Below are 55,313 nucleotides of genomic sequence, written 5' to 3' on the forward strand. Positions count from 1 at the left end.
TATACTTGAGAATGTTCCTCGATGTTGTCGTCTCATGGCGATAACGTTTTTTGAAGGGGTTCTAATTTTGTCGAAAGCCAAATAGGAGCTATACGGTGCCAGAATGGCAACCCTATAGCTCCTATTATTCTTAATACAACCTGTTCATGCAACTTATACTTGAACAAGGAAGGTATTAGCCTCCAGCACGTGCAAGTTCACGCATATTCGCTTCAAACGCTGCGAGCAGCGCTGCTTCTCCAGTCAAACCTGTTGCCTGAATCCGTTCGATCTGCTCTGTCATACGCTTGAAGTCCTTCGGAATAACCCGAACGAACTGATTCAGCGCATCTTGCCAGTTATCCAGAATGCGCTGACCGACAGCACTTCCTGTATTGGCAACATGACGTTGAATCATGCCTCGCAGATCTGCACTTTCGGCCACATCTTCGATACGCTCCAAAAGAACCATTTCCAGATTACAACGTTTCAGGAATGTGCCTTCCGGATCATACACATAGGCAATACCTCCGGACATCCCTGCTGCAAAGTTACGACCTGTATCGCCGAGTACAACGACACGTCCACCAGTCATATACTCACAACCATGGTCGCCTACACCTTCAACGACTACTTTGGCACCCGAGTTACGTACAGCAAATCGCTCACCCGCAATACCACGGATATACGCTTCACCGCTTGTTGCTCCGTAGAGAGCCGTGTTACCGATAATGATGTTATCTTCCGCCTCAAACGTTGCTTTCGGAGAAGGCATCACGATCAGTTTACCCCCGGACAGTCCTTTACCTACATAGTCATTGGAATCCCCTTCAACGGTCAAGGTCATACCTTTAGGTACAAAGGCCCCAAAGCTTTGTCCGGCAGAGCCGACAAATTTGAATTTAACCGTATCTTCAGGCAATCCTGCGAGTCCATATTTGCGTGTGATCTCACTACCCAAAATGGTACCTACTGCACGGTTAACGTTTGTAATTGGAAGCACCGCTTCAACCGGTTGACCGGATTCAATAGCAGACTGTGCCAGTGGCAACAATTGCTGCATATCCAGCGTTTCTTCCAATTGGTGGTTCTGATGCTGTGTGCGGTAACGTGCAGAGCCTTCTGGCATTTCAGGCACGTGCAGCAATACAGACAGATCCACACCTTTTTTCTTCCAGTGATCTACGGCTTCTACCGTTTCGAGGCAATCTGTACGTCCGACCATCTCCTGAATAGTACGGAAACCAAGATCAGCCATGATCTCACGCACATCTTCAGCAACAAATCGCATGAAGTTAACCACATGAGCCGGGTCACCCATATAATTTTTACGCAATTCCGGATTCTGTGTCGCTACACCAACCGGACAGGTATCCATTTGACATACACGCATCATGATACAGCCAAGTGCAACGAGCGGTGCTGTTGAGAAACCATACTCTTCTGCTCCAAGCAAGGCTGCAATTGCCAAGTCACGGCCGTTAAGCATTTTACCATCTGTTTCGAGGACAACACGGTCACGCAGATTGTTCAGCATCAACGTCTGATGTGTCTCTGCAAGACCCAGTTCCCACGGCATACCTGCGTGGCGAATCGAACCTTGCGGTGATGCACCTGTACCACCGTCATAACCGCTGACGAGGATAATATCGGCACGGCCTTTGGCTACACCAGCTGCGATGGTACCCACGCCCACTTCCGATACGAGCTTGACGTTGATCTCAGCACGCGGATTGGCGTTTTTCAAGTCATAGATCAGCTCTGCCAGATCCTCGATTGAGTAGATATCGTGATGCGGTGGTGGCGAGATCAGACCTACACCCGGTGTTGAACCACGGACTTCAGCAACCCAAGGATACACTTTGCGTCCTGGCAGTTGTCCGCCTTCACCCGGTTTTGCTCCCTGTGCCATTTTGATCTGAATTTCGTCGGCATTAACCAAGTAGTTGGATGTAACACCGAAACGTCCGGATGCTACCTGTTTGATGGCACTGCGACGGGAATCCCCGTTGCTATCTTTAATGAAGCGAGCCGGATCTTCTCCACCTTCACCGGTATTGGATTTACCTCCAACACGGTTCATAGCGATGGCAAGATCTTCATGCGCCTCTTTACTGATTGAACCGAAGGACATTGCACCTGTTTTGAACCGACGCATGATATCTTCTACGGATTCAACTTCTTCGAGTGGAATGGAATCTCCCACCGGTTTCAGTTTCAGCATGGAGCGAATGGTCAGCAATTGATCATTCTCACCTTGCACAAGTTTGGAATATTTTTTATACAGCTTGTAATCCCCAGTGCGTACTGCATGTTGCAGGGTATGAATGGTTTGCGGATTGAACAGATGCTCTTCTCCGTCGTTACGCCATTGATAATCCCCACCGGAATCCAATACTTTATCGTTACCGTCTTTTTCCGTGAAAGCACGGTTATGATGTGTCAGCGCTTCGGCTGCCACTTCTTCCAACCCAATTCCGCCGATACGGGAAGGTGTCCAGGTAAAGTAACGGTCAACGAAGTCTGATTTCAGACCTACCGCTTCAAAGATTTGAGCTCCACGATACGATTGAATCGTAGAAATCCCCATTTTGGACAACACTTTAGTAACGCCTTTGGTAGCTGCTTTAATATAGTTTTTCACTGCTTTCTCATGCGAGATGCCACGCAGCAACCCTTGCTGAATCATGTCATCCAGCGTTTCAAAGGCCAGATAAGGGTTCACCGCACTTACACCGTAACCCAGCAGCAATGCGTAGTGGTGAATATCACGCGGTTCTGCCGATTCGAGCATAATGCTGACTTTGGTTCTGGTTCCCTGGCGAATCAGATGGTGATGCAGACCTGCTACAGCAAGCAGTGCAGGAATGGCAGCATTCTCGGCATCCACACCACGGTCAGACAGGATCAGAATGTTATGACCTTTGTCGATGACACGATCCGCAGCTTCGAAGAGCAAATCCATCGCTTTGCGAAGCCCTTCTGCTCCTTCCGCAGCGGTGAAGAAGATTGGTATCGTCATGGAGCGGAAGCCTGGGCGACGCACATGGCGAATCTTCGCAAAGTCTTCATTGGACAATACTGGTGTATCCAGACGGATCTGGCGACAGCTCTCCGGTTCAGGATTCAGCAAGTTACGCTCAGGACCAATGGTTGTTGCCGTAGACGTTACAATCTCTTCACGGATTGCATCAATTGGCGGGTTGGTTACCTGGGCGAACATCTGTTTAAAGTAGTTGTACAGACGCTGCGGACGATCCGACAGCACAGCCAGTGGTGCATCATAACCCATCGAACCCGTAGCTTCCATACCTGTTGTTGCCATGGGCTCCAGGATTTTACGAAGTTCTTCAAATGTATAACCATATGCCAGCTGAAGCTGGGTCACGTTATCATGTTTTGGATCAGGAAGTTCCGGTGCTTCCGGCAACTCGCTCAGATCCATCAAATGCTCATCAAGCCAATCCTGATACGGGTTCTCGGCTGCAATGATTGCTTTTACTTCCTCATCCGCGATGATGCGGCCTTCTTGTGTATCCACAAGCAACATCCGACCTGGACGCAGACGATCTTTGTACAGGATCTCTTCCGGCGCGATATCAAGTACCCCAACTTCGGAGGACAGGATAATACGGTCATCCTTGGTTACATAATAACGAGCTGGACGCAAACCGTTACGGTCAAGTGTTGCACCAATTTGCAAACCATCTGTGAAGGCCATTGCTGCGGGTCCATCCCAAGGCTCCATCATCGTGCTGTGATATTCATAAAATGCTTTTTTGGCAGGGTCCATGCCCTCATCTGTGCTCCAAGGTTCAGGAACCATCATCATCGCCACGTGTGGCAGAGAACGGCCGCTCAGATACAGGAACTCCAGCGTGTTATCGAACATGGCTGTATCCGAACCGTCGGGATTGATGACCGGTTTTACTTTGGCGATGTCGTTACCGAACAACTCACTCTCGAACAAGGACTGCCTAGCATGCATCCAGTTCACGTTACCACGCATCGTGTTGATCTCACCGTTGTGGATCATGAAGCGATACGGGTGGGCACGTTCCCAGCTTGGGAAGGTGTTCGTACTGAAACGGGAATGCACAAGTCCAATGGCCGATTCCACGAGTTCTTCCTGCAGATCCAGATAGAACCCGCCAACTTGTTCCGTTGTCAGCATGCCTTTATATACAATTTTGCGACAAGACATGCTCGGAAGATAGAATGAACCACCTTCTGCTTCATCTGCCGAATAACGAATAGCCAACTCAGCGCGTCTGCGAATAACATACAGCTTACGCTCGAATCCAAGCTCATCCTTCACATCTGCGGATCTTCCAATGAACACTTGACGTACATAAGGTTTCGCTGCAAGTGCAGAACGGCCAAGCATTTCATCAAAAGTAGGAACATCCCTGAAACCCAGGAACGTCTGTCCTTCTTCTTCAATAATCTTCTTAAGGCTCTCTTCATGCGCACTGCGAATGGCAGGGTCCTGGGAAAGGAACAACATCCCTACGCCATAGAATCCCTGTTCAGGCAATGCAAACCCAAGGCGTTTCGCTTCCTCTGCAAAATAATGATGTGGAATCTGAATCAGGATACCTGCTCCGTCACCGGAATTCGGCTCACTTCCCTGTCCTCCGCGGTGCTCCATGTTACTGAGCATGGTCAGTGCCTGACTAACGATATCGTGTGAAGGTACTCCTTTGATGTTGGCAACAAAACCCATTCCGCATGCGTCTTTTTCGAACTGCGGGTCATACAGACCCTGTTTTGGAGGTAATCCGATGTGTCTCATGGAACGCAACCTTTCTATAATGAAGTATTTCGGAAAGATCAAGAACATAGGCAACAGGCAACAGGCAACAATGAAACGGGAGGAGCTGGCCTTTCGCTTGCGATAGAGCCTGCTAGATAGAAGAGGTAACAGCATGAGACTGTCAAAAATAATGCCTGCTATTGGGCAGAAGCCATTAAATGAGATGAGCTGATCCGGACGATCCGGCAAACAGCATGTATAAATCAACACGCAGCCGCTGGCACGGCTACTGAAATGGAGCGACGTTTTTTCGATATAGTTCTATTATTTTAACACCGACCTAACATCAGCGCAATTTAAACTTTTTAATACCTCCGATAAGAAATGTTTTGCAGTACAGCTTTACAGTAGTAACGTTTAAATTCATCTCTTTTTCGAATAATTATACACTTTTTAAGCCAGAGTACAACTGAATTAAATTGCTGACAGAAGAAAATCGTTCCATGTACAGCCTACGTTTATCCATAATTCCACCAAATTTTCACTGCTTAAGCCAGCGAAACTTTACTTCTCTATGCATTTGTATACAAAATAGCCTGAAACCCCTTTTTGGGGTCACAGGCTATTTGCACTATTTGACTACTATATTGCATAATTTCACTACAAGAAAATAAAGTTTTTTCTCAAAAATATGACCCTGCTGAAGATCAGGTTCGACTTATGCCGTCACAACTTGACCAGAATCAGCCTGTTCGACTTCTTTTTTCGGACGTCTGCCATTCCAGAGGAAGTAAGCAAGCGTCAGCAGAATGGATACACCTGCATAGATGCTAAGAATTCCCGCCTGATGCCACATCACATCCAGATTACCACTCGATACCACGGCTTTGAAGCCCATAATGCTGTGTGTCATTGGCAACCAAGGGCTAAATGCCTGAAGCCATGATGGAATCAGTTCTACCGGGAAGGTTCCTGCACTAGCCGCAAGTTGGAAGACCAGCAGCAGAATGACAACATAACGTCCAGGCAGATCCAGCCAGGTTACAAGCGCCTGAACGATCAACATGAAGGTCAGCCCCGTAATAATGGTAAACAGATAGAACAGCCCTACGCTGTGCGTCTCCAGTCCAAGACCATATAACATGAAGCTTGCCACGATAACCGATTGGAATATACTCACGGACCCAAATACCAGTGTCCGGCTGACAAAACGATTCCAGCCTGTTGCACCAGGTACGGACGTTTCCCGCATTTTCAATACAATCGTGGAAATCAACGATCCCACAAACAGACCGATCGACAGGAAGAATGGTGTCAATCCTGTACCATAATTGCTTACGTTCTCTGCTGTGTTCTCCGAGGAGTTCACCGGTTCAGCGAACATGTTCACTACATCATCCGTTTTCTTAACTTCGGATGTTTTCTGTGCGGCATCATTCAGCTTGGTTTCAAGTTCACTTGAGCCATCTTTTAGCTCAGTAAGGCCGTCAGCCAGTTTGCCCGCGCCATCACCCAGTTGCTTGGAACCATCGGTTAGTGAGTTAACGCCACCACTGAGTTTACCTACACCCGTTTGCAAAGCTGTTGTCCCTGAGCCCAGCTGCTTGGCACCATCTGCAAGCAATGTACCGCCACTTGCAGCATCACCCAATTTGCCGCTGAACTGCTTCAGGCCATCGGAGAGCCTCGCGCCTCCTTGACTAAGCTGTCCGGCACCAGCCAGCAATTGCTTTTGACCATCCACCAATTGGTTCGCACCAGCAAGAAGTTGCTCCTGACCTCCATGAAGCTCGGATGCACCCGCAGCCAGTTGCTGGTTGCCCTGATGCAGCTGATCTGCACCTTGTGCCAGCTTCTGCTCGCTCTCATGCAGTTGTGCACTGCCGTCAGCAACAGCCTCACTTGCCGCAAGCAGCTTCTGTACATCCGCATTTTCGGCCAGTTCGGGGTTCGATGCAGCAAGCTGTTTCAATCCGGCGGCTACGCCCTGTGCACCATCAGCAACCTTGGAACTGCCATCTACAGCCGATTGCAGACCTGTTGCCAGTGTACCGCTGCCCTGAACGGCACTTTGCAGACCATCCGACAGCTTCGCACTGCCCTGTTCTGATGATTTCAGACCAGCCTGCAACTTACTTGTGCCATCCAGTGAAGACTGGAGTCCGGTTTCCAACTTGGCGCTGCCATCCTTCAACTGATCTGCTCCGCTCTGAAGCTGGCTCGAAGCAGCTGCCTGAAGCTGTTGCAGACCGGATACAAGATTCGATGTTCCACTTTCAAGCTTGGTTGCCCCTGTATGCAGCGCGTTAACACCATCACTTAATGGAGAAAGTCCTTCCTGAAGTTCAAGCGTTCCGGATGCAAGCTTCGCCAGGTTATCCTTGAGCTTAACAGCACCATCATCCAGTTTGCCTGCGCCGGTATTCAGTTCACCAGCCCCATCACCTGCCTCAGCCAAGCCATCCGATACTTCGGAGAACTTGTCGAGCAATGTCTCTGCATAGGATTCCGTTACTTTGGCTGAGACTTTTGCTTTCAGGTCCTTAATAGCGGTCTTACCGATCTGAGCACCGACAAAGCTATAATTGCCATTCGGTTCATAGATCAGATCAGCCGGCTCTGGCTTGTCATCGAGCAACGTTGTTGCTTGGGATGAGAAGTTCTCCGGAATCGTAATTTGCATATAATATTTGTCATTACTCATGCCTTCTTTGGCTTGACTCGCACTGACAAAATCCCATTTAAAATCTGCATTTTTCTTCAGCTCATCCACCAGATCACTACCCACATGGAGGGATTTGCCCTCCAGCTCAGCGCCTTTATCCAGATTGACAACGGCAACCGGCATCTCATCCACATGACCATACGGGTCCCAATAGGCCGCCAGATAGATGCCACTATACAGGATCGGGATAAACATAATTGCAATAACAGGGATCAACACCTTCGGGTTTCTCACGGCCGATCCCACATCCTTGAAAAACACGGATAAAGATTTCATGTCATTTTCTCCCCTTAATCTCTCTGCTCCATGAGCAGGAATAACCATAATGAAATACAATGTCGCATTCCAGAAAACATACTGAAACACGAACTGACCACTTTCCTCAAACGGTCACTTTAGGACAAAAAAACAACCTGTCTTCCGACAAGCCTCCCTGCTTGATACCCGTGAAAATCCTTATATAATAGTAGATTAAATTCGGATTACGTTACAGCAGCAATTCCTTCCATTAAGAAAAGGCCAAAGTAAGTCTTGATTTCCTCTTTGCTCAGCGGTTGATGTTGTTTGCTCCAGTCTGAGGTGAGTGCAATATACAGGCGAATCATCATAAATGCGACGACTTGCGGATCACAATCTCGAATCTCTCCATTGTCTTTCGCTTTCTCAAGCTCCTTAGCCAGAAAGTCGGAGATTACTTTCTCCACCTTGTCCAATCCTTCCTTGGCCTGTAGCGTTCCAAAGTCCTTCAGCTCCTGAGATAACTTAACGAGCAGATCGTGATCACGACGAAACTCTAACAATGCATCCAGAACCCGAAACAGATTATCGAAAAATGCACTTTCCTGATGTACTTCACGATGCGCGATGTTCTTCATTTCCTGAATCACTTCTACCAAAATCTGATCAAACAATTGTTCCTTATTGGTGAAAAACGTATAGATCGTTCCTTTGCCAACGTTCGCAATCTTGGCGACCTGATCCATCGTCGTTGCTTTGTATCCAAACATGGCAAACGACTGGGCTGCTGCATGAATAACCTGCTGTCTCCTGTCAATCGGAGCCATCGTATCCCTCCTTTAATCACATTCATTGTACAATCTCTCTATATAAATGACCAAAAATACAATTCGGTCATTCGGTCAAAATCTACAATACCACCTTAGAAAACAGATTGCAACCCTAACATTTTAAAAATTGTGTTAATATTTTTTAACCTAAATGCAGTGGAAACTCCTTCTGTCGTCGTCTATAGTGTAAGATGACTCAGATAATACGCATATATAGTGAAGTTTGGTTTGTCTCATTGTAAGATATATGGTGTAAATATTCATAGAAGAAACATGATTTTGCGCTTCAATGTATATTCATGTAGTAACGCATTCCATAGCTAGAATAAATCAATGAATATCTTCATTTTGAATTAAAACTTATGAATAAAGGTGAACTCATGCGAAAACCAAGAGTGCTCTTATTATCGGAAGGTTTCGGTACCGGTCACACTCAGGCCGCTCATGCGCTGGCACATGGCATCAAAAAAGTCAGTCCACATGTTCACAGTCGTGTCATTGAACTAGGCAAATTTTTGAACCCAACGGTAGCTCCACTAATTTTCTCTGCATATCGAAAGACACTATCGGTTCAACCCAAACTGGTCAGCCTGTTGTACCGCACACAGTACAATAAATCATTAAATGGTTTTACCAAGCTGGCGTTGCACCGAATTTTCTATACACAGACCGCACAGGTCGTATCCCAACTGAAACCCGATGCGGTGATCTGTACCCATCCTTTTCCGAATGCTGTCATCTCCCGGCTCAAACGCCAGGGTCTGAATATCCCGCTCTATACGGTCGTGACGGATTATGACGTGCACGGAACATGGATTAATCCGGAAGTGAACAAATATCTGGTCTCTACCCCTCAGGTCAAAGCATTGCTTGAGATCCGCGGTGTCGATCCCTCCCATATTCAGATTACGGGAATCCCTGTGCATCCAGACTTCTGGGAAGCAGGAGATAAGGTGAAGCTACGGGAAGAGATGGGGCTTCAAAATATGCCTACGGCGCTACTTATGGGTGGTGGATGGGGACTTTCGTTTGATGAGGATCATATGAAAGCTCTCACGTCTTGGGCAGATCGTGTTCAATTGGTCTTCTGTCTAGGAAGCAATGAAAAAATGATCGCAAAAATGAAGGAAATGCCTTGCTTCCAGCATCCGAATATTCGTATTCTTGGATATACACGGGAAGTAAGCAAACTGATGGATGTATCCGATGTGCTCATTACGAAACCAGGTGGCATGACATGCACTGAAGCGCTGGCCAAGGGTCTACCGATGTTGTTCATTCCTCCGATTGCAGGTCAAGAGGAAGAGAACTGTGAATACTTTGTACAAGCCGGATACGGCCAGGTCATTCACTCTGCCGACGTGATCACAAATCGTTTCAAACAACTAGTGGAGCAGGCATCTACTCAAACTGAAAGCCCGCTGAACGTAGCGCATCATTCAGGTAACCATTCGGTCTATGATCCGAAGTGCTGTGCTCAAGCTGTTCATGACTTATTGTTTCCGACGACAGCCGAAGTCACAACAACCTCCGTGGAGCGCTTCACAGCCGGAATTACTGCCACGTCCTTGTCAGGTACCAGAATACCATTCTGACGACTCTACGGACCTATAGAACAGCTCTCACGAGGTGTTATAGGGGACAAGACAACTGCTTACGATATACAAAGAAGGTTCCCTTCCGAATTTTTGGAAGGGAACCTTCTTTTATTTTCACTAATTCCACCGTATGATTTGGCAGAAAAAAGGGTAATTTAGAGTATAACGATATTTTTAAATAACGAAATAAAACTACGATTCAGGCTTTTTCAAGGGCCGTGTGATGCACACACAGTTAACTACCCTGCCTGTTTGCAGAATTTACGGGTCGATTACTTGTAAAAAGTATGATGACCGATCGTTTTTACTTTTTTCTGCGAGCGAGCAACTGTCAGATCGTCAGCAAGCGTCAATGATAAGAAATAATACGTATCATCAGCAACTTCCTTCTTCCCGTTCAACGCAGCATTCACTGCTTTGATGCTGTCCTCGTTGGGAACCACACGTTTCATACGTCCGTTCGCTACAGGACTAAACTGGGATTTCTGATAGATGACCTTGTAAATGGTATCGGGAAAATTGGCTGACCGCAGCCGGTTTAAGACAACATTGGCAACTGCCACTTTGCCTTCGTACGGTTCACCTTCTGCCTCTGCCATGACGATTTTTTGCAGCAGATGCAGTTCTTTATCGGACACACTGTATGACCAGGTTGCAAGTTTCGAGTCTTCCTGGTTCAGAAGTTTGGTCCGCGTAAAGTATAGTTTTTGGGGGGGAGTTGTTACAGCAGCGACTTCTTTGGCACGTTTCACTTTGGCCAATTTCAGTGCAGCTTCTTTTTTAGCTTTGGCCGCAGCTACAGCTCTAGCTTTGTTCTTGGCCTTGGCTTCTTGCAATTCCTGCTTTTCTTGAGTAGTCGTCAGCCAGTTCTTCGCTGGCAGAGATTTAGTCCACGCTATGGTTTGGGCAGACAGATTAGAAGACAGACTTGTCCCCTCTTCCATCATACGCCTCTCTTCTTGCGTAGATGTTTGTTTATTTTGCACAGAAGCCGCAAGTTCGGTCATCTGTTTACTATCACTAGCTTCATTCCACTTCCCCGTCGCCTGAACGACATTTACCCCCACTATACATACAAGCAGCACTGATAACATCGGTGCTACCCAACGATTTTTGCTTATAATGTTCATTCGAAGATTCCTCCTGTCGAAACAATTCCCTTAACTAAGTAACCCAAAAAAAAGAATTTGAATAACGATGGCTAATATTACATAGGGATAAACGTTATGTCAATGTGATTTTATGGCATAAAAATGATTATCAGGAAAAAGTGAACGTATCCACGACCTCATACATTGGCGATTGTCCCAGCCTTGTCACATAAAGTACAATGTCCTCCACCATCCATGAATTAACACCTGTGGAATGTTCCGGAAGCACTCCAGACATCCCTTTATTCTCATTACCTGGAAGCTGTCCCAGATATTTTCTGGCAATGGTAATGTGGGGAGAATAAGGTCTTAATTCCGCTTCAAATCCAAGGGACGATGTGGCCTGCACAATTTGTTTTTGCAGTGAAATCAAGTGCTCTATCTCTCCGCTAACACCTTTCCAAAGCACCTTAGGTGCTTCTTCAAGTCCAAATGTGCCCCAGTCGGAAAGCTGAAGTTCAAACGGCTGAAATCCGCTTGCTGCTGAGCGCAATGCTTTTCGCAGGTGCCCGATGTCACTAACTAGCGTATCTCCTAGAAATTGCAAGGTTATATGATAATCTCTATGATCTGTCCATTTACGAAAATCAAGCTTGTTCTGTACAAGCCTTGCATCCATCTGAAGAGACTGCTGAACAGCAACAGGAAGACGAATTGCTACAAACAATCTTTCCCGTCGGGATGAATGATCCTGATGTGATTGGTTATTCATTGCATACACCTCTCTAAAGTTCGCTCTATTATTTCATAACTATACATATCGTTTCAAGTTGGGTAAGTATAGAGTGACACAAATATAACCATTTGCAAATAAGGCTAGATTCCTGCATTTCCCACCTTAATGCACATCCAATACCAAATCTGATACACTTTAATTATCAAACTCATCAAACTATTTATCTCAGGAGGACCACACATTATGGGTAAAATTGTATGTTTTCCATCTCTATCCGAAGAACAGCAACAACGCATTCAGAATGCTGCACCGGGATACACCCTAAAATTCGGAAAAGCCAAGGAATTGGACCCCGCTGAGTTGAAAGAAGCTGAGATTATTCTCGGCTGGTCCCCACTCGTCACAGAACATGCATTGAACCAGGACAGCCTGTTGAAGTGGGTTCAGGTCTGGTCTGCTGGTGTGGACAATCTCCCCTTCGCAGATTTGCAACAAAAAAACGTTCAGGTCACCAGTGCAAATGGAGTTCACGCGATTCCAATCACCGAAATTATTCTGGGCATGATGTTATCCCACAGTCGCTGGCTGAGACAAGCTATGCTGCATCAACAGCAGGCCGAATGGAAAGCTCCTGCCAAACCACTGCCGGAACTGCATGGCAAAACAGCGGTCATCGTTGGTGTAGGTGAGATCGGCACGGAAACAGCCCGTATTCTCAAAGCACTTGGCATGCGCACGATCGGAGTTCGTCGCTCAGGTAAGGATGTCCCCAATGTGGACCAAATGTACGACATGACCGGTTTACATGAAGCCTTGAGCCAAGGCGATTATGTAATTAACATTTTACCGCTAACTGATGAAACCAAACATATATATGATCAAACTGCATTTGAGCAGTTCCGATCCGGTGCCTGCTTCGTCAATGTGGGTCGTGGCCCCAGTGTGAAAACGGAAGCGTTACTGAATGCACTCCAAAACGGCCAAGTTGCCTTCGCCGCACTGGACGTGTTCGAAGAAGAACCACTTCCAGCAGACCACCCGCTATGGGGCATGGATAACGTGTTAATTACGCCTCATATCGCAGGAAGTACAGAGCAATACGCGGATCGAGCAGTCGATATTTTCGTCAAAAATCTGGAAGCTTACGTCGCTGGCGATACCCTTCCGGTGAACCTTGTGGATTATAGTCATAAATATTAACACAAACACCCGTTCCCATGCAATATTGTGCAAATCAGATCAATTATATAAATTGATATGTACGCAATAAAAAACGCTACCTCTGGGAAATCTAAATTCCCTTAGAGATAGCGTTTTTGTTTTTTTACGCTTACATACACAGCCAAATATGACGTATAAACGTGCCTTTATGTACTGTTCGGTACTCTTTTACAGTCCATCCCGCTTCCAGTAAGTGCTCTTTTACCCACTCTGTGGAAACAATCACCGCCCGTTTTGCCAATCTGCGCAAACTCTCCAGCATGGCTCGTTGCTCAGCATCCGGAAGTACAGAGCAGAGATTATAGGGCATGTCCAGAATTGCTGCATCATACAAATCTTGCAGTTCATTCATATCCCCCAGTGTGATTCGATCCGAATCATATCCATAATGCGGCAGATTGATACGTGCACCTCGTACAGCCAGAGGATTGAGATCGTTACCTTTTGCATCAATTCCCATGGATAAAGCCTCAATCACAACCGTTCCCATACCGCAGCATGGATCAAGCAACCGATGGTTTTCCACGTTCGGAACGGCAATATTAACCAGCGCTCTGGCAAGCGTGATGCCAAATCCAGTTGAGTAATTTTGTGGCTTCTGCCGATGTATCTGCCATGATCGATCTGCTTCTGTCCACTGGCCCAAGATCCATTTTTCTCCTGTTCGGATTAGGCCGAAAGTCACCTTGGGTTGTTTCATCTGTGCCTTGCCTTTAATGCACATGCCGACTTCTTTTTCCAGTTGACGAGACTGTGCATACTCAGGTGATTGATCGCCTTCTTTCAGACAAACTACCTTAAAGGTCTCTTCTGGCAACAGATGAATATCTCTGGCAAGAGGAAGCAGATCAGTCACGCTGCCTCCTTCGCCGATCACGTCCAGTCTACCGTGGATAAAAGGGCTCCGTCCAGGTGGAATACAGCGTTCGGACCACACATACGCTCCCATATCCACATGGATCTCCGAACTCGGTTCAAGCAGCGTATTCAGCTCCAGCATGCATAATTCGCGCTCGTTCTCGTGGCAAGCAAAGGTGTAGAGGTGTTTCCCAGAAGTAGCGTAAATACCAAGTGTTTCATCAGGCAAAATCCCCCTCTCCTTCCTTCATTAATCATGTTTCTTCTATATAAATAGTAGCTCATTGAAGACATATCAAATACGACTCTTACGTTTGCTTCAGGTAGTCATTGTATACAATGTTAGGCTCCTAGACAACTATCCATTTCCTTGCACGTATCTATTTGGAAAGAAAAAAGTAAGGCGTTCCCATTATTGAGGAACGCCTTACTTTATTTTGAGATTATAACATTGGAAATCTAATCGTTCTTGCCAACAAATGTTATAGGCCAACAGCCCATATATCATACTGATTTCTCACCAATCGCCGCCTGCGGGATTCCAGCTTCTTCTATTATAAGAAGAAGGTTATATTTTTAATTTTTCAATGGATGTAAGCAAATCTTCCGATAATTCTTTCAGACTTTGAATGTTGCCGCTAATCGTCTCCATGGAACTTACCTGTTCTTCCGCCGATGCAGAAACTTCTTCCACACTCGCTGCCGATTGTTCCGAAACAGCGGAAATCTGCTGACTGAAATCATTCATTCGTCCGCTTGCTTCCTGCATGCCTGCGAGACCATCTGTCATAGTGCCGATGACACCAACCATGCCTTCCACCGATTCATTAATTGTACGGAAGAGTTGACCTGAAGTAAGCACATGTTCCTGACCCAGTTCGGTCTCCTGAACGTTCGTACGTAATTCCGCAACCACCCCTTGTGACTCCTGCTGAATATCCTCGGTAATCGCCGTGATCTCTTCAACAGAAGTCTGCACAGCCTCAGATAACTTCCGCACTTCTGATGCCACTACGGCGAATCCGCGTCCACTCTCTCCCGCACGCGCTGCCTCAATGGAGGCATTCAATGCCAGCAGATTGGTTTGGCGTGCAATGTCATGAATGACCTGAACCAGCTTGGAAATATCTTCATTTTTACGATTCAATCGTTCCATTTTGTTCATGGAAGCCGAGACCGAACCGGAAATCTGTTGCATCTGCTGCACTGATTGTTCCATCACCTTGCGACCATTCAACCCTTGCTCCAGTACAAGATCCGACATGACGCGCAACTGGCTGCCTTGTTCCGTATGATTCTGAATGTGATCATTCAACACTTCAACCGTACGGGCTGATTCCACGGCTGTCTCTGCCTGGCTCTCTGCGGCCTTGGCTGACTCTTCCATTGTCACAGCAATTTGGCGACTACCAATCTTAACCTCTTCTGAGGATATTGCCAATTCCCCGCTTTGCAGATTGACAGCTTGCGCAATTCGTCTGACGTTCAGAACCATGGAAGTCAGGTTACCTTTCATGTCATTCACCGCTTTGGCCAGAACACCGACTTCATCCTCATGTTTGGTATGTATGTCCTGAACATTCAATTGGCCTTCTGCAATCAGTTTCACCGCACTAATGACACGTAGCAGTGGTTTCACGACTTGTGAACGAATAATCGGAATACTGATTGCTGTAATGGCAATCATGACAAGAACACCGATAATGATGATTAATCTACCATCCTGTACCGATCTGATCGTTTGGGCCGCCGCAAGATTGGACTGTTCCTGATTATATTCCACGAGATAATCGAGATCGACTTGCATGGTGTCAAAGGAATCAGCACCTTTATCAGCTACTTCCTTCGCCAACTGTGTCTGACCCTCATCACTCAGCTTGATCGATTGCGTATTAATCTTGAGATACGCTTCCCATTTGTTCTTGAACGCAGTCCAGTGTTCGAGCTCTTCCGCAGACTTCTCTTGCTGATCATAGATTGTAATCGCCTGCGTCGTCTCACGAATATACTTGGTACGCTCTTCTGACAAAAATGCCTTGTCTGTTTGATCCGCGTCAAAGTGACGATAACTCAGTGATAGGACATGCTCTGTGGTATAATTTAACCGGTTAATTTGCTGGATTGATGGCATCCAATTTTTCGTAATTTCGTTAGTGTTGGTTTCAATTGAATTCATCCGGGTGACAATCGTGACACTCAAAATAATTAAACAGAGGATTAACAAGTAGAACGCGATGCTGATACGCAGACCGATACTCTTGATCTTGAATCTGCTGAACATATGATTTCCCCCTTGACCTCTTCGGTCATCCCGAATTCAGGTGCTTTTGTCATTGTTTTCCCCTTCTTCTGACCTCTTGTCAAAAGAACTTCTCTATATTATATCGATAGGAAAATAGACGTAAAGTATTATAACATTATTTTGTCATTAAGATGCTTGATTTTGTAAAAGATTGTTGAATCTTGACAAAGTTCAAACCGAAGAGCTGCAGCATACGGTAAATTCCCGATCTGCAGCTCTTCGATTTGTTCGGATTTCAACAGGCTGGCCCCTTAAAGCGATACGTCTACTTCATGGCCGCTGTCTCATGCTTAGCCAGCAATCGGTAAGAATCCAACCTTCGCTCGTAATCCGGCCCAGCCGTAACCAACAGCAAACGCTCCGTATCCAGTTTACGGCTCACCTGTTGCAATTGATCCCATACCTGCTCAGGTGTACCCGCATAGTGCCGAACCGCTTCGTTATGGTCATCAACGCCTGTATCATTCGTGTTCGATGCCGAGACCGTAACGGAATTCGGCTCGGTTGAACGTTCTTTCCCATTTGCCTCGCGTCTCTCCGCCATGTCACGACTCCAGGCCCTAGCATCCGTCTCTGACTCGGCACACAATACGCTGACTGCCACCATAACCTCAGGCTCCTTCATCGTTGCACAAGGAATAAATCCTTCTCGGTATCGCCTTACAGCCTCTGTACCATCGGCATCACTCATGAATTGACCAAAGACATATCCCATGCCAAACCGTGCCGCAAATTCTGCACTCTTCACGTTAGTTCCCAACATCCAGAGTGATAACGGAAGCTTGGGAATCGGACGAGCTGTCACGGGATGATCCTCGTACATGTAGCGGTCTTCTAGCAGTTCCGTGAGTGCTGCGAGCGATTCGGGCAACTTGGACACATGCTGCAAGTAATTGCCACTGAGTGCCATCGTGGCATGAGGTCCACCGCCAGGAGCACGTCCGAGCCCAAGCTCAATGCGCCCCGGATAGAGCGCAGCCAGCAGACGGAACGACTCTGCAACCTTGAGAGGGCTGTAATGGGGCAACAGGACCGCACCAGAGCCAAGTTGGATCGTTGTTGTCCTTGCTCCGATGTGGGATAACAGTACTTCGGGAGAGGCCGATGCCAGTTCAGCCATATCATGATGCTCTGACGTCCAGTATCGTGCGTATCCCCAAGCCTCGGCATGTTGCGCAAGTGTCACCGATTGTTGAAGTGCCTGTTCCGCTGTGGCATCGTTCAACCTTGGCACAAGGTCAAGTACGCCCAGACTGAACGTCTCACTCATTCGCTTAGCCACGCGTCTCATCTCCCTTTATATCGGTTAATTTTAATCCAGATCGTAGATCGAACCCACCTTCAGACCGTAGAGTTCATTATATATTTTCTCGGCAAATGCATCCGTCATTCCTGCGATATAATCGATCACCATGTGTTCCCAAGTCCAGATCGGCTGGGCTTTTGCTTGATCCTTCTCATACCGTTGCAGCCAGTCGGATGGAATAATGGATTGGGACGTTTCCGGATCGAGAAATGCATCCCATAATCTCTTAATCATCCACTCACTTCGCTTCTGTAGCCGCTGCACACGCAAATCACGAATCATGGTCACCCAGGCAAAACTCTTGAGTACACTCACCGTACGCAGCATATCAAGGTCTTCAGCCCCTTCACGGACAAAAGTTACCTTCTTCCAGTCGCCGTCATCAATAACACCCAGGCTGCCTACAAAAAAGCTCACCCAGTAGGCTTTCACCTCACGACGAGTACGCGAGTAATCATGCTCGCAAAACGGCATCTTTTCATTCCAGATGCGCAGGAACGAAGCGAGAACCTCTTCTACCTTTTGCCCAATCGCTTCTCGGGTCCATCCGTTCCAGAACAGATCCTCCAGCGTTGTAATCTTATCCACAATCAGTCGATTCACATGCGGATCTTGCAGGAAATGCTCATGTACTTCAATTTTGCCTGCTTTGATGCCATCCTCCAGGTCATGTGAGGAGTACGCAATATCGTCGCAGAGGTCCATCAGCTGTGCTTCCAGTGTCTTCTTGCCTGCCGGCACGTTCCAGCGATCACGGATCTCCCGAATATATTGCCACTCATGATGATACATGCCTTTTTTGCTCTCTGTCCCAGGGTACGGATACTTGTTGATTCCTAGTAATACCGCATCAGACAGGTTCAGTCCGTCGATATCTTCACGCTTCTCCAAGTGCATAATGAGACGGAAGTTGTGCGCATTACCTTCAAAATGTTCGTATTTCCGTTTTAGCTCGGCACGGACTTCAGACTCGACCTTGGGAACTTTGGCGCTGCGGCTTTTTTTCATGATTTTCTTAGCCTCGGTGTTGATGAGGTCATCCAGAATACCATCTAATACTTCTTCACCTTTATGTCCAAACGGCGGGTGACCAAAATCATGTGCGATTGCAGCGCATTCCACCACTTCTGAATCAATAATAAGGCCGGGGTTGTCAGCGCGGTCCCAGTCTACCTCAGGAAAACGGCGAATCAAACTTCGGGCAGCCTCTCGTGCAATCTGTGCCACCTCCAGGGAATGGGTCAAGCGAGTACGATAATAATCACCCGTTCCTGCGCCAAACACCTGTGATTTGCCCTGTAACCGACGGAAGGTCGGTGAATGAATGAGTCTCGAATAGTCCCGTTCATACGCTGCACGAGATCCATCCAATTTGGTTAATTCAGGATATTGTCTATGTTCTCTCAGATCGTTCCATTGCATGGGGATCACTCCTAGCCGACTGTCTCTATTTTGAGTGATTATACACAACATCTGTGGTTTCGAAAAGTAAAACCTGTCTGCGATTGTCATCTCTTCTTACATCAACTTGTAATGAACAGTCATCTTCTCTTATTATACCCTGCCAGACTATCATCCGTGCATCTAAATGACAATGATTCATATTGCACTCACACTATCGTGACTTATGATGAAAAAAAGTGCCTTATACAGTTTGTGTGGCCGTTCCGGTTACGGATCGTTCTTCTGATCGCTGTTGTCTCCAGGTTTTCTGAATTCCCTTTACAAAGGGAAAAACCCGGAGACAAAGGCGAACGCTTCGCTTCTTCAGAATCGATTCCGTCCCCTTCACTACTTTTGCTGTCCTGAAAATACATTAATGGTATTCACTAGTTATCTCGCTAAAATCAAGTGAACATCAAGTTCAACTTAGAATAATATCATCCATCACTACAATGGTAGTCTGCCTCACCCGCGCCCTCCCCGTTGTGAGTAAAAAGACAAAAAACCGACAGGACGGAGATGCCCTGTCGGATGAATATGGTGGATGCAGCGTTGCGATTTAGCTTCTAAACTTAATGTTCACGTAGTCTACTCTTGAAGCTACATGAACTTTTGCATCAAGGATATTATCGCACCCTTGTACGAAGGATTTTCACACCATAACCTTACAGATATCGTTAGTGAACTCTACTGGATCTTGAATTGGCAATCCCTCAATCAGCAATGCCTGATGGTACAGGAGGCTAGTGTAGAGGTTCAGTTTTTCCTTATCCTGCGCGAAAGCGTCTTTCAACGATTTGAAGACATCGTGATTTACGTTGATTTCCAGCACTTTGTCGGCTTGTACGTTTTCGCTGTTCGGCATAGCTTTCAGGATTTTCTCCATTTCAATCGTCAATTCACCCTCGGTGGACAAACATACCGGGTGGCTTCTGAGACGTTTGGAAGCTTTAACTGCTTTGACTTTACCCGCCAATTGAGCTTGCATCGCTTCAAACAACTCTTTGTTGTCGTTGTCCTGAGCGTCCGTTTCTTCTTTGTCCGCGCTATCTTCGATACCCAGGTCACCACTGGAGATGGATTTGAATTCTTTCTCCTTGTAGTTCGTGATCATCTTGATTGCGAACTCGTCGATGTCATCAGTAAAGTACAATACTTCGTACCCTTTCTCAAGAACACCCTCGATCTGTGGCAGCTTCTCAATACGGCTAATCGATTCACCAGATGCATAGTAGATATACTTCTGATCTTCCGGCATTCTGGAGACGTATTCGTCCAGGCTGACCAGCTTGCTCTCTTTGGAAGACGTGAACAACAGCAGATCCTGCAATGTATCCTTGTTCACACCATAGTCACTGTATACACCATATTTCAATTGACGACCAAACGCTTGGTAGAACTTCTCGTAGTTCTCACGCTCGTCCTTCAACAGGCTTTGCAGTTGGCTCTTGATTTTGTTCTTAATGTTCTTCGCGATCAGGCTAAGCTGACGGTCATGTTGCAACATCTCACGGGAAATGTTCAGGGACAGGTCTTCCGAATCCACCATACCTTTGACAAATCCAAAGTAATCTGGCAACAGATCCCCGCATTTATCCATGATCAATACACCGTTGGAGTAGAGTTCAAGGCCTTTTTCATACTCTTTGGTATAGTAGTCAAACGGCGTGCTCTCCGGGATAAACAGGATTGCATTATATACCACAGCGCCATCTGCGCTGATGTGCAGGTGTTTGAGCGGTTTGTCAAAACCGTAGCGTTTTTCCATATAGAAGTTATTGTAGTCTTCTTCGGTCAATTCGCTTTTATTTTTACGCCAGATCGGCACCATGCTGTTCACGGTTTGCTCTTCTTGGTATTCCTCGAACTCGTTCTCCGTGCCCTCTTTCGGACGTTGACCCGTTACATCCATCTTGATCGGGTAGCGAATGAAGTCGGAGTATTTCTTGATGATGGATCTCAGGCGGTACTCTTCCAAAAATTCGTCATACGAATCTTCTTCGGTATTTTCTTTGATCGTCAGGACGATCTCTGTACCTACGGAATCTTTCTCAGCTGGTGTGATCGTGTAACCATCCGCGCCTTCGGACTCCCATTTCCAAGCCTCGTCGCTGCCCAGCGTTTTACTCGTTACGGTCAACTTGTCCGCCACCATAAATGCCGAGTAGAAACCTACCCCGAATTGTCCGATGATGTTGTGGCCGTCTTTAGCTTCATTTTCCTTCTTGAACGTCAGGGAACCACTCTTCGCGATAACCCCCAGGTTGTTCTCCAGCTCTTCCTGTGTCATCCCGATTCCGGTATCTGTCAGTGTAAGAGTGCGGTTTTCTTTGTCGATTGTGAGCTTGATGAAGTAGTCCTCTTTGTTGAAAACGAGCGAATCATCCGTCAGTGCTCTGTAATAAATTTTATCAATGGCGTCACTGGAGTTGGAGATCAATTCTCTCAAAAAGATTTCTCTTTGGGTGTAAATGGAGTTGATCATCATATCCAGCAAACGTTTGGATTCTGCCTGGAATTCTTTTTTAGCCATGAGTGGTTGGACTCCTTTCAAATTGGGATATCGAATGAATTGATTGAAAATAGAAAGTAAATCCTTGAGTTTTTCATACAAAACGCTGCGCTGCTAGAAAACATTCAAATCGGTTATTCCGCTCATTATTGGATTCCCTTTTCAGTCTCAGCACTTTAGTTAATGTCGTTCTCTGGTGGCCGTTCCGGTTACGGATCGTTCTTTTGATCGCTGTTGTCTATGAATTTTCTTGAACTATTTTTTCAATAGTAAAAATTCAGAGACAAAGGCGAACGCTAACGCTTCTACAGAATCGATTCCGTCCCCTGCACTATCGAGGTGTTCCGACAAACAACTTACTGATGCTGAAACATTTTCAAATGGAAAAATCCATGAGCATGAGATACTTTCGATTTCAGAAAATCTTTTCTAGCGACTTCACTCGCATGTAATCCCAAGGTAAAATTTATCTATTTTCAAAACAGAATCATTCCATATGTAGGCGTATAGTAAAAACATCATTTGTTAGCACTCTAATGATCGGAGTGCTAAACCCTTCCTTTTATATAACATATGGGAAAATTGGGTGTCAATACGCAGGCGGTTATTTTAACAAAAAGATCGAATAACCCTTCAACTTTAACACATCACCAATCATTTTAACGTAATCCCGCAGGTAAAACAAAAACCGCCTCGAACCAAAGTTCGAACCGGCATGGTGAAAGTTTGTGATGTGTCTGTTGGTAAAGTAGATAGCGTTAAAACATATTTCATCTAATGTACCTTGGAGTATCCTCGGCCTTACGGTGTTGAGATTGATGTGTGGGTACGTTGAGATGTTGGTATGTGGGTATCTTGGTATTGTGGTTGCTTGAATGTCTTGAGCAGCATGGCAGTTACGCGCTAACGAACCTCACAGGCGTTAATCGGCCTTTTAAGGAGGATTTCGTAAGCTAACAAATCGTAGACACGCTATTGCTCAATTTAAGCAAATCTATTGAGCACATTCGAAAGCTTTTAACATAATAGCGTGTGTGAAATTCGTTAGACTGGGAAATTGGCTGGAAATCGTAAAATAGGACCTCGTAGGTTCGTTAGAGATGATGCAGAAGTTAGCGTTACAGCTACAAATAGGATTATGGCTAAAAATTAGCACATGCGGTTAGTTTTAGAGTTAGGGATGGCGCGTATGCTGCGTTACAGAAAAAGTTAGGGTTGCAGAGCTAGGGTTTCAAATCAAAGTTCGAGCTTGGGTTATAAGTTACGGTTACGGTTACGGTTACGGTTACGGTTACGGTTACGGTTACGGTTACGGTTACGGTTTGAGTTTGAGTTTGAGTTTGAGTTTGAGTTTGAGTTTGAGAATTCTACTTTTTGGCCATTTTCGGATCAAGGGTATCGCGCAGGCCATCGCCCATGAGGTTGAAGCCGAGAACGGTTAACATAATGGAAACACCGGGGAAGATCAGTGTCCACGGTGCTTTTTGTATAAACTGACGGGAGTCCGACAACATTTTACCCCATTCCGGGTCGGGTGGTTGCGCACCCATGCCTAGAAATCCGAGCGCAGCAGCCTCGATGATCGCCGTCCCAATTCCGAGTGTACCCTGCACGATCAGTGGAGTAAGGCTGTTGGGCAAGATGTGGCGAAACAAGATTCGACCGTTGCCCGCTCCAAGTGTCCGTGCCGACGTAATGAATTCCTCCTGTCTCAAGCTGAGTACCCGTGAACGCACCAACCTTCCATAGGTAGGAATGTTCACGATGGCGATGGCCAGCAGTGCATTTTGCAACGACGGGCCCAATATCGCTACAATGGCGATGGCCAGCAAAATCCCCGGAAATGCGAGCAAGATATCAAATAGACGCGAGATGAGCATGTCCGCCCATTTTCCATAAAAACCGGCAATCAGACCTAACAACGTGCCCACGATAATGGAACCAATGACGGAGAAGAAGCCCACCCACAAGGAAATACGCGCCCCATGCAGCACTCTGGAAAATACGTCACGCCCCAGATCATCCGTACCAAACCAATGCTCTGCCGAAGGGGCCTGAAGCCGATCCACCAGCACCTGTTCCTTGTAATCGTAAGGTGCGATGTATGGCGCGAGGAAGGCCAATAGGATAAAAAATACGATAATAATCAGACCTGCAAGCGCAAGCCGATTTTTCCGAAACGTTCTCCACGCTTCCCGCCATGGACCTGATACAGGTACCGCTGCCGCGTCAATGGATTGTCCAGTGTTGGTCGATAATTTGGTCATGCGGCGTCTCCCTTCTTGGCTATAAGTGAAAAATGAAAGATAAGATCTACGAGGTCTATGACACTCAAGCACTACGATTCACGATTGCTGAACCTTCTTCCTATTTATAACTAATCCGAGGATCAAACACAGCGTAAAGTAAGTCCACAATCAAGTTGATCACCACGAAAAAAAATGCCACGATCAGAATGCCACTCTGGATCACCGGATAGTCACGCGAACTAATCGCTTCATATATATAACGTCCCACGCCCGGCCAAGCAAAGATCGTCTCGGTCAACACAGCACCCCCGAGCAACGATCCGGTCTGAATGCCGATAACCGTAAGCACGGGGATGAACGCATTTTTCAATGCATGTCCATATACGACAAAAAACGGCCCCAGTCCCTTCGCCTTCGCAGTACGAATGTAATCGGAACTCATCACTTCCAGCATGCTGGAACGGGTCATCCGAGCAATAACTGCCATCGGAATCGTTCCCAGCGCAACACTTGGCAGGATCAAATGTTTCGTTACGGTCCACAACTGATTCCATTGTCCAGCGATCATCGTATCCAGGACATACAAGCCCGTAATGGCTTCCACCGGATCACGTGCATTCATTCGTCCAATGGACGGCAGCCACTGTAACTTGTTCGCAAACAGCCATTGTTCCATCAGACCGAGCCAGAAGATCGGCATGGATACACCTACTAGAGCAATGACCATACAGCAATAATCAAACCAGGAGTTGTGCTTCCATGCACTGACAATCCCGGCATTCACCCCAATAATGACAGCAAACAACATACTTGCCATCGTTAATTCAAGGGTTGCTGTCAGATAAGGCACAATTTCCTGGGCAATAGGCACCTTGGTGCGGATGGATGTTCCCAGGTCGCCTTTGAGCAAATCGCCCAAGTAGGCGAAATACTGCTGGAACCAGGGTTTATCCAGACCGAGCTGGTCACGAAGGGCCTGCTTGGATTGTTCGGTTGCCTTTTGCCCAAGTATGGTCTCAGCCGGGTCACCCGGAATCGCGTGGATGATGGAAAAGACAATCAGGGTCATGCCCAGAAGCACAGGCAGCAACACAAGCACACGTTTGACAATATAGCTGTTCAATTCTGTTCACCTGCCTTCGACATATCGTGCAAAATAAAAAGCGCCGGCAGAAATGCATGCTTTGGATAGTTACGTCCGGATGTGGGTTCTGCCAAGCATTGCGTCTCACCAGCGCTTTGATAGAAAGAATTAAAACGTAATCACTCCGAACTGTAGTGCCATCTTCAGATCGCAGTTATCCTGAAATGGATAAGTTCAGCTTACAGCTTACTCGAAATAAGCACCGGCATAGGATTCGGTGCCCAGTGGAGAAGGGACGAAACCTTTCAGGTTGGCTTTACCCGCCAGAATTGGCGTCGTGTGTACCAGAGGAATCCATGGTGCGTCTTCCTTGATCATCGCCTGCGCTTGTTTGTAAAGTTCAGCACGTTTATCCTGATCGGTTTCTTTCTGTGCACCCGTCAGCAATGTGTGTAATTCTTCGTTTACATAATAACTGCGGTTGTTGCTTGGAATGGCATCTTTATCCAGCAGTGTATACAGGAAGTTATCTGGGTCACCATTGTCACCTGTCCAGCCGAGCATGTAAATGTCGTCCTTCTCCCCGGCCTTTGTATCTTCGAGATACGTTGCCCACTCCGGTGATTCGATGGTGACGGTCACGCCAATTTTCTCAAAATCAGCCTGGATCGCTTCCGCTACCTTCTTGCCATCAGGCATATACGGACGGGATACCGGCATCGCATAGAAGGTTACCGGATCAGGTAAACCGTCAGGGAAGCCAGCTTCGGCTAGTAAAGCTTTTGCTTTTTCCAGATCATATGGGTAATCCTCAATGGTATCGTTGTACCCCCACAGCGTTGGCGGCATCGGGTTGACAGCAGGCTCGGCTTGTCCAGCAAAGAACGCATCAATAAGGACCTGTTTGTTCACCGCATGATTGAGGGCTTGTCTGACTTTGACATTATCAAATGGCTTCTTCTTGAAGTTAAAGCCGATATACGCCACGTTGAACGGGGGACGCTCGATCTTCTGCAACTCACTCTTACCTTCAAGGATGGACAGATCGTCCGGGTTCAGGTCTTCCATGACATCAATCTCGCCGTTTTGCAGGGCATTGAAGCGAGCAGTATTATCCGGAATCGAACGCACGATCACTTTGTTCAACTTCGGAAATCCTTCTTTCCAGTAATCTGCGTTTTTCTCCAGGGTGATGGAGTCGTTACGCTTCCACTCTTTGAATACAAATGGGCCGGTGCCCACAGGCTCGCTCTTAAAGTTTTCTTTTTTCTCCTGAATCGCGGTTGGGCTGGCAATGCCAAATGGCGTCATCGCAATATTTTGTAGGAAAGGCGCTTGTGGCTGGTTCAATGTGAACTCCACCGTAGTCTCGTCCGTTGCCTTCACTTCCTTGATCACACGTCCGTCCTCTGGACCAAACATGGAATCGTAATAATCGAAGGAATCTCCCTCGAATTTATATTCACTCGCCGGATCACTCCAGCGGTTGAAGTTGAACACAACAGCCTCAGCGTTGAAGTCAGTTCCATCATGGAATTTCACACCGGACTTCAGCTTAAACACATACTTGAGCCCATCTGCCGAAATCTCCCAGCTCTCTGCTAGTCCAGGAACGACCTCTGTTCCGCCTTCCTTGTAGTCCAGCAACGAATCAAACACCTGATGTCCAATCTTCAGCGACTCCCCATCGGTTACAATCGCCGGGTCGAGTGCTACGGAATCCCCACCACGCCCCATAATCATCGTATCCTGTGCTACCGTTTCGGTTGGAGGGTCGGTTCCTTCTGTCGGAGCAGGCGTGGCCTCTCCACTCTCGTTGCTGGAGCAACCGGACAACACCAATACGGTACTCAAGGCCATGGTTAGAACACCGAACATCCATTTTTTTCTCATTCGCATACGTACAACACCCTTCCCTGTCTCATAATGTGTGTGATGCTGGCATGAAAGATCTCCAATGTTGGCAATCGGTTTGGTGCTATGTATCATATAAAAGGCTTTAAATGCCTGCGATACCTGAATTAAAGTTCTGGGAAAAGTAAGGCAGTCTATGGAATGTAAAAACAGCATGGGATACAGGTGAATTTCAGATCATCGTGCACAGGATTGAGGACATCGGTTGATTACTTTTATAGAAAAAGAAAAAAGGTTCAACAACGTATCTTGTGAGATGAATCTATGAAATTGAATCAGATTATTGCGTTTTATTTGAACTTAGGTCAATAAGCCACAGCGAGTGGGTATGGACCCGTAAGAGCAAGTTTAAGTCAGTAGATTAAAAATACAGATGGGCATATGGATACTACGCTGCTGGCTACGCAATAAAGTCTGTTCCTTGAGCGTGTCGTGTTGAGCATGGAGTGTGGAGACATGATTAGGTATCGTTATCGTTCGTTAGCAATACGGATGAAAGAAACTCAACATAGGCTAGGTTGTTTGATGAATCGTGTAAGTTGTTTAAATCGGTGGCTTTCTCTTGCAGATTGGATGTGTAAGACGTATGAGCGAGTCATCTGGAGATGTTGGATTGTACAACAGGGAGACATTACAATAACTTCATATGTTATGGTTTTGTCATGATGAGGAGAATTATGTAAATAAACTGTAGTGAAAAACGATTTCGTGTAACTAACTTTACATCACATTAATCAATTAGACAAGACATTTACGGACATAAGTCTTCAACTTTATTATATGCGTTAATATTACTTACACAAAACACAAAAAAGGAACACAGTTCGACAAAAAGCGTCCCGTGTTCCTTCTCCACTCAATCCACATTTATATAAAATCAACATTCTACTTTGCTAAGAATCAGCTCACTTTTTAAACAAACCTCTGCGATGCATCACGGTAATAAAACGGTAAAAATCATAACTCGCCCCATTATCGATGCTGAACAATGGATTTTTGTTGTCATATGCTAGTGCTGCATCCACAGCTGCCTTTGCCCATACTGGAACTTCCATTTGCTGACGCGCCTGCAGTTTGTCGACCTGGGATTTGAGCGCATCATACGCTGCTTTCTCTTCAGCTGTCATCGGTTCGCCCCCTTTCGGTGGTTCAGTTGGTGGATTGGGATTGGTCGGTTCCGTTGGCTCCGGCGGTTTTGGAGTGGCTGCTGCGTATCTTGCTCTGAGCTGTGCCGCTGTTCCCTCGAATTCATTCATATCCACGTTGCCGCTAATGCCATTCACCTTGCCGGAATCCGTATACTGCCAGAACGTCCAACGCTTCCATGCCGGCTGGTCTTCCGGTACACGAGTGTTGCTGTAACGCGCGATCCAAAGATCGTATGAGCTGAGTGATGTGTCAAAATTCCCGGCAAATGAATTGCCCGTGTATATGATCGGTTTTACACCTGTCAGACGTTGTAATTCGGTTAAAAAAGCTTTGGCAACGGTATTCATCTGCGCTTTGCTCAGGTTGCCAGGGTTGTTCTCGTAGTCCATAACGGGTGGCAGTTGTAACGCTTTGGCGCCTCCAACTTTGTTAAGTGTATTGGCGTAATGTGCCGCTTCTGCCTTGGCCCCATCGGTAGATGTCGCACGGAAGAAGTGATACGTCCCGACCAGCATGCCCGCCGCCAGTGCACCTGTTACATTTTTCTGATAATTTGGATCGGTATATGTCTGTCCCTCGGTTGCCTTGATGAACACAAATGTCATGCCACTTGCCTTCACCTTCGCCCAGTCAATATTGCCCTGGTATCGGGAGACGTCAATGCCCTGTGTGTTGCCCGAACTTCTTGTCTGCATGTTTCTCACACCCTTTATGCGGCAAATTGCCGTTTGTATCAGCATTTTACATCATTCGATTCAAGCGTTCCCGGGTACAAGTATAGACAGATTAGAGCATTCTGATCTATACATTGCTGATTGGATGTCACTCTCTGGATTGGATGTAAAATGCTCTTATATTTAATGCGGTTGGATTAGAGGTTGCTTGTGTGCGTGTCCCTGATGTGTTGGAATGAACTGAACCTTGTTCACAAAGACACTCCGATGACAGAATAACCTTCCAATCGCTGTTATCCCCAGATTTTTCTTAATTCCCTTTATAAAGGGGAAAATCCGGGGATAAAGGCGACCACTTCGCTTTTTCAGGTTTTTTCTGTCCTCTCCCTTATTGTGTGGAATGTTTAAGTTCAATCTGTATAGATGTATATAGTTAAAATAACCCTACACTTGCGATGTTCAGCAACGGTTTAGTAAAGCAGACACTCGAAATATTTAAAGCTACTTAACGTTATCTTGAGTTGCCGGAGGTTCAACATCCTCTGTTTCTGGATAGGAAAAAGAATCTTTGCCGTTTCGGGAGATGTTGCCGGGCAGTTCCCCGGTTCCTCCCTTGCCCTTGAGCACTTCTATGGCCTGTCGAATCACCGGCGGAATGGGTGCACCTAACTTGCCACCGTTTTCGATAATGGACAACAACTCATTTGCGATATAAAAAAAGGCGACTGCATCCCTGAACAAATGTCCGTCTCCCAGAACACCGTCCACCAGATGAGCCACCGATACCATTGCAAATATAAATACCTTTCGTGCGATGCCGAACATGCCGACATTACTTTCTAACTTGCCCCTCATACCTGCTGCCGCGATGCCCGTTAGGTAATCGAGTATGACGAACACGAGTAGTACGCCGAGCACGCCTGACCAGCCTCCGAAGAAGTAGGTTACTGAGCTACTCATGAGTGCAATTCCCCATTTCCATAGGGTGTCCCATCTTTCCATGATTTCACCTCCTTTCTGTTTGATATTGGATATCCTTAGTAGTTTATAGTGCTAATTCTACTCCGCTTAATTTGGATATATTACCCATTTTATAAATCTTCAATGAATTCCAATTTAGTAACCACGCCACATCCAAAATCACCGAATCTATCATCTCCATCGTTGCGGCACTACACCAGCTACTCATCTATCAAAATTCCTCAAATGGAAGGCGAATAAGGATAATTGGCGGTTAAAAGCCCCCTCGGTTAAACATGGCCTCGCCCCCTTTAATATAGTAAAGCGCCCTGACCACTCCAAAGGGAAAAATAAAAACACGCTCCGTTTTCGGACGTGCTGTGTCTTGCAAATTCACTTGAGTCATTTCACCCCTCTCACAACGTCACAACCTTTCCCCCAGCCTCTTCCTCTCTCTATTACCCAAGGATGATGCAATTAAGGTTTCCTGAAATAGAAGGAGAACCGAGATAACCAATTGTGAATGTGATAGAACTTTCACTAAACACTACGTTTTGCATGAACGCTCTTGAAGTACCGTAATAACCCGTCCCGATTGGACCACTCATAATATTTACAGTCCCATCTTCTTTTAAGTACGCTCCGATTGTTCCGCTCGTTCTGACGTTAACTGTTGATCCACCCTGTGAATCGGAACTGACATCATTTATATGCATTATGACTGCAAGTGGTTTGAACGGGATATTTGAAACGGTGCCACCTGTATGCCACACTGAGGCATTATAAAATTTTAAACCGGGTTTGTAATTTGAGCCATCAATCGCGTAATTATCCAATGAGTAGCTATCTATCCCTAGCATTACGTCACCTCTTTGCCGCTGATGATATACGACACCGCGCCACCAGAGGCGCTTTGAATTTGAATAGTTTCTCCTGCCAAAAGAATTTGGTCCAAGAAAGGAATTGTAATTGTATCGAATTCTTTTATTTTGTGACTGTTGATAATCTTTGTTCCTCCAATGATCATTGAAAAGTCAACTGATAGGCTGCTTGCTATATTGCAAAGCGTGATTGCTTTGAGTATTGCAGTTGTATTGGCTGGAACGGTATACACAGTTGTAAGGGCTGTTGAACCTACCCCTTTGGCAAATCTTTTTGGAGTTACTGCCATCTATAACGCCCCCCATAGGTCTGATTGTTCAAAATTCGTGTTCAATACATCGTAATCATCTGTATTTAATATCCGCTTAAGCGTTGGCGTAAAAACCTCACCTGCTGTCGTAGTGATCGATCCCACATCAAACATCCACGCGCCTTGAAGGCCAGCACCGAGTCGAAATACGATGCCGCGAGCGCCCATGTTTGTATGGGTGTTTCGGTAACGATACACGACACCAGCCGCATCCAGATAACAGTTATGACCATACAACACATACCCGCCGCTGCTGGCGCTGATTTCACCCCAACTACTAATACGTAGTGGTCCCGTCAGAGCACCTCCTGTACGTGGTAGGCTTGATGAGTTAGCAGTTGCTAACACTTCATTAATCGCCTTCTCAGTTGCCGCCACCGTCTCAGAGGTACCGTCAGTTCTACTAGACAGTTGCACTATACCCTTCTGCGTCAAAGACGCATCGGGAACATCTATCTCCCCCAAGGCCTCACGAAGTTCCTCTAAATCTTCCTTTGTTGCAACACCTTCATCAATCTTCTCCCAGTTCTGATCCAAATATTTATCCAGATCAAAATAGGTCGTCGATGGCAAGGAACGGTCAATCTTATTCAACCCCAAATTTGGTGTTTTCGGTTCATTCATCTATGCTCCACCTCCTGCAAATTTATCCTGCCGGGTCTGTTCAATCTCATCCAGCGTCATGCTTTCAACCTCCGCAATCGTCAAATACCGCAGACGGTACTCCACGGTCATATGTGCTGGTTTGATATCCTCAATCGCTGCCTTCAGATCGTCCAGATTGGGCGGTAAGCCCCATGTGTCGATGAAGCGGATTCGGATCAAGTATTCCTCAGGTGACACAGATACATCAATCCCGCCACTTTCGTAGGCCTGCGCCACGTTCTTGAGCATCGAACCGGAAACCTTACCACTTCCGCGCATTTTGGAAATGATTACAGATCTCCGCTGATCATCCGGCTTGGCTTGATTCGTAGAAATCTGCAAATCCCTCTCATAACGTTCCAATGCCCAGGTCGCAGACTCCGGGTAGAATTGATCCAGCACACTTTCCAAACCCACCGTAAGCTTGTCCAGCTCTACACCTTCGGTCTCTGTAAGAAGCTGCATCTCCAGCACATTTTCATACAACGGGGGCAAAAGAGTCATTAATACCTCTGCTTTACTCATGTCACCTTCACCGTCCCAAGAACGGCTACTGCGCCTGGTGCGATCTCCAGATTAGACATACCACCATTCACCAGCAGATCGCTATAATCGATCACAGGCGGGATATCCAGAATGACATTGGCAATACGTGTCCAACGAACTAACGGATCGGCAAAAGCCAGTTCTTTCAAATACGCCGTAACTCCCGTTTCAATCAGTGTCTTCACTCCCTCGTACGTTGAACCAGAAGCAAGCGTAACCTGTACCTCCACATCGATGGGTATTTCTTCCGCCCCCACCACCGTGACCACAGGTCCGATTGGAGCTGCACCTTCGCCCATTCCATCCTGGGTTGGATCGATATACTCCTGCACCGCCTCAATGACCGCCTCAGCAGGTGTTTGCATTTCATTATTCAGCAATGCCACTTTGACTGTACCTGGACCATCCCACAGTGGAAAAGCCTTTGCTTTGCCCACACCGGAGTTTTCCCGTGCCCATAACTCATACTGATATTTGTTGGCACTCGTAACCGGACGGGAAACTTTATCCTGATATCGGTCATACAAAGCCTGATCCGTTTCCTCGTCTTCGCCAGGAACCAGCAACTGTGTCAATTCAGCCGTCGTCAAGCCAGCAATATAATCGATGGGCAGTAGCGCCCCCGTATATTCATTACCTCCCGCTCCCGCGACTTCACATTCCAACACATATCGCCCTGCCGCGACGCGCTCCACAACAACATACACCCGATCCCCCGTGGAAAAACGACTCTCCAAAGGAACCTCAACAGGCTTACCTTCGTTATTCCGAAAACTACCAACCCAACGTGCCTTCGTGGCCGCTTTCCGACTAATGCCAGACCAAGCCACCGCGCGATCCAGATACTCTCCAGAAGCTGTATCCGCAAACTTCAGATTGGCGTTCACATCCAGCTCGATATACATCTGAGCCATTTCCACTGCCGCTGGCGCAAGCGCATCATAGATAATGCTGCCTTCACGTTTATCCACACCATCCGGTACCCTATCCAGCATTCGGTTTAAAATAACTTCAAACGTCTGCTCTTCATACATCCATGTTCACCTCCGTCTCTTCCCTGAAGCTGCCAAAATCTGTTTCCACGGTAAAAGAAACCCTTACTCCATCGGCCTCGTGGAGAAAATCGAACTCGGTTACATCCGAAATGCGATCATCTGGAAGCAACGCTTCGCGAATCCAGCGTTCCAGTTCCGATTCAACCATGGATCTCCCGGCCATTCCTTCCCAGGACCATTCCATGCCGTAATCCGAAGAATAGATTAGATGTTCGTAGCGGCGTGTGGACAACGCTTTATACACCGCCTGTTTTACCGCATCTTTTCCATCCAGTTGCAGCCTTCCAATTCGCTGTCCCGAAGCTTGAAACACATACGTCAGACTTGGAAGCACAGCAGCTTCTTCCTGATCTTCTGCGCTAATCTGCGCACCCTGTGGAATCATGGATTCACCAGCCGATCCAACACGACAAAGCTGTCTCCACCTTGAACACGCAATAACAAGACATGGTCCCCCACGGTCCAAGTTTTGTTCACTACGGATTCCGGCAGTACCAGAAAAGGCTCAGCCAATGCCAGCCGTTGTTCAACGGTAATCTCCAGAGGCTGGGTGTTTGTCACGCTCCCATACATTACCTGAACGGGAGACTTGGCATCTACAGCGGCCACCGCCGCCTTTTTAATCACGTCCAACATCATTTATCGTTACACCACCTTCAAATCCAGCGACATCGTATGCACGCCCCCCTGTACCTTATGCGTACATTCGTCTACCAGAAAATATTGATTAATCTTCAGTTCATTGATCTGGATGTTGACAAAACTGCCTGCCCTTACCTTGAAATCGCCAAGCGCGTCCACTTTCATCGTCTGCGTCTCGCGGTTACGGAGGGTCATCAGGGTCTTGAGCATTTCATCAATCTGGCCTTCGTTCAGGCCATCATCCGCTTTTTGGTACAAAAAAAGCAGCCCCCATTGACGGATGCTGCCTGAATCCTGATGAACAAATGTTTCTCTTTTTCCCGTATCCTTGTTATCCCGATATAGCTTGATCTTGTTATATGTCTGGTCGTCAATCGACCTTGTATAACTGTAATCCGTGAGCAGACTGTTATCCCCAATGACAAAGCCGTAAGGCATCTCTTCCACATCCCGAAGCACAAGCTTGCCGAAATCATCGTAGAAGATATAGTTTTTACCACCATAGATCAGCGTTCGGTCCAACGCCTCACAGATCATGTCAATCAGCTTTTTGTTATCGAATAACATACGCGGAATAACATATTTCGGCTGAATCAGATCACCAGTCTTCAGCAGAAAATCCTTTGCAATTCGTTTAATTACATCCGCAGCAGTCGCATTAACGAACTTATACGTCTGATTCGCGGTTAGATAACGAGTCTGGTCGTAGGCTTTGATTTTGACACTTTCGTCCTTGCCGCTATCCACCGAGAAGATATATCCATAAAAAATGCCTACCTCGTTGCTGATATATTTCACGACATATCCATTCTCATAGGTGAATTTCTTATTCTGGTACAGACTGCCCTTAATCAACGTGAATTCCAGAGAGGAGGGTTTGCCGATGCGGGAGGTTTTGTACGTAATATCACCGGCAATTTCGCTAATGTCCCAGATGTTGCCCTGCTTGTCATCCAGTAATAACCGTTCCTTCATGTTTGCCAGCTTATCATCCAGCCTGATCTGCTCTTGCATATTCCCTCTCCTTTCACGGAAGCTTGATCACAAGTCCAATCGGCAGCTTCTTCAGTTGTGCATCTTTGATGCCATTCAGCTTTTGCAACTCTTTCCAGCGAGATCCATCTCCCAAATGGGCTTTCGCTACAGACCACAAGGAGTCTCCGGCTTTGAGTGTGACGGTCTTGGGCTGGATTTTTTCATTGGGCCGGGAGGCTTTGGTTTTTGTTTTCGAAGCAGCCGTATCCTTGCTGTCCTTGAGTGGCACTACTTTTTTGGCGGCATAGAAAATGAACTGCTTCAGCTTGATATCATACTGGATATCCCCCACCGTACCCGCAGTCTCCTTCCAGTCGAAGCTCTCAATGGAAACCGCCATATTAATGGTGTACCTTGCACTGGAAAAGAACAGTCTGACGGGTCTACCCGTCTGCATCCAGCGGATGACCTTTTTCACATATTCATAGGGATCACGGTAAAACTGCTTCTGAATTGCCGGATGTCTTGCATCGTAGTTCAGATGATAAGGGCTGTAGTCTGCCGGAAAAATCCCGCTGAAACTGACTTCACGCAGCTTCGGCGATTTGATCACGTTAATTTCACCCAAAGCACTAACGTTAAATGTACTGCCGTCTCCCGAATCCGAAAACTCAATGCTCTCTGGTGTCACCGGGAAAAACATATATTCGGAGCGATTATTGAAACTCAGTTGAATATAATATTCCATTTATCCATACACCCCCTGGGCACTGGAGACGATCTGACTGTTCAGTCCATCGGTGATTTTGCTGATGATACTGTCCACGTCATGTCCGCTGTTGATATCACCCGTGGTGACCTGAACAGTTGGCGTCAGACTGACAAATCGCTGAATAGCCTGCATCTCTGCAAGCTCACGCATCAGTTTCAAGTCCTCGCTGGTTACATTCACTGTGCCATCCACGTCACCGATCTTGTCCACCTGTCCGATATTATTAATTTTGTTGATGTTACTCATATTGTTGTTGGGAACAACGGTGGGAGCAGGTGCAGTTGGCATCGATGGCATGGAAGGTGTTTTTGGAGTTGAGCCGCCGAAGTTTCCGGGTAATTTTGTTTCTTTGGAATTTGGATCAGGCAGAGAAGGTATTTTTGATAATAGTTTTTTTGCTGCATCTTGTCCCTTGTCAGAAACCTTTGGATCGAATTCTCCGTCCATTCGATTCATGTGGAATACATCTTTGTCACTCTGTGGCTCAAATGATTTCAATGTATCCATCCAACCCTTGACGTTTTTACTAGCAATGTTGATATCCGCTTCGGACATGACAGCTAAATTTGTACCAAAGATATCATTAATAAAGGAAGCTACCTTCCCAATTGCCCCCATCGCTTTGCCCAGAAAGTCCTCAATTCCTACAATAAGATTGTAAAATATCTGCATCCCGAACATTCCCAAATCGTAAAGCAATTTTTGGAATGCATAGAATGGGTCTTTGAAGACATTGGCTATGAACTCTGCGAATATAGCAAATCGATTCCACATCGTGGCAATCACAACCCTTACCATCTCTCCAAGCAGCATAAATGTACCGATAATTGCTCCCAAAATCTCAGTTCCCGATATTCCCATCATGCTTAAAATACCGATAACAGCTGCGATGGCAGCAATGACGAGCAGAATAGGCCAATTCAGCAATAACCAGGCTGCAACCAGACTGTAAACTTGGATAATGACCAAAGCCAGAGCCACAAGCGCAAGCGCCATAAGGATCGGCTGAATAATATCCCAGTTTTGTTGGATCACACTCGCGATATACAAAATCCCGTCTACCAACATCGTCAGCGCGTTAGCTGCAACCGTAAATGCATTACTAATCCATTCAATAATGCCAGTGAATTCACCATTGGCAAAAGCCTCATTTAATCGATCTAATAAAGGCGTCAAGGCAACAAGAGCTACCTGTCCAATCTGGCCGAGAACCCCATTAAACTGATTCACCAGTGCATTCCACTTCTGCAACGGTGAATCCAGCATGGTGTCAAAAGCCTGTTGGGTATAGCCTTGCTTTTGTAAAATGACATCCAACTTTTGGATAAACCCATCCAGATTGGATGAATCGATGGTTTGTTGCAGACCTGCTCCGCTAAGTGCTTCAGAAGGAATGTTAAAAGAATTGGCAAGTTCACCGTTGTCTCCGTTCATGGCAGCAACCAAAGCACTGGATGCATCCGACATGTTTTTGCCATCTGGAGATAACATGCTCAACCGCTTAGCCATATCCCTCAGTTGATCAACTTGGTCCGTATTCTGTGCATACGGGATGAACGATAGCGCACCTTTCAAAGCGTCTGTAACATTCTGTCCGCTCTTGAAAGCTTCCCCGCGGTAGCGATTAAAGATCGTCTCCCCCTGAGCATCATCACCAGTAGCAGCCATATAGCGATGCTTCAGATCCTCTTCTTGTGCTGCTGGAACAAGAACCGCTTGTCCTGCTGACTTGATCATGCTGATCCAGGATCGCACGCGCTGGGCACCTTCTGCAAAAGCTGCGTTTACTTTGGCTTGTTCCTCGGATACCCCTTGTAACAGTTTGGATGCCATTGCGATACTATTCAATCGAGCAGAATTAAACATGGCACTTATAGCAGCAGGTAATTGTTGAAATTGCGTTACTATACGTGTTGAAGTAAGGTACAGTCTTGCAAACATGGCATACATTCATTTCTCCCTCCTTTCCTTTTTATTTCTTCCGGGCACGGCTCTTGGACCGTTCTTTCTTCTCTTCCTCTACCCGGATGGAGATCATCGCATAGATCGCTGCTCGTTCTCGCATGGAGAAGGCCATAAGCTCATGCGGCAAAATGTTTAATTCATGGAGAGCGTAATAAGCCAGATTGGCTTCGGAATCGCCCTCTTTAATTAGTTTTTTACGTCATCCACCAGTTCGTTCATGTCCTGATTGAAGCCGTTCAGCTTCTGAACCTGTTCACCGAGCGAAGCAAATTCCCCAGGCAACAGCATTTTCCGCAAAAGCGATTCCGCCCCCATCACGCCATATGAACGCTGGAGTTCTGCGTTTTTCAAATCGGGAAATACTACACTTGCGCTCATCAGACGAGCCATGTAATCATTCGCATCGATGTCGGGTGTGTAGACACCGTTCTTACCCTTGATTTTGCGGGTTGCTGCCTTGCGGCATTCCTGGTTTTCGTCCTCGGTCATGCTGCGCAGTTTCCAGGCAACGGGCTCGCCTTTCTCATCTTTAAATCGGGGGATACGATAAACTCCTCCGTTGTATCCGTTGCTGCATTTTGGGCAAAAACATACTCAATCCACTCATGTGCTGTTCCTCCTCTAAAGTTAGGCTCCCCGCCGCAAAAAGCGGCGAAGAGCAGAATTTTGACAAGCCAAATAGCCCGTAACACAGGCAAGTTGAACAGGTTTCTTTTACAAACCCGCTGCTAATTTATACTCTTTATAAATCTCAAATCATTATGCTTTCACGCTACATTACTTCGGCAGATTGAACGATACAGGCATATCGACATCTTCAAAGGTAAAGCTCACTTCTTCCTCCAACGCCTCGGCCTCGGTATCCAGAGATGCCATGATCACACTGTCGAGGTTGACGCCTTTGAGGGTCACGGTCTGTTTGCCAATCGTAGAAGAAGGATCTTCGTTGGTCACTTCAATGTCGAAGTACGTGTCCACACCATTCTGCATGTACTGGAGCATCAGCTCGCGGAAACGGGAAGTGGTATAAAAGATCGTCATGGAACCCGAACCGGACCAACCGGTTGCTTTGTGCTGTACGCCGCGACGGCCCAACGTTTTGACCTCTGCTTTTTGTTTCTCCACTGTTGCTTCCAGCGTCTTCACATAGAACATTTCTTCCGTCTGTCCGTTAATTGTTGCATATGCGCGGCCTTCCTGGCCGGAAATCGTGTCGCTTGCTTTCAAAAATGCCATCTTAAACCACCTTCACTTTCATATATACTTTTTCAACGGAATCCACAGGTTGGACCTGAATCTCGATCAGAATACTATCGGTTTCATTGCCCGGAGCAACAGTGATATCTGTTTTGGAATCAAAATTTTGAATTGCCCCAATATCCTGAAGCTGCTTCAGGTAGGTAACACATTGGGAACGGAACAGGCTGCGCCCATCTTCGTTGTTGTTCACTTTGCCGATATAGTAGGATTCGAAAATCCGTTTCATATCGTTAGCGATGCCATCGAGTACACGCACCACACGGTTTTTGGCAAAATGACGTGCCTTATCCGGTGTTACGGAACGGAATGTATTCACATCCTGCTCTACCACTGCGCGGTTGCTGCTAGCCGTAAACACAAACTCGCCATTACGCAATGCTGCTTCTGTCTCGGTATGTGTCAGTCGTCCGTTCACATCCACGGCATCGTCATACGCACGGAACGTCAGGGATTCATTCAGGTTAGCACCCGCTGTTGCACCGGCAGTCCATGCTACTGTTTGTTTCGGCGTAAGGACGGTGCCATCTGCGAGCACAACACCATTTTTGACACTGATGATACCTTCATGATCTGCAGCCGGATAATCGGACAGAACGAGTTGCACTTTCTTGCCCTCGGTATCACGCAAGCGCTTGATGTAGGCTGTGTAGACTGACTTGAGTGTGGCATCGTCTGAAATCAGACCGACCGTGTTAAAATCCAGTACTTCCAGCTTGGTCAGGAAATCGGCATGTTCCTGGTTGGTTGCTGTACCATCCAATCCACCTGTTAGTGGAAGTGACGCTGTAGCTGTGAGTGCACCTTCACCAGTAAATGTGACGTATGTGTTGGATCCCAGAGCTTCGATGGTGGACGCGGTTTGTTTGTCCACTTCTTTACCCGCAAGCAAAGTGAAGACATCCAATTGTTCCGGTTCGTTGATATTCGCGGAGATTACAACTGCCAGGTCATTACCACGCACACCACCGTGTTGGGCTGTGACTGTCAGTTTATCCAAGGTTGCCTTGGCTTTGGTACCTGCATTTAGTCGATACAGAAGCAATGTTTGTGCACGTTTCAAAGCTTCACGAATCAACAACAGTTGCGGTGCTGTCCAGTCATAGCCCAACTTGGCTTGTACATCTTCACCTGCTTGTACCGTCAGGATTGTGCCAGCTTGACCCCATGACAATGGAAGGGCCAATGCCACCGTTCCCCGCTCCCCTACCGTACCCGGCAATGAGCCCTCTGATGCAAAATTCATATATACGCCGGGGCGTACCTTGTTTTGTGTCGTCCATGTTCCTCCAGCCATTATTGTGCCTCCCCATTCATAAATTGTTGGATGTGTTGCTGTGCTTCTCGTAAGGTGTATGTTTCTTGTTCCAGCAGAACCGCTGCCAAAATATCTTTCTCGATCCGGCTGAACAGCCGGGCTTCGGCGAACTGTGCTTTGTTATATCTGGTATCGTTATGCTGCTGTTCTACTTCATAGTTCTTTCGATCTGCTTCTTTCTTGGTGAACATCGCGAGCGCGCCTCCTATTCCTTTCATGATGGTCCTCCTTAAATGGGTTCATCCTGCTATGTTGATTTCAAAGCAGTTGGTCGCTGCTCCAGCTGTTGCATTGTGTCGGAGGACTCCGACACTTTGGTGGTTCGCATCGTGTAATACACCCATAGTTTGGGTGTCTCTCCCCACGCTTTCCATCGCAGCTCCGTTGCTCGATAGGGCGTACCTTCCACTTCAATCGTCTCCAGTGCTTCAAAAAGCTTATCCGGTAAGTCTTCCGGAATGTTGCTCCCATCCAGCCACCCAATCTCGTAGATGTGAGATTGCACGAACCGATCACTCCGTTCACGAGTAAGTTTCGCAGCGAGTAGACGGTAGGTTAGACCTTGAGTGTCTGTGTTATCGGCTCCGGTGGCAGGATGGATGGGGATATTAGGGAGGTGATGTGACAGTGTTGCCGCGATGGAGTTGGTAAGTTGGGTTGTGGTCATGGTTCACCTCCTTTGGATAATTCCATTATTTCTAATGATAATAAAATGTTATCTTATCATTTTATTTGAATTAAAACCTATTTTTAACAATTATTTACCTTATGATGATTTAAGTAATACTTACAGAGGTGTGGCTAGTATCGTGTAATCAATCTTCTCTTGAGGAATATATCCATCGCCTGAAGATGATATTTTGAATTCAACATAATTTTCTCCGAAAACTAAAGTCTTAAATTCTGCACCTGTAGACATGTAGTAATTTCCAAAAGTAACATAGTCCCTAATACCAAGATTTTTTGTTGTATTATTCGTGTCAGATTGGCGAATTGCAACTAAAGGGCCAGAAGAGTATATCCAAGCTGTACTCTGGTTTTGCAGAGAATCATACCAGATTTGAGCATTGCGAGATGCGATTGGATGAAGTATAAACACCTGTGGTTTATATCCCGGGATGTCAATTCTCCCCTCCGCTGCGGACACTTTACCTGATATCAGTGAGAAGTCTGACTTTATTGCCTTTATCTTCGTAGCTAATTGCGCCCATGTATCAATTGTGGATGCACTTCCACCTTTGGCGTTAATGGCACCCACAATACCGTTCTTTGCATCAACGCCAGATTGCTTTACCGAGTCAATTCCCTCATACAATGCACGAGTATCCATTTCCACAGAGTAAGGCATATCCTTGCCAGCATCGTCCATTGTTTCACAGAATTTAATCCGAGCAAATCCATGAGTGCCGACAGGAACATTATTAACAACTAATCTTAGGTATACTGCTGTTACGCCCGTTGGAATAGTAATAACTTGTGCCTTCCTGTGCCACCATCTTTGATTGTCAGCTACTAAACTGTTAATTGTCATATTGTCGGAAGCGTTTTTCACCTCAATCAGCACAGCAGAATTGTAATAAGTTTCAGCAGTGTGGAAGACAGCTTGTAACAAATACCTGCCTCCCGGCGAAACTCCGACAGGCTCATTATCAAGCACACCATAGTTTGTAGGAGACACAGATGAATTAACTGCAAAAAATGCTCCTACGGTTTGATTCTGGAATCTTAGAAAGGTAGCCTGACCTGAATTCTTCCAGTAATCAAGGTTTAACATTCCAGATGAATTTTTTATTAAGTTGGAGCTGACTATTTCCGATGGTTTGCGAAAACTCGTGTCTGCATAATTCTTCGCATTCGTCTCAGCCGCAAGCCTCGCATCCCTCACCCCCTTCTCCGTCGCCGCCACCGTCTCGGACGTACCGTCCATCTTACTAGACAACTGCACCTTCCCCTTCTGCGTCAAAGACGCATCAGGAATATCCATCTGACTCACCGCTTCACGGAGCGTATCCAAATCCGCCTGCGTCGCAACTCCTGCATCAATCTTCTCAAAAATCCCATTAATACTCTCCCGGGTCACATTCTCGTTCCCCAAGGGAAGGGGTAACTTCAGTCTCTCTGTTTCTTGTGGCATTACGCCCACACCTCCAGTTCATTCCACGTCAGGGACGCGGCATCCAGTTCATCCCACGTTTTTTGTCTCTTGTCCAGGTCATCCCAGACCAGATAGCGATATTCATATTCCACGGCCATATGGGCCGGTTTCAACTCTTCAATCGCACGTTTGAGATCGTCGATATTGGGCGGGATGCCCATCGTATCCACAAAGCTCACCGTAAAACTCCACACTTCCGGCTGAAATGTTACATCCACTTTTCCCCCGGCATATGCCTCAGCCACATTCAGAACTTGTCTCCCCGAAAACTTTCCGGCACCACGCAGCTTCGATTCCACTACGGCACGCCTCTGTTCCACAGGTTTGAGACGATCTGTCTCAATGCCAAGCTCTTCTTCCCAGAAGTCCAGCCCCCACGTCGCTGTACGGACAAAAAACTGCTCCAATGTCTCATCCAGCGCCTGATACAGCAGATCCATCTCGATGCCTTTGGCCTGCATATCGGCCTGCATAACTCGTGAAGTCTCATAATACCTGGGCAAATACGAGAACAGCTCCCGCCCTTTCTCACTCGTCAGTCCAACATCTACAATAGAAGGAGCACTCATGCCCTGTCCCCTCCCTTCCTTGCACATCAACATGGAGTTTCTCGCTCACCAGCTCCAACCCAGATCGGCGTACTTCTCCCAATCTTCCTTGGTCTCCGCACTCCAAAACTACTTCCTCGTCCACCATCTGCCCAACACTACTCATGCACATCCACCGTCCCCAGAACCGCCACCTGACTCGCGGTTATCTCAATATTCTGGTCGCTCACACCGTTCACGGTAAGCTCCGAATAGTCGATAATGGGCGGAATGTCCAGCAGGATCGCAGCAATGCGAGTGTAACGAACGAGTGGATCGGCAAAAGCCAACTGTTTCAGATACGCTGTCACCCCGCGTTCGATCAATGCCCGTACATCAGCGAGTGTCGCATCACTTGCCAGCGTCAGCTTCACCTGAATGTTCATCGGCACTTCCACGGCTGGCATCACGGACACCACTGGCCCCGCCGGTGCAACGCCTTCACCCTGTCCATCCTGCGTTGGATCTACGTACTTCTGCACCGCCGCTACCAGATCGGTGCCCGCAGCGCGTTTGTCCGTGTCCAGCAGATACAATCCCACCGTACCTGGGCCTTGCCACAACGGGATAACCCGCGTTGCACCAACACCGGGCACTTCACTGGCCCATTGCACATATTGTGCTTTGTTGCCGCTTGTCCCTTGGTTGCGGACTTTGGCATAAAAACGTTCCAGCAATGCCATATCTGCCTCATTATCTGCACCGCCTTTGATCACCTCAACGTTCGTGACAGAAGTCACGCCACTTACAGGTGTAGACAGCACAGTTACGGTGTCCGCAGGCACATTGCTATCTTTTCCGGCAACAAGCGCACGCACGCCAACCACCCCGGAGCCCTCTGCATCCAGTTCCAAACGTCCCACCGTCTCATATTCGAGCGAAGCTTCAGCAGATACTTCATCCGCGAGCGTAGCCACAACCGTACCCGCAGGAATCACCTTGCCCGGCGTACCCACGAATCTAACCGAACCTTGTGCAACTACCGCAGCTCGCCGTGTGATGCCGTGCTCTCCCGCCCGCAGATCCAGCTCTTCCGAACGAAAATTCGGATCACTGCTCGCAGCCGTACTTGCAAACCCCCGCCGTAGTAATTCCTGCGCCCACAACGCCGCCTCAGACAGCATAAACGCTACCGGAGCTTCCGCATCCCACAGGAACGAACCCTCCGATTTATCCAGATCTGCAGGCAGACGATCCAGCATACGCTGCATAATCTTTTCCTCCGTCTGGTCCTCCAAATAACGCGGAATCTCAGCCATCCCGTCAGATCACCTCACTTTCCAGAATAAACATCTCTTCCTGCACACTCGCCACCCGGCACGAGAACATGCACTGTTCCCGATTCCAATCAAACGTGAACTGGTCTACCGAATCCGTGCGTGGATCAGCCAGCAACGTCTCCGTCACCATCCGGGTAATCTCACTTTCCATCACACCCCGACTGTCACCCTGACCCACCAGTTCTTCCAGCTCCGAGCCATAGTTCCGGGAGTAAATCACATGTCTATACCTTGGCGTTTTCACGGCCTTGATGCACCATTGCACCCAAGCTTCATGCCCACTCGCCGCAGCCACTTTGCCACTTGGGGTCAGCATAAAGTCCCCTGTATCATAGTCGAAACGCCAGCTCCGCCCAAAGCGCACCTCTTCCGAAGCCGCCCCCGTCAGATCCTCCTCATCTCCCCAGACCACACCCGTTTCCGGGAACAAACTAGGCATGCGCACTCACCACCTTACACAGCACCACAATGTCGTTACCGCCATTCACCCGCATCGCCAGCACGCGATCTCCCGCTTTTAATCCTTTACCAAGAGACCACACCGCTTCTTCCACTTCCTGTTCTTGCAAAAGAAACCGTCCCGTGCCCGTCGTTCCGCCGTTTGCCACGTCAGATATACCGGAGATCGCGCCAACCGCCTCGCGCTCCGGCAGTCCAAGCGTGCCCGGCAGCTCGGCCACGAGATAGTCATGCACTTCGTGCTTGAAGTCGTCCAGCTTCACACCGGACGCCGTGATTGTACCCAGCACCGCACCCAGACCGCTAACGGCCTGACGGGAATGAGTGTTCATCGCCCCCCGCATCACATCGGCAAAATGCCCATAGGGATCTTCCTTATTCAAGGTAATACCTCCTTTTTACCAGTTCTACCGTACCCAGCTCCAGCGTCATCGTGCCCGGTCCAGCTGACAGATCACGGCTGACCGACATCACGATCAGCTTCAGTCCTTTTAACAACACTGCATCCCCGGCGCGAATCGTATTCGCATCCGGTGCGGATATCGTAAAGGTCTCCTGAATACCCGTCAGATGACTTTTCGCCAGTTTTTTCGCGGCAGTTGTCGATTTCACCTGATCGTCCTCTACCAGCTTTTGCAATGTGCCCAGTTCTTCCACACCATTCTGCTCAATCGCCAACACTTTGGAAGGAACTTCTTTACCACTGCCAGACTCCGACGCTGCCATCACTTTAACTTTGGTAACCGCCCCTTCGAGCGTACGCATCTGGGTCAGATCAATCAGTCGATCAAGTTCATACACCTTCGCATTACTTCCGACCTGGAAGAGCTGCAACCCACCGGGCGTCATCCGTGGATGGTACATGTCCCCGCCGGACTTGGCCGTTTCCTTCAGATCGGCAAACATCATCGAAAAGATCGTCTGTGACCGATACACCGCTTTGCCCAGCTTTGTCTTGGTTTCCGGCAGCGTAGCGTACGGAATCTTCCACTCTTTGGCGTAGGTTTTAAGTCGCTGTGTAGCCGTCTGATCCTTCGGCAACAGGAACTCATCCTCCGATTTTTCCAGATAAATCATACGGTCGTAAACCGTGAGAGACAGCCGCTTGGTGCCGCTGTTCGAGCTTTCCACCTCCCAGATCACTGCAGGATGCAGCAAGTGAACCATGGATTTTTCGCCAAAAGGAACCCCGCTAATCCGCACCGCCATACCCGGTGAGATCGAAGGCAGACCGGAAGACGCAGACACCGCCAGCCGGATGTTGGCCTGATAAGCAATCTGGTCGAGCGAGTCCTTCAGTGTAATCGTCTCCACCAGCTTGGTGATGTCATATTTGTCGTCGACAATGACCTTGTAGGTCATGGCATCACCAGCTTTTGTCCGGGCTTGATCCGGTTTGGATCACTCCCGATGATCTTTGCGTTAAGCTTGTAGATCTCGTTCCATTTGGAACTGCTGCCCAGCTCCAGCTTTGCTATTTTGGACAGGGAGTCACCAGATTTGACAGTGTAGGTCTTGCTGGTTTTTTTCAAATCGGTACGAGAACCTGACTTGCTCCCGGATGCCGCAGAGCCCACCTTTTCCACCTTGGAATCCCGCCATGTGCGTAGGGTCAGGTCGAAATAAATATCCCCTGTCTCCCCCCCACGAAAGCTCGAATTAAGCGAAACAATAAAAACAGGCACGTTCACGCCCGTCTCTGAAATGATGAAACGCAGCGGCTTTTTCGATACCAGAAACGTGTTCAGGACATTCATCGCCACACGCGGATCAGGCAAATTTTCTTTGTACATGCAGTAGAAGGCATCATACTCTTTGGGAAAAAAAGAAGAGAAGGTGATCTCCTTCACCTTCTCCCCCTGCGTAAAATCAAACTCGCCATGCTCCAGCATATTAATCGTTTCATACCCTTTGGACCTGGAAATACTCACCTCTTCCGGGTTCACCGGGAATTGAAATGAAGTGCCGCCATCCTTCAGCGTAAATGCCATTTTGTTAGGACCTACTTCATCTTTAAGTACAGACATATCTGCGGCCTCCTTTCTGCTTAGGCCATAATTGTTTTGCGATTTTGCATCGCGCGGCGGAACTCATCAGAGATACGTTGCCCCACCTGATGAGAAACTGCGTCATAATCAATAGCGTTCTCCCGAACGGTCACTTGTACCGTACCCGGTGCAATATTCACAGCAATCTGGTTCGTCGTTTCCGTTTTGAAATCCTTAAGGTAACCTGCCAGACTGCTCATCTGTTCTTCGGAAATACGCACTGTGAGCGGCGAAGCTTTCTCATTGGGTTGACCCGCGTTATTCATTGCTACCGCTTGGGATTGCATCACACTTGTTCCCATAAGACCCGCAGCCGTCGGTGAACCAAATCGATTGTTCATGTAGGCTTCTGGACCGGTGATCGATAGAACTGCCGGCCTGTATGGAGGCGGCATCTGAGGTGCTATCGGTGGAGGGGGTGGTGTCTGCGTTGCTACAGGTGTTGAGGGTGACGTTATGACCGCTGCGGCTGGGGCGGTCTGCTCTTCCTTTTTAGAACCGAAACCAAAAAAACCTGCAACCCCATTGAACAAATTCGTCGTTTTCTCCGCCACGTAACTCGCTCCCTCAGAAGCAAATTTTGCTACTTTTGAGATGTCTTCCGCGTTGTTTTTTAGGAATCCACCTACCTTGTCACCCAGCCAACCGCCTGCCTTTTCACCCAGCCAACCGCCTATTGAACCGCCCAGCATGTTCCCAACCACCGGAATTGGAATTACACTGCCAAGTACGGTACCAATAGCTGTTCCTACTGCATTACCAGCAACCGAACCCACCGCACGAGCACGATCCTCAGGTGGGGCGCTTGCAAGTTCTTTAATATTGTTATACATACGGAGTGGTGCGAACAATTTTCCCGCTCCTTTAACGAGGTTGCCACCAAGCTTGCTTATGATGCCAGACCCACCACTGCCTCCTGCCCCACTTCCGCTTCCACCTCCACCAAAGAGACCTTTTACATCGCCCCACAATCCATCGAATCCACCGATCAAATCGGACCCTGCGGACGAGAAATCATTCACAAACTTTGCCCCACGTTTTGTAACCTTGAACGCCTTTTTCAATTTATTCCCCGGTGTGGCAGGTGTTGTGATTTCTTTCCATAGCTTCTTCCCACTATTTCTTGCATCAAAGACTTTCCCCACACCAGATGAGATTGATTTCCCACGATCAAACATACCTTTCATCTTCTGCAAAAAAGTTTTCGGTTTTTCCTCTTTTCCTCCTGCTGCAATATTAAGAGAATCCAGTTTGGCACTAAGCTTAAGAATTGATATCGTATTCGTATTTAAAGCATCCATCAGTGGCTGAGAATTTACATTAACGGATACTCCTGAGATTTGATGTCTGACTTTAAACTGTACTTTGGCTGTAGCGTGCAACAGCTTAGAACGAATCTGTTTCATTTTCCCAATCAAACCATGGAGTACTGGAGTAGCTTGATCATTAAGACCAATCGTTGGTGTGATTCTCAATCGACTCAAGCGTACAGCGGTACTATAGATACTTTCCAGTCTGCGCCCAGTCATTCTCAGCTCATTGTTTACTTTGATCAGTCCCTGATAGCGAACCCGGTTTAATCGGTCAGTGGATCGCTGGATTTGATCGAGGTAACGAAGTGTTGTCTTCATTTGTGTGTTGGATTTAGATAGACCTACAATCATTTCTGCCATTTTTTCACCTCCTACCCTATATCGTTATCGATTCATTTGCGAGGTTATCGCTGACATTTCCTCTTCCGAGAACGCAATTAACAACGAACGCTCCCCGCGTGGCAAAGACCAGAACTCTCCGGGCCGGAGATGATGACGCACCCACATGTGATACAGGAACGTGGTCATCCCGCCGGAGTGAATCAGTTTTTTAGGTCTTCAATCTCCACACCAAAGCCGGACAGCTCCAGCACTTTATCACCTACGGCATCCAACTCACCCGCGAGCAGCATACGACGTACCGCCTGTTCTCCACCAGACAGCTTCATGCGGCCGGTAATACGGGTATCCCCCCAGCCGGACAATTCCAGGCTACGGACCTTCAATTTCACCGTTGCTTCAGAGATGAGCAGCGCGTTAAACGTTTCAGTATCCACCTTTTCCTCGGTGCGGCCTTTGGTCGTTTTACGAATCGTACAGCGTTCGCGAATGTGATCCACTTTGGAGGACGTCAGTCCACGTAAGGTCAACAACAGATCCAGACGCTGAATGCGCACATTCTCCTCTGGCAAACGTTCTGCTGCTTCAAACAACTGATCCAAAATCTGTTCTTCGGACATATTTTCATTCATACTCATCGGGGTTAATCTCCTTCTCATTTCACAAATGGGTTTATCTATGCCAGCTTCCAAGCCTGTAGAGACAACAAAGAGACCGAGATCATCTCGGCCTGCATTGGTGTCCATATGATATGAAGTAACTATGCAATCATGATTGAGCAAACTAGCTCAATCACTTGCCTATTTCAAAGTTTAGTTCGCCACAATCGGATTCAGCAACTCAAATCCTTCAAACGTAAAGCCCGTTTCCTCCGGTACTTCCTCACCCGCTGTCCAGTTGGCAAGCTGAATCTTGTCCACCATGCAACCTCTCAGCAATACACTCTCGTGTCCATATGATTCAGGGTCGTTCAGCTTGGAAATAATCTCGAATTTGGTGAAGCCGCGCTGGATCATATCCGAAGTGACTTTGTAGCCCGTCATCGTGCCTGTTCCTTTTTTTGCGCCATTTTTGTGCACTTTCCAGTCGTTACCGACCAGGTTCAACTCACGCTTCTCAATCTCAACGCCGGCCTCCAACTTGTTAATGTTTGTCTGCCACATACCATCGATATGCAGCTGACCATGGGTACCGAGAATTACTCTTGACGCATCCAACATATATTTTCCTCCTTGGGTTCGTTAAACTAATAAATATTACACGGTATAACTCCGCAGTCAGAACAATCTTCCGATCACTGTGATCGTGTAAACCATCAGTTCAACATATAGTAATTATTCTAAAAAACTGTTAATTTCTCGCACACAACCTTATTGCACGTAAAATGTACCAAACAACTGCTCCATTACATCCGTCAGCTTCACATTCCATTGAAGGAACACTTGATCCGCTTCCGGTTTGAGAACTGGTGCAGCACCATAATACGCCGGATCGAGAATGACATCATAACTGTCCGCTTCAATTACATTGCTCTGTGCGAGCAACGCCAAATAGGCCTTCATGGCACTAATCAGTGCCTGACGACCCTCTTCAGTATTGTTCACTTTACCGATGTACGTATCTTCTGCGGAACGTTGCAAATCCGTGTTGATCGCGTCCAACACACGAATGGAACGGATTTTTTTCCACGCATTATTCTGTCCAGCGGCGGGAGTTACCAGTGTGTTTACACCACGAAGTGCTTTCACCTGACGTCCATCATGGAAGAAAATAAATACGCCATTCTGTACTGCCTGCTCCTGTTCTGCACGCGTCCAGCGACGTGTCACATCATCGAACGGAGTAGCAGCATAAGTTGTGGATTGGTTCAGGCGTTGTCCAGCGATCAGTCCTGCAACATAGGCAGACGTTTCTGCCGAGCTATAGAATGCATCTCCAAGACGCACGCCTGTACCGACATTAATCACACCTTCATGGTTCAGCGCAAGCGAGCGTGCTGCTGCTTTTTGTGCTGCTGTAGCAGAAGTGTCATCTGCTACGGAACCGCCAAATACGGCCATTACCGGTTTACCTTCACTACGTACACGTTTCACCCATGCCGCAAAACTCGCAAGCAGAGGTGCATCAGCCGTCTGATCCAAAGCTAAGATGTCGAATTGCTCCCCTTCCAGCGAACCCTGTACAGCAATGTATTCTGCATTGGTCAGGTCATCGTTGCCACTTACGCCACCTTTGAATGCCGCACCCGCAATTGTTGCAACTACACCTGCACCATCGCCAATCGCCTGCGCCGTTACCCAGACATTTCGTTCATCGGCATTAATCTCTTTGGAAAGAGAAGCTGCTGTAATATCCGCTGTCAGGAGCGCATACAACATCCGGTTACCTTCAAAAAGACGAACTTCATGTTTCGTATTATCAATCACACCTGGCTGGATGGTGACGTAGAATCTATTTGCACGATCTCCCGGATACTTCGCATCCAGTTGCAGCACATTGGCATCACTGCTGTCCTTCAAAGTAAGCGTAGCTGCTTTGGCCGCAGCACTTGCTACCCGATAAGCGAGTAACTTCTTCGGACCACCCAACAAGGCAAGTTTCAAGGATGTATAAGCCGTACCGTTGTCCAGCACATTCGCCGCATAAATATGTTCAATCGCCGCTTCGCTCCCTACTTCAACAAAAGTCCCCACCGGACCCCAGTTAGCCTTGATTGGTACAACGATCGTTCCCCGCGTACCTGCCTGAATGGCCGAGGATGCTGCCGCCTGAAAATTCATATATAAGCCCGGAAGGACCGGACGATTCGTTTGCTCCCAAGTTCCACCTGCCATTATCCCTTCACCTTCGCTTTCATAAATTGATTAATTCGTTCTTGCGTTTCTTCAATAGAAAACGTCTCTTGCGCTGCTTCGTACAGCGCACCGTACAGCACCTCTGCCTTAACGGCAAAGAGGGCTTCTGCATGATTCATCAGTTCTGCCCTTGTATACCGCGGGGCTGTCTGTTTGCTTTTTTTCACTGAGCTTGCCATTGCCATCTCACCTCATTTGATGTACTACTAAATTTGTGAACATTGATCTTTAAACTTGACCTATGAATTTTCGATCCTATGAACCTATGAATTTGAAGCTATAATGTTGAAGCTATATCAATCATCTCAAAGCTATAATCTGGAACCACTCTTAAAAGTGCATGTTCAAAAAGATCGGTTTTCAGTACCGAGAAGATGGGATGAAGTTAGAAATGGAGTAGCAGAGCGTAGGGAAAACTACGTGAGCAACTACATGTTTCCGAAGGAAACAATCATCGTAAGCATATGCTTTTTCGGCTGAATTCCATATTCGATGCTGATGATGCCGTTAGGCATCCTTTGTAATCAAAAGCGGGCTTTTTGAACAACCTCTAATAGAAGGTTCCTCTCGACTAACGTTTACTCCATACCTTTGCTATGGTGAATCTCACGGATGAAAGGTACATTCGTACCCGGACGACGAATCCGCTGTTGCAACGTCAGGCGAATCTGGCCGTTCAGATAGGCATCTGCCTGTAAATCTGCCGTGACTTCATCCACTGTGATATATCGCATATTACCTTCGTGCTCTTCGCTACCCGTTTCACTGACGGCAAGACGAGATTGTACCGCAAGTTGCCGGGCCAACCGAGTAACGGTATGGCGTGTTAGCACTGGATGATCGGTGAGCACATGCCCAATCCACTGTTGTCGAACTTCCAATGCCGAAGTGCCCGCGACAGACGTGCTGCATCCGGCCAATCGCCATAACACAGACGGCATATCGTATCCACCGGGCCAGACATCCCCATATACCGACCAGCCCGAACCAAGTTCCGACTGTGTCCAGTCTTGAAGCGCAGCTAACCACGCGTCGCCTGTTTCAGCGAGGACAGCTCCCGAGTCTTCGGGAACATACACTCCGAACCGTAGACTGCGCGTAAGCATTCCAGACCCTGCATCCACCCGATCGCTATCTGAAGAACCCAGATAGATACAGGTGAATGCCCCACCTGCTTCATCCACCAGCCTTACCTGGTGCAACCCCTCGATTAGATGGGCTGACCAAGCTTCCACTTGTTCAGCGCCGCCATCTTCCGGACGAACGTATGGTGAAATTTTAATGATCCGTCGATATCCCGCCCAGGCAGACTTCGGCACTTCTTCGGCAAACGCAACGACTGCACAAGGCCCGGCCAACATTTCGCTTGACGCAGGTACATCCAGCACACGACCGTTCCAATCTGGAACAAGTACCGCAAGCTTCTGTTTCAGCGTTTTTTTAATGAGCTTACTCATTTTACTGGTGCTCATGGCAGTGCTAATCTCATTTCTCATAGACACATTCATTTCGCCCCCTTTAGCTGCAAGTTTGAGATCTGCCCACACCGTGCAGCGACAATGCAGCAGCAGTAGACTCCCCCTTTTAACTCAGAGTCTGTATTGCTATCGAACCAGTAACGGGACTACATTCACCGCATCAAAAAGACCGGCCACCTGGCCGGTCTGTACATTAGCGTATGTGCTTTCGGTGCGTCCCTTGTTATTGATCCGATAATACAATCTTACACCTTTTCATCCCTAGCGCGGATGGTGTTCCGTACGACTTCGGTGCGATTAAGGGAGACGTTCGGGTGGAAAAAAGACGATTCTGGAATCATCATTTTAAAGAATACCTAAGTAAGCTTTAAGATCAAATAATTGATAAATTTATCCAAATATATTAATATTTTATTATCAAATTCATTGTCTCTTACGTAAAAGAAGGAGAAATACCTATGAGTAAAACATTCAAGATCACTTCACTTGTCATCTTAGCATTTATACTCGGGATATCCTGCTTGGCTTACTTCGGACTGCTTGGTAATCCGCTCAAGAAAAATGATGCTGAACAACAGGTAACCACTTACCTGATTGAACAGAAAGGTTACTCACCCGAACAGCTTATCGAAGTACAAGGTACTTACTCCTCAAAAAGTTCTGAAGCACCTTACGGTGCCTCAGTAACATTCGCGGATGAACTCGAAGCGAAGTATCAATATATCATTTATAACAACGGCGAGATTAAGCAGTACAGTCATACCAGTGATTACCCTAAACATGAGGAGCCCATGGTGAGATAACAGTTTAGTTCAGCGTAACCTGCGGGTTCAACGTAATCTCAAATGCACGGCCCCAGATGAAATCGGGATTCGCATATTCCAGCAGCGCACTGCCATACGTCGCATAGGACAATTCGTCATTACAGATCTGCTTAATCGCCACATTGCCTGTCTGGAAGGCTGTCTTATTCCCGAGTGCCGTTGTGTAAGTTTGCATCAAGTCACGGAGCAATGTTTGCAAATGGGCATAGTCTTCCTCTGAGTTGAACAGCAACATATTTTGATCCGAAAGGGTAGCCACGTTGGTATACAGCGCATGGGCTCGGGAATACGTGCGGATGTCCGCAATCGCTACCGCTTTGTAGTAGTAATCCTTCAGGAAACGCTTAAACAACAACGAGCCATGCGCGTTCATCGCATCTCGCAACTTATGCTCATGCTTCTCTGTTGTAATCAACGCGTACCTCGACTGCCCCATACCTACAGCAATACCGATCTTGTTGCCCGGTGTATTCCAGGCACTGTATCCCAGAACCCGTCCGGTATATGGACTGTTTAGCAACGCTTCAGCAACATCGACATTCGCTGGTCCTTTACCCACAAAATCAATCAACACCGAAGGCAGACCTTGCTCACTATTCAGCGTCAATTGCTCCAACGCAGCCTGCACCTGATCCAGAGCCGTAATGGCAATAATCTCAATGTCGATGCCTGTGTTCTCTCCGGAATTTCCCGGAAGACCCTTGGTCATACGATCCAGTTCGGAGGTCATGTCAAACGGGACAACTTGATCGGCTGCTACAGCCACTAGCTGTTCATTTTCCAAGCCAGCACCCACATCCGTCACCACCTCCGGTTCAGGATATGCCGAATCCGCTACAAGCACACCACCTACAATATCCACATGACGAACCACATTCTCGTGTACATCCATGTATTCATACGTGTTAATGATGGTATTGCCGTGAGGACCAAAATATTTCACTGCGTAACGTGTCCTCGCCCCGCCTCGGAACAACTGGTTTGCCATGCGAGCGACCAAAGCGTGCCCCAGACCATCCGCATCAGGTAAGACGATAGCACGATCCGGATTTTGCCCATTGGTTCCACCCAGCCATTCATTGATCCGCGCTTCTACATATTTGATTTCATTGATCTGAACACCCTGCGTGTTGGCATCGTCGACTCCAACTGCAAGGAAATCGATATAACCTGTGCGAGCCAGTTGATCCAAAATGTACAGATCTGTTTTGAATTTATGCTGTCTTGTATTGTAATACTGTTCTTTATCAAAATAGGTCGTTGTCCCATATTCCACTCCATCCGGGGACAGGTTATAACCTTCGATAATATCCTCAAACTCAGTGTATGTCTGACGTGGCTGCTGCATCAATGCACGAGACTCATTATAGGCATCAAGCGCCAAGCCATCTGCAAACGAGGTTGTAGCCAAACGCATGATGGTGTCCATTACGAATACGGGTTTGCGTGGATATTTCTGCTTGATCACGCGAATCACATCCAGCAAACGCGTGGTCTCATTATCGTATTCTGGATAGGCGCCTCCCCCATCTTCGCGGAGCTGACGACTGCCAATTAGTCCGCCATAAGCGAGCATATCGGATGAGATAATGAATCCGTCGACCTTGGCAGCATGTTTCAGAATAAAGTCGTGAATCTTGGACGGTTTGCCATAAACCGGCGTGGAGGTGCCGAGCAGCGTTGTGCCATCTACGGTTTTCTCCGAGTCCAGACGATTCTTAATATCACTCAGGTTCGGTGTAACGATATGGATACCGGCTGCTTTCCCTTGCACAATCACATCATCCAGATTCGCTGGACGATCATCCAGTGGAACATACAATACTGTTTTCATATCACGTAGCCTCCTGTTATCTATATAAGTTGAACTACAGATTATTTACACTTGCCACTTCGATGACAGAACAACCTTCCGATCGCTGTTATCCCCGGATTTTCTTGATCAACTTATATAAAGGTAGAAATCCGTGGGTAAAGGCGCAGT

At 47.3% G+C, this 55,313-nt stretch carries 45 protein-coding genes and 2 pseudogenes; 3 read left to right on the forward strand and 44 right to left on the reverse strand.

Annotation, left to right across the window (positions count from 1 at the left end; genetic code table 11):
* Positions 1-175: 175 nt before the first annotated feature.
* The 3 genes from gltB to D829_RS0117085 form a co-directional block, all read right to left on the reverse strand.
* Positions 176-4,774, reverse strand: a complete 4,599-nt coding sequence (gltB, locus tag D829_RS0117070; protein ID WP_017690129.1) for a glutamate synthase large subunit — start codon at positions 4,772-4,774, stop codon at positions 176-178.
* A gap of 679 nt (positions 4,775-5,453) precedes the next feature.
* A complete protein-coding gene (locus D829_RS0117080) occupies positions 5,454-7,736 on the reverse strand; it encodes a YhgE/Pip domain-containing protein (RefSeq protein ID WP_026081231.1) in 2,283 nt (760 codons plus the stop codon).
* A gap of 206 nt (positions 7,737-7,942) precedes the next feature.
* Positions 7,943-8,524: a TetR/AcrR family transcriptional regulator gene (locus tag D829_RS0117085; RefSeq protein ID WP_017690132.1), complete on the reverse strand. Its 582-nt coding sequence runs from the start codon at positions 8,522-8,524 to the stop codon at positions 7,943-7,945.
* Positions 8,525-8,907: 383 nt separating this feature from the next.
* On the opposite strand from D829_RS0117085, the gene D829_RS31285 reads away from it, so the two are divergent.
* Positions 8,908-10,122, forward strand: a complete 1,215-nt coding sequence (locus tag D829_RS31285) for a glycosyltransferase (protein WP_017690133.1) — start codon at positions 8,908-8,910, stop codon at positions 10,120-10,122.
* Positions 10,123-10,397: 275 nt separating this feature from the next.
* On the opposite strand, the gene D829_RS0117095 is transcribed toward D829_RS31285, so the two are convergent.
* Complete coding sequence (locus tag D829_RS0117095; RefSeq protein WP_017690134.1) at positions 10,398-11,255, reverse strand: cell wall hydrolase; 858 nt, start codon at positions 11,253-11,255, stop codon at positions 10,398-10,400.
* A gap of 130 nt (positions 11,256-11,385) precedes the next feature.
* Positions 11,386-11,988: an RNA 2',3'-cyclic phosphodiesterase gene (gene thpR / locus D829_RS0117100; protein WP_017690135.1), complete on the reverse strand. Its 603-nt coding sequence runs from the start codon at positions 11,986-11,988 to the stop codon at positions 11,386-11,388.
* 207 nt (positions 11,989-12,195) lie between these two features.
* On the opposite strand from thpR, the gene D829_RS0117105 reads away from it, so the two are divergent.
* Complete coding sequence (locus tag D829_RS0117105) at positions 12,196-13,152, forward strand: D-2-hydroxyacid dehydrogenase (protein ID WP_017690136.1); 957 nt, start codon at positions 12,196-12,198, stop codon at positions 13,150-13,152.
* A gap of 130 nt (positions 13,153-13,282) precedes the next feature.
* Here D829_RS0117105 and D829_RS0117110 read toward each other — a convergent pair whose 3' ends face one another.
* The 38 genes and pseudogenes from D829_RS0117110 to D829_RS31310 form a co-directional block, all read right to left on the reverse strand.
* Positions 13,283-14,260 (reverse strand): RsmD family RNA methyltransferase, encoded by a 978-nt coding sequence (locus tag D829_RS0117110; protein ID WP_017690137.1) that lies wholly within the window; start codon positions 14,258-14,260, stop codon positions 13,283-13,285.
* Positions 14,261-14,599: 339 nt separating this feature from the next.
* On the reverse strand, positions 14,600-16,312 hold the full coding sequence (locus D829_RS31290) for a methyl-accepting chemotaxis protein (RefSeq protein ID WP_017690138.1): 1,713 nt from the start codon (positions 16,310-16,312) through the stop codon (positions 14,600-14,602).
* Positions 16,313-16,598: 286 nt separating this feature from the next.
* Positions 16,599-17,603 (reverse strand): MsnO8 family LLM class oxidoreductase, encoded by a 1,005-nt coding sequence (locus D829_RS0117125; RefSeq protein WP_026081234.1) that lies wholly within the window; start codon positions 17,601-17,603, stop codon positions 16,599-16,601.
* Between the two features lie 42 nt (positions 17,604-17,645).
* A complete protein-coding gene (gene dgt / locus D829_RS0117130) occupies positions 17,646-19,061 on the reverse strand; it encodes a dGTP triphosphohydrolase (RefSeq protein WP_017690141.1) in 1,416 nt (471 codons plus the stop codon).
* 673 nt (positions 19,062-19,734) lie between these two features.
* On the reverse strand, positions 19,735-21,615 hold the full coding sequence (htpG, locus tag D829_RS0117135; RefSeq protein ID WP_017690142.1) for a molecular chaperone HtpG: 1,881 nt from the start codon (positions 21,613-21,615) through the stop codon (positions 19,735-19,737).
* A 1,346-nt stretch (positions 21,616-22,961) separates the two neighbouring features.
* On the reverse strand, positions 22,962-23,861 hold the full coding sequence (nikC, locus tag D829_RS0117140) for a nickel transporter permease (protein WP_017690143.1): 900 nt from the start codon (positions 23,859-23,861) through the stop codon (positions 22,962-22,964).
* A gap of 100 nt (positions 23,862-23,961) precedes the next feature.
* Entirely contained in the window at positions 23,962-24,966 is a 1,005-nt protein-coding gene (locus D829_RS0117145; RefSeq protein WP_017690144.1) for an ABC transporter permease, read from the reverse strand.
* A 207-nt stretch (positions 24,967-25,173) separates the two neighbouring features.
* The gene (locus D829_RS0117150) at positions 25,174-26,826 is read right to left on the reverse strand and encodes an ABC transporter substrate-binding protein (protein WP_152417063.1); all 1,653 of its coding nucleotides are present in this window, start codon (positions 26,824-26,826) and stop codon (positions 25,174-25,176) included.
* A 920-nt stretch (positions 26,827-27,746) separates the two neighbouring features.
* Positions 27,747-28,685 carry a glycoside hydrolase family 25 protein gene (locus D829_RS0117155; protein WP_017690146.1) on the reverse strand — a complete coding sequence of 313 codons (939 nt, stop codon included), beginning with the start codon at positions 28,683-28,685 and terminating at the stop codon, positions 27,747-27,749.
* A 585-nt stretch (positions 28,686-29,270) separates the two neighbouring features.
* Positions 29,271-29,666 (reverse strand): annotated as a pseudogene (locus D829_RS31295) (phage holin family protein); the annotation flags it as partial.
* Between the two features lie 416 nt (positions 29,667-30,082).
* Positions 30,083-30,484, reverse strand: coding sequence for a hypothetical protein (locus tag D829_RS0117175; protein ID WP_017690150.1), 402 nt, complete (start codon positions 30,482-30,484; stop codon positions 30,083-30,085).
* Positions 30,484-30,795 (reverse strand): hypothetical protein, encoded by a 312-nt coding sequence (locus D829_RS0117180; protein WP_017690151.1) that lies wholly within the window; start codon positions 30,793-30,795, stop codon positions 30,484-30,486. Before D829_RS0117180 ends, D829_RS0117175 begins: the two co-directional genes overlap by 1 nt.
* Positions 30,796-31,440, reverse strand: coding sequence for a phage tail protein (locus tag D829_RS0117185; protein WP_017690152.1), 645 nt, complete (start codon positions 31,438-31,440; stop codon positions 30,796-30,798). It abuts the gene before it with no gap.
* Positions 31,441-31,986 carry a putative phage tail protein gene (locus D829_RS0117190; protein WP_017690153.1) on the reverse strand — a complete coding sequence of 182 codons (546 nt, stop codon included), beginning with the start codon at positions 31,984-31,986 and terminating at the stop codon, positions 31,441-31,443.
* The gene (locus D829_RS0117195) at positions 31,983-33,041 is read right to left on the reverse strand and encodes a baseplate J/gp47 family protein (RefSeq protein WP_017690154.1); all 1,059 of its coding nucleotides are present in this window, start codon (positions 33,039-33,041) and stop codon (positions 31,983-31,985) included. Before D829_RS0117195 ends, D829_RS0117190 begins: the two co-directional genes overlap by 4 nt.
* Positions 33,034-33,447, reverse strand: coding sequence for a DUF2634 domain-containing protein (locus D829_RS0117200; RefSeq protein WP_017690155.1), 414 nt, complete (start codon positions 33,445-33,447; stop codon positions 33,034-33,036). The genes D829_RS0117195 and D829_RS0117200 overlap by 8 nt, the downstream gene beginning before the upstream one ends.
* Complete coding sequence (locus tag D829_RS0117205; protein WP_017690156.1) at positions 33,444-33,701, reverse strand: DUF2577 family protein; 258 nt, start codon at positions 33,699-33,701, stop codon at positions 33,444-33,446. The genes D829_RS0117200 and D829_RS0117205 overlap by 4 nt, the downstream gene beginning before the upstream one ends.
* 6 nt (positions 33,702-33,707) lie before the next feature.
* Positions 33,708-34,718 (reverse strand): hypothetical protein, encoded by a 1,011-nt coding sequence (locus D829_RS0117210; RefSeq protein WP_017690157.1) that lies wholly within the window; start codon positions 34,716-34,718, stop codon positions 33,708-33,710.
* A 13-nt stretch (positions 34,719-34,731) separates the two neighbouring features.
* Positions 34,732-35,427: a LysM peptidoglycan-binding domain-containing protein gene (locus tag D829_RS0117215; RefSeq protein WP_017690158.1), complete on the reverse strand. Its 696-nt coding sequence runs from the start codon at positions 35,425-35,427 to the stop codon at positions 34,732-34,734.
* Positions 35,428-37,401: a hypothetical protein gene (locus D829_RS0117220; protein WP_017690159.1), complete on the reverse strand. Its 1,974-nt coding sequence runs from the start codon at positions 37,399-37,401 to the stop codon at positions 35,428-35,430.
* Between the two features lie 201 nt (positions 37,402-37,602).
* Positions 37,603-38,015: pseudogene (locus D829_RS31300) on the reverse strand (phage portal protein).
* 178 nt (positions 38,016-38,193) lie between these two features.
* A complete protein-coding gene (locus D829_RS0117230) occupies positions 38,194-38,652 on the reverse strand; it encodes a phage tail tube protein (protein WP_017690162.1) in 459 nt (152 codons plus the stop codon).
* Position 38,653: 1 nt separating this feature from the next.
* The gene (locus D829_RS0117235; protein WP_017690163.1) at positions 38,654-39,970 is read right to left on the reverse strand and encodes a phage tail sheath family protein; all 1,317 of its coding nucleotides are present in this window, start codon (positions 39,968-39,970) and stop codon (positions 38,654-38,656) included.
* Positions 39,970-40,209 (reverse strand): hypothetical protein, encoded by a 240-nt coding sequence (locus D829_RS31305; RefSeq protein WP_017690164.1) that lies wholly within the window; start codon positions 40,207-40,209, stop codon positions 39,970-39,972. Before D829_RS31305 ends, D829_RS0117235 begins: the two co-directional genes overlap by 1 nt.
* Positions 40,210-40,238: 29 nt before the next feature.
* Complete coding sequence (locus tag D829_RS0117245) at positions 40,239-40,658, reverse strand: DUF6838 family protein (protein WP_017690165.1); 420 nt, start codon at positions 40,656-40,658, stop codon at positions 40,239-40,241.
* Between the two features lie 120 nt (positions 40,659-40,778).
* A complete protein-coding gene (locus D829_RS33915; protein ID WP_017690166.1) occupies positions 40,779-42,125 on the reverse strand; it encodes a phage tail protein in 1,347 nt (448 codons plus the stop codon).
* Positions 42,125-42,715 carry a YmfQ family protein gene (locus D829_RS0117255; RefSeq protein WP_017690167.1) on the reverse strand — a complete coding sequence of 197 codons (591 nt, stop codon included), beginning with the start codon at positions 42,713-42,715 and terminating at the stop codon, positions 42,125-42,127. Before D829_RS0117255 ends, D829_RS33915 begins: the two co-directional genes overlap by 1 nt.
* A gap of 137 nt (positions 42,716-42,852) precedes the next feature.
* A complete protein-coding gene (locus D829_RS0117260) occupies positions 42,853-43,992 on the reverse strand; it encodes a baseplate J/gp47 family protein (protein ID WP_017690168.1) in 1,140 nt (379 codons plus the stop codon).
* A 4-nt stretch (positions 43,993-43,996) separates the two neighbouring features.
* The gene (locus tag D829_RS0117265; RefSeq protein WP_017690169.1) at positions 43,997-44,452 is read right to left on the reverse strand and encodes a DUF2634 domain-containing protein; all 456 of its coding nucleotides are present in this window, start codon (positions 44,450-44,452) and stop codon (positions 43,997-43,999) included.
* Positions 44,445-44,855, reverse strand: coding sequence for a hypothetical protein (locus D829_RS0117270; protein ID WP_017690170.1), 411 nt, complete (start codon positions 44,853-44,855; stop codon positions 44,445-44,447). The genes D829_RS0117265 and D829_RS0117270 overlap by 8 nt, the downstream gene beginning before the upstream one ends.
* Positions 44,848-45,834: a hypothetical protein gene (locus tag D829_RS0117275; protein ID WP_017690171.1), complete on the reverse strand. Its 987-nt coding sequence runs from the start codon at positions 45,832-45,834 to the stop codon at positions 44,848-44,850. Before D829_RS0117275 ends, D829_RS0117270 begins: the two co-directional genes overlap by 8 nt.
* A complete protein-coding gene (locus tag D829_RS0117280; protein WP_026081237.1) occupies positions 45,831-46,463 on the reverse strand; it encodes a LysM peptidoglycan-binding domain-containing protein in 633 nt (210 codons plus the stop codon). The genes D829_RS0117275 and D829_RS0117280 overlap by 4 nt, the downstream gene beginning before the upstream one ends.
* Positions 46,464-46,519: 56 nt before the next feature.
* Positions 46,520-48,193: a hypothetical protein gene (locus D829_RS0117285; RefSeq protein ID WP_017690173.1), complete on the reverse strand. Its 1,674-nt coding sequence runs from the start codon at positions 48,191-48,193 to the stop codon at positions 46,520-46,522.
* Between the two features lie 182 nt (positions 48,194-48,375).
* Positions 48,376-48,810: a hypothetical protein gene (locus D829_RS0117290; RefSeq protein ID WP_017690174.1), complete on the reverse strand. Its 435-nt coding sequence runs from the start codon at positions 48,808-48,810 to the stop codon at positions 48,376-48,378.
* 174 nt (positions 48,811-48,984) lie between these two features.
* Positions 48,985-49,392: a phage tail tube protein gene (locus tag D829_RS0117295; protein WP_017690175.1), complete on the reverse strand. Its 408-nt coding sequence runs from the start codon at positions 49,390-49,392 to the stop codon at positions 48,985-48,987.
* Positions 49,393-49,542: 150 nt separating this feature from the next.
* Positions 49,543-51,006 (reverse strand): phage tail sheath subtilisin-like domain-containing protein, encoded by a 1,464-nt coding sequence (locus D829_RS0117300; protein WP_017690176.1) that lies wholly within the window; start codon positions 51,004-51,006, stop codon positions 49,543-49,545.
* A complete protein-coding gene (locus tag D829_RS0117305) occupies positions 51,006-51,206 on the reverse strand; it encodes a hypothetical protein (protein WP_017690177.1) in 201 nt (66 codons plus the stop codon). Before D829_RS0117305 ends, D829_RS0117300 begins: the two co-directional genes overlap by 1 nt.
* 399 nt (positions 51,207-51,605) lie before the next feature.
* Positions 51,606-52,529: a hypothetical protein gene (locus D829_RS31310; RefSeq protein WP_152417065.1), complete on the reverse strand. Its 924-nt coding sequence runs from the start codon at positions 52,527-52,529 to the stop codon at positions 51,606-51,608.
* 434 nt (positions 52,530-52,963) lie between these two features.
* Between D829_RS31310 and D829_RS0117320 the strand changes: the two genes are divergently transcribed.
* Entirely contained in the window at positions 52,964-53,308 is a 345-nt protein-coding gene (locus D829_RS0117320) for a DUF3139 domain-containing protein (RefSeq protein WP_017690179.1), read from the forward strand.
* A gap of 4 nt (positions 53,309-53,312) precedes the next feature.
* On the opposite strand, the gene D829_RS0117325 is transcribed toward D829_RS0117320, so the two are convergent.
* On the reverse strand, positions 53,313-55,163 hold the full coding sequence (locus D829_RS0117325; RefSeq protein WP_017690180.1) for a DUF4127 family protein: 1,851 nt from the start codon (positions 55,161-55,163) through the stop codon (positions 53,313-53,315).
* Positions 55,164-55,313: the final 150 nt, after the last annotated feature.

This window comes from Paenibacillus sp. PAMC 26794, from assembly GCF_000316035.1.
In the GTDB taxonomy this organism is placed as follows: Bacteria; Bacillota; Bacilli; order Paenibacillales; family Paenibacillaceae; genus Paenibacillus.

Bases quoted from the DNA above. Each gene is read 5' to 3' on its own strand.
- gltB (WP_017690129.1), bottom strand. From the start codon at position 4,774: ATGAGACACATCGGATTACCTCCAAAACAGGGTCTGTATGACCCGCAG.
- D829_RS0117080 (WP_026081231.1), bottom strand. From the start codon at position 7,736: ATGAAATCTTTATCCGTGTTTTTCAAGGATGTGGGATCGGCCGTGAGA.
- D829_RS0117085 (WP_017690132.1), bottom strand. From the start codon at position 8,524: ATGGCTCCGATTGACAGGAGACAGCAGGTTATTCATGCAGCAGCCCAG.
- D829_RS31285 (WP_017690133.1), top strand. From the start codon at position 8,908: ATGCGAAAACCAAGAGTGCTCTTATTATCGGAAGGTTTCGGTACCGGT.
- D829_RS0117095 (WP_017690134.1), bottom strand. From the start codon at position 11,255: ATGAACATTATAAGCAAAAATCGTTGGGTAGCACCGATGTTATCAGTG.
- thpR (WP_017690135.1), bottom strand. From the start codon at position 11,988: ATGAATAACCAATCACATCAGGATCATTCATCCCGACGGGAAAGATTG.
- D829_RS0117105 (WP_017690136.1), top strand. From the start codon at position 12,196: ATGGGTAAAATTGTATGTTTTCCATCTCTATCCGAAGAACAGCAACAA.
- D829_RS31290 (WP_017690138.1), bottom strand. From the start codon at position 16,312: ATGTTCAGCAGATTCAAGATCAAGAGTATCGGTCTGCGTATCAGCATC.
- D829_RS0117125 (WP_026081234.1), bottom strand. From the start codon at position 17,603: ATGAGTGAGACGTTCAGTCTGGGCGTACTTGACCTTGTGCCAAGGTTG.
- dgt (WP_017690141.1), bottom strand. From the start codon at position 19,061: ATGCAATGGAACGATCTGAGAGAACATAGACAATATCCTGAATTAACC.
- htpG (WP_017690142.1), bottom strand. From the start codon at position 21,615: ATGGCTAAAAAAGAATTCCAGGCAGAATCCAAACGTTTGCTGGATATG.
- nikC (WP_017690143.1), bottom strand. From the start codon at position 23,861: ATGACCAAATTATCGACCAACACTGGACAATCCATTGACGCGGCAGCG.
- D829_RS0117150 (WP_152417063.1), bottom strand. From the start codon at position 26,826: ATGCGAATGAGAAAAAAATGGATGTTCGGTGTTCTAACCATGGCCTTG.
- D829_RS0117155 (WP_017690146.1), bottom strand. From the start codon at position 28,685: ATGCAGACAAGAAGTTCGGGCAACACACAGGGCATTGACGTCTCCCGA.
- D829_RS0117175 (WP_017690150.1), bottom strand. From the start codon at position 30,484: ATGCTAGGGATAGATAGCTACTCATTGGATAATTACGCGATTGATGGC.
- D829_RS0117180 (WP_017690151.1), bottom strand. From the start codon at position 30,795: ATGGCAGTAACTCCAAAAAGATTTGCCAAAGGGGTAGGTTCAACAGCC.
- D829_RS0117185 (WP_017690152.1), bottom strand. From the start codon at position 31,440: ATGAATGAACCGAAAACACCAAATTTGGGGTTGAATAAGATTGACCGT.
- D829_RS0117190 (WP_017690153.1), bottom strand. From the start codon at position 31,986: ATGAGTAAAGCAGAGGTATTAATGACTCTTTTGCCCCCGTTGTATGAA.
- D829_RS0117195 (WP_017690154.1), bottom strand. From the start codon at position 33,041: ATGTATGAAGAGCAGACGTTTGAAGTTATTTTAAACCGAATGCTGGAT.
- D829_RS0117200 (WP_017690155.1), bottom strand. From the start codon at position 33,447: ATGATTCCACAGGGTGCGCAGATTAGCGCAGAAGATCAGGAAGAAGCT.
- D829_RS0117205 (WP_017690156.1), bottom strand. From the start codon at position 33,701: ATGATGTTGGACGTGATTAAAAAGGCGGCGGTGGCCGCTGTAGATGCC.
- D829_RS0117210 (WP_017690157.1), bottom strand. From the start codon at position 34,718: ATGCAAGAGCAGATCAGGCTGGATGATAAGCTGGCAAACATGAAGGAA.
- D829_RS0117215 (WP_017690158.1), bottom strand. From the start codon at position 35,427: ATGGAATATTATATTCAACTGAGTTTCAATAATCGCTCCGAATATATG.
- D829_RS0117220 (WP_017690159.1), bottom strand. From the start codon at position 37,401: ATGTATGCCATGTTTGCAAGACTGTACCTTACTTCAACACGTATAGTA.
- D829_RS0117230 (WP_017690162.1), bottom strand. From the start codon at position 38,652: ATGGCATTTTTGAAAGCAAGCGACACGATTTCCGGCCAGGAAGGCCGC.
- D829_RS0117235 (WP_017690163.1), bottom strand. From the start codon at position 39,970: ATGGCTGGAGGAACATGGACGACACAAAACAAGGTACGCCCCGGCGTA.
- D829_RS31305 (WP_017690164.1), bottom strand. From the start codon at position 40,209: ATGAAAGGAATAGGAGGCGCGCTCGCGATGTTCACCAAGAAAGAAGCA.
- D829_RS0117245 (WP_017690165.1), bottom strand. From the start codon at position 40,658: ATGACCACAACCCAACTTACCAACTCCATCGCGGCAACACTGTCACAT.
- D829_RS33915 (WP_017690166.1), bottom strand. From the start codon at position 42,125: ATGCCACAAGAAACAGAGAGACTGAAGTTACCCCTTCCCTTGGGGAAC.
- D829_RS0117255 (WP_017690167.1), bottom strand. From the start codon at position 42,715: ATGAGTGCTCCTTCTATTGTAGATGTTGGACTGACGAGTGAGAAAGGG.
- D829_RS0117260 (WP_017690168.1), bottom strand. From the start codon at position 43,992: ATGGCTGAGATTCCGCGTTATTTGGAGGACCAGACGGAGGAAAAGATT.
- D829_RS0117265 (WP_017690169.1), bottom strand. From the start codon at position 44,452: ATGCCTAGTTTGTTCCCGGAAACGGGTGTGGTCTGGGGAGATGAGGAG.
- D829_RS0117275 (WP_017690171.1), bottom strand. From the start codon at position 45,834: ATGACCTACAAGGTCATTGTCGACGACAAATATGACATCACCAAGCTG.
- D829_RS0117280 (WP_026081237.1), bottom strand. From the start codon at position 46,463: ATGGCATTTACGCTGAAGGATGGCGGCACTTCATTTCAATTCCCGGTG.
- D829_RS0117285 (WP_017690173.1), bottom strand. From the start codon at position 48,193: ATGGCAGAAATGATTGTAGGTCTATCTAAATCCAACACACAAATGAAG.
- D829_RS0117290 (WP_017690174.1), bottom strand. From the start codon at position 48,810: ATGAGTATGAATGAAAATATGTCCGAAGAACAGATTTTGGATCAGTTG.
- D829_RS0117295 (WP_017690175.1), bottom strand. From the start codon at position 49,392: ATGTTGGATGCGTCAAGAGTAATTCTCGGTACCCATGGTCAGCTGCAT.
- D829_RS0117300 (WP_017690176.1), bottom strand. From the start codon at position 51,006: ATGGCAGGTGGAACTTGGGAGCAAACGAATCGTCCGGTCCTTCCGGGC.
- D829_RS0117305 (WP_017690177.1), bottom strand. From the start codon at position 51,206: ATGGCAAGCTCAGTGAAAAAAAGCAAACAGACAGCCCCGCGGTATACA.
- D829_RS0117320 (WP_017690179.1), top strand. From the start codon at position 52,964: ATGAGTAAAACATTCAAGATCACTTCACTTGTCATCTTAGCATTTATA.
- D829_RS0117325 (WP_017690180.1), bottom strand. From the start codon at position 55,163: ATGAAAACAGTATTGTATGTTCCACTGGATGATCGTCCAGCGAATCTG.